Below are 57,671 nucleotides of genomic sequence, written 5' to 3' on the forward strand. Positions count from 1 at the left end.
GTTAAGCTAATGACATTACCAGTTAGCTTACGAAGGAATGATTGCATGAATAAACTTTGGCGCTACCGCATCTCTCTCATTCTTTTAGTCAGTTTGTTCGCTTCGATTCCTCTCATCTATGCCTTGACAGGTTATCGTACCATTTCAAAAATGACAGAAGAGATGCACGCCCATAACATCCCGATGATTAAACAGGTCGACCAACTCGTCGAATACAATCGGGATCGGGCAAATGCCGTTCGCGGCCTATTGCTCTATGAAGACGACCGCTACATTGAACAATACTACTTCTGCACGACCAAAATTCATGATTTACGCCGTGTGCTCAATGCTTCGAACGAAACACCTGTACCGATTAAAGATTTATTGGTCCGTAACAATGCATGGGAAAAAGAAATCGAAACCGTTTTCAGCCTTTATGAAACAAACGGTTCACAGGCAGCTACCGCTTTAGCGAAACAATCGACGCAGACCACGCAGACCATTCTTGAAGATCTTGCTCAAGTTAAAGATCAATTGTATACCGAATTAGATCAAGAACTCGAAAATACGGCGCTCGTGACAGCATCCTATAAACGGATGTGCTTTAGTCTATCCATTTTAGCCTTTCTACTCATCAGTGTGACCATCACGTTCTTCCATCGAATCAAATAATCTGTTGTTTCATACGATTAGCTTCGTGAAAAAGCTAAAAAACGCACCGCAGTTCTTTATCGGACTGCGGTGCGTTTTTTATATTTTTCTCAAGAAGAAGCCTTTCCTTCATTCACATGCTCCATTGCCAAATGAACTAACGACGAGACATGATGGTCATCAAGTGAATAATAGACAACTTTTCCTTCTTTACGATATTTGACGAGACCTTGTTTCAATAACGTTCTTAAGTGATGCGAAGCCGTCGCAATCGAACAATCAACTGATGCCGATACGTCACAAACACAAAGTTCTCGCTCGACCGTCAATGCATAAGCGATTCGTAGACGCGTTGCGTCCGATAACACTTTAAACAATTTCCCAATCTCAAGCGTCGGGATTTTCTCAACGGCATGACCAATTTCAGTCGCACGTTTTTTATCGATCGCAATCGTCTCACAGCGTGGTGCCTCCACTGTCTTCACCTCTCCTCCAAACTATTGCACCATCCTAAAACAACAAATGCAAGTAAGATGACTACGATGATTCGCGAGGTGAAGATTCATTTCCGATGTTTTTTTTGGATTGTACGAAAAACTGCCCATCCCCCTAATCGATTCCCGATATCCCAAACGATTCGATTAGTATCGACAGCCCGTACACCGATATCGATGATACTTGTATTTCGCAATCGCTCCTTATATCGATTCGATAGGAAGCGTGGTAACGGTACTTGTAACATCACTCGATAAAATAAATCGAGGTGTGTATGGCCCCAGATTTCCGTAGCGATGGATGCCGTTTTAATCAACAGCGGCCGTTTATATCGTTGTTGGTGTTTGTTTTTTAACAAAACCGCCAATTCAAATGCATAACGATTCGGATAGGGAAACAATTTCCAACCTAAATGATACTTTCCACGGTTGTCGATTCGAATGATTTGTGGTTCGATTCGATACCGAATCCAGCCTCCCCGAAAGCGAATGACTTGCCATTTCACGTACATCACCTCTTCAGTGATTATACCCGGTCTGATACTATTTGACGCGCAGTCTGAACCGCCTCTTTGAACTCTCGTGCCGCACGTTCAATATCTGGTGCTGCGAATAAGGCAGAGACGACGGCATATCCTTCAAGCATCTCGAATAAGTCGGGCACCACATGATGTGTGATTCCACCAATCCCGACGAGAGGAAGGGAAACAGCCCGGCGAATCGCTTGGAGTGTTTCGTTTGTCATCTGACTCGCATCGTCTTTTGTCGCCGTTGGATAGAGCGACCCTACGCCAAGATAAGTTGCCCCGTCTTGCTCTGCTTCGATTGCCTGTTCAACGGTTGAAACAGAAACCCCAATCGTGGCTTCCGGTAACAGCTTACGTGCTTCCTTCAAAGGGATGTCCTCTTGCCCGATATGCAGACCTGCACCGACGATTTGTGCGATATCAATCCGGTCATTGATGATGAGTGGGACGCCGTAACGAGACATCATTTTCTTCAAGTCACTCGCTTGTTCGAGAAATTCTTTCCCTTGCGCCTGTTTTTCACGAAGCTGGACCATCGTCGCGCCACCTTTTATTGCTGCTTCGACCGCATCAATCAAGGCAACGTCCGGGTGAAAGCGCCGATCTGTTACCGCATAAACCGTGTAATCATTCTCCACTGGTCAATACCCCTTTCAAACTTTCTTCTGTAGTTAAGCTGATTGCGTTGAACAACCCCATCCGGAAATCACCAAGTCCCGCTGCTTCATCTGCGACTTCACCCGCTTTTCCCATTAAATACGTCCCATAGGTCGCTGCTTCGAATGCATCATACCCTGCTCCAAGTAGGGTTCCGATGAGCGATGCCGTCATGCAACCTGTCCCTGTAATGTGTCCGAGTCGTGGCGTTCCTACGGTTAGTTTTACTTGTCGCTTGCCGTCTGTAATGAAATCAACCGGTCCCGTTACGACGAGAGTCGTCCCGAGCCGTCCAGCAAACTCATGGACGACTTGAAAATCTAATGTCTCTCCGGAAGCGACATCGACTCCTTTTGAACGTCCGACTTGACCGATGAGCGTCTTGATTTCAGAGACGTTCCCCTTAATGACCGTAAAATGAATTGCTTCGAGTAACTCTTTCGTGAATTGTGTCCGAAGTGTCGTCGCCCCCATTCCGACTGGATCTAAAATAATCGGTTTCTTCAATCGGTTAGCCGTTTGACCTGCCAACAATTGCGACGCTCGTGAAGCTGCGTTCAATGTCCCGATATTGATAACGACAGCATCTGCATGTCCAACCATTTCCTCGACTTCTAGGATATCTTCCGCCATGACAGGTGAACCCCCGAGCGCAAGGGTCATATTGGCACACTCATTAATCGTGACCGCATTCGTTAAATGATGAATTAATGGTTTTTTATCATGAATGGTTGTAAGCATCCGTTTCCCTCCAAATGTCATAAAAGTGATGTGTCGGTCCGATTCCGTTCCCTAAGGCAAATCCATGCCGGATTGCTTCAGTTACGTACCGTTTAGCATAAATCACGCTATCCTTCAGGGAATCTCCCAGCGCAAGACGTGCCGCAATCGCGGAAGACAATGTACATCCAGTACCATGTGTATGCTGGCGTTTTAATCGTGCCTCCTGAAACAGATGATGCATCCCTTCCGTGTATAAAATATCCGAGGCATCCGTACTTTCAAGATGACCGCCTTTTAACAGGATAGCGATGTCTCGTTTTTGTGCGAATTCCGTCGTCGCCAGCTTCATTTCATCAATTGTCGAAATCGCTTGCCCTAACATGCGTTCCATTTCCGGAATATTCGGGGTCGTCAAGGTTGCAAGCGGCATCAAATGCTCCATTAATGCTTGTTCAGCATATTTCCTTAACAGCGCATGCCCCCCTTTTGCGACCATCACGGGGTCTAAGACGACTGGTCCCTGATAATGTTTCAAACATTTGGCAATGACTTGAATCGTTTTTTCATTCGAGACCATCCCAATTTTAACGGCATCTACACGAATATCGCTAAAAATCGAGTTCAACTGGGCTTCGACAAGCGTTGGTGATACATCTTCAACTGCTTGTACGCCTAACGTATTTTGCGCTGTGATAGCAGTAATTACACTCATACCGTAAACCCCAAGAGCAGAAAAAGTTTTTAAGTCGGCTTGAATTCCAGCTCCACCACTAGAGTCTGATCCAGCAATCGTCAGTACATGTTTCATCGATAGACCTCACTTTCTATGAGAGCACAAGGAGAAAGCGGAACGAAAAAAAGCGCCGTCCGCTGTAAAAAAGCAGACGACGCCATGAAAAACCAACGAGTGTGGTCACTTATTCATGTCTTCAATCTCAACTTTCCTACGCTGGTATTATCCAGATCAGGTGATAGGGTCGAAAACAGAATGGTTTTCCTCTCAGCCAGATTCCTCCAGCTCCCCTAGTTGCTCATGATTTAAATTTCTCTTTCACTGTAGCATAGCGCCATAAAAAAAACGAGCCGAAGCTCGTTTTTATAAGTATGCTAATGGATTAACTGTGTTAGCTGGTCCTGTCGCACTGTATTGGTAACCACCAATATGCAATTCAAAATGAAGATGTGCGCCCGTCGAGTTTCCCGTATTTCCGAGCGTACCGATTTGTTGCCCTTGCGAGACCGTTTGTCCAGCATGAACTGATAATGAATTCATATGCGCGTAAACTGTTGTATACACTTTCCCATTCAAGAAATGTGAAATCATCACGTGATTTCCGTACGGTCCACCGCTTCCTGCTGTGATGACCGTTCCTGAAGCTGCTGCGACGATTGATGATCCGACTGACCCTCTAAAGTCGACACCATTATGGAAAGTATACCCATTCGCACCACTCGCTGGTCCGAATCCTTGTGAAACACTTCCTGACGCAGGGCGAACGAACTGCGCCGAACCACTCGGAACACTAGCGACTGGCGTAGCACTTACGACCTTCTTAGACGTCCCGGCGTTATTTTTTTCCGCCGCCTCCGCCGCCTTTTCCGCTGCCGCTTTTTCAGCTGCTGCCTTTTCCGCTGCTGCTTTAGCTGCTGCCTTTGCTGCTGCCTTTGCTGCCGCAATCGCACGTTCTTGCGCTTCTAATGTCGCTTGAAGTTCTTTCGCATTCAGAAGTTTTGTCGTAAATTTTGTTTTACCTTGACGTAATTTTTTTAAGGTTGCACTACGTGCTTTCATTTGCTGGTTGAGTTCCTTTTTTTGAACCAAAAGGGCTTCTTTTTCTTTCACTCGCTCTTCCTTTTTATCCACAAGCGTCGCTTTAGCATCAGCTAATTTTTTTTGCGTTTCAAGGTAAGCAGAAATCATCTTGTCATCTTGTTCAGCAATTTTTTTCCCTGCCATCACACGACTAAAGAGATCGCCAAGATCTTTCGAACCAAAAATGACTTCTTCCCATTTAATCGAATTCCCATCATTTTCTTGAAGCACACGAAGGCGGTCTCCTAACAGCTCTTCCTGGCGTTTTAACATTTCTTCATAATGGATAATGTCTGCCTCAAGCTCTTCAATTCGTTCATTCAACTGACGAATCTGTTTATTTTTTTCTGAGACACGAAAAATATTTTCATTGATTGCTGCATCAATCGCATTGATTTGACGTTGCTCTTTTGAAATTTTAGATTCTTGTTTTTTGATTGATTTTTCTAGTTTACGTTGTTCAGCTGCATTATCTGCTTTCTTTTCTTTGATTGTAGCCGCTTGAGTGATTGGGGTGTTCGTCAATAATAACGTCCCTAATAGTACGGTAGAAAATAACTTTTTTAGCATATGTGAGTTCCTCGCTTATGTATGAATTCGATTTTTGAAGTCCTGTTCCGTAGTGAAACTATCTGAAATTGATTATAGCACCGTAATAGTTTCAGAAAAATTTCATTTACATTTCAAATGAAAACGTTATTTTGTAATATAACAACTAATTATTCAAACTGTATAAAAAAGAACCTCTACAATGTAGAGGTTCTTTTACGATTTTATAACATTGACATAGGATTAACACTATTTGCAGGGCCTGTTCCGCTGTAGATATACCCACCGACATGAATTTCGAAGTGTAGGTGTGGTCCAGTCGAGTTACCCGTGCTACCAAGTGCACCGATTTGTTGTCCCTGGCTGACACGTTGTCCTGCACGCGCATTCAATGAACTCATGTGCGCGTAAACCGTCGTATACGTTTTTCCGTTCAATTGGTGAGCAATCATGATGTGATTTCCGTAAGGACCACTACTAGAAGCCGTAATGACAGTTCCTGTTGCTGCTGCGACAATTGGTGTTCCAACCGGTGCACCAAAGTCGATTCCATTATGGAATCCATACCCATTTTCACCACTTGCTGAGCCGTATCCTTGTGTAGTCGCACCACTTGTCGGATGAATGAACAATGCTGAAGATGCAGCTGGAGCCGGAGCTGGATTCGGTGCTACTGGTGCTGGTTTTGGTGTTACAGGCGCTGGTGTCGGCGTTGATTGTTTTGTTGAATTCGTTGTTGCTTTTTGACGCGCTGCTTGTTTTGCAGCTTGCTCGGCTGCCGCTTTTTCTGCTGCAGCTTGCTCAACTGCTGCCTTTTCTGCCGCTGCCTGATCGGCTGCTGCTTGTGCTGCTTGAGCTTCAGCACGGGCTTTTGCTTCTCGTGCTTCTTGTGCTTTGCGCTCTTTTTCAATCCGTGCTTCACGTTCACGTGCCGCTTTTTCTGCCGCGATTGCTTTTTCTTGCGCAATCAAGATTTGTTGAACTTCTTTCGCGTCCATCAACTGTGTCTCAAATTTCTTTTTTTGCTTCTTAAGTTCTTTAATGCGTTTGTTTCGTTCACTGATTTGTTGTTCGAGCTCTGCCTGTTGACGCTTTAATTCTTTTTTCTCTGTCACAAGCTTTGCTTTTTTATCTTTAAGTTCTGCTTGGGCATTCGCTAATTTCTTTTGCGTGTTCTGGTAATCCGTAATCATCTTATCATCTTGTTGTGAGATGGATTTCCCCGCTAGCACACGGCTGACGAGATCTCCGACATCTTTCGAACCAAAGATGACTTCTTCCCATTTAATCGAATTACCATCATTTTCTTGCATGACACGTAAACGATCGCCGAGCAATTCTTCTTGACGTTTCAGCTTGGCTTTATATTTTTCGATTTGCTTACCGAGTTCAACGATTTCAGCTTCTGTCGCCTTGATTTGACGATCTTTTGCTTCGACGGCAAACATTTTTTCATTCAATGCTTCGTCTAAACGATTCACTTCTTGTTGTGTCTTCGAAATTTTCTCACCTTCGTGATTCACAGAAGACTCAAGCTTTTTTTGTGTATTTTGGTTTTCTTGTTGCTTTTGTTCGTTTTTAGCTTTTTGTTCACTTAAATCATCTGCTGATGCAAAATAAGGAGTTGATGAAAGGACAAGTGCGGAAACGATGAGCGACGTAAACGTTTTTTTCATGTAGTATTCCCTCTTTTTCTCTATAATTTTATTGTAGTCAAAAGTATGCTTTATTTAAATTTCATTTTAATGTTTAAATTTTATAAGAACGTTTTTGATTATAGCATTCATTTTGCCTCTATTATATTTCAGTGAGATTTCATTTTGTATAAGTTTATTGGTTAATTATGTAATACGATGAAGCTCCTTTAGTGAAAATACCTGCGCGTTGCACCTTGAGGGAAGTTTTGGCACACTAGTGGTGTAAGGGAGGAATTATAGTGAAACTTGATCATACTGGAATTGCCGTCCGTGATATGCAAGAAGCCATTACTTTTTATACAACAATTTTAGGAGGGAAATTAGTCCGTGAATATTCAAACCCCGCTCCAGGCGTGGCATCGAATATCGCTGTCATTGAATTTGAAGATGCACACATTGAACTACTGACACCAACAAGCGCTGACAGCCCAATCGCTCGTTTCTTAAAACAACGTGGTAAAGGGGTACATCACATCGCTTACCGCGTTGACGATTTAGATCAAGCGATTCTCGATGCAAAAGAACAGGGACTTACGTTCCTCGAAGATACGTACCGGTCAACGCCTTTTGGCCGTCGTTTGATTTACATGAATCCGAGGCATTCACATGGGGTCATCACTGAGCTTTGCGATTACCCAAACGCTTAACGCAAAAACAAATCCCCTACACGACCTGTGAAGGGGATTTGTTTTGCATGAACTTATGCGAGCTTCGCTAACATTTCACGGTTGAACGCCGGAATATCATCTGGTTGACGACTCGAGACGAAGTTATCATCGACGACGACTTCAGTATCTTCGAAATCAACCCCAGCATTTTCCAAATCGATTCGGATTGATTTATACCCTGTCATCTTGCGCCCCTTAACAATTTTAGCGTTAATCATTAATTGTGGACCATGACAAATCGCGAAGACTGGTTTCTTCGACATATCGAACTCTTCTACGAAAGAGACAAAACGTTCGTCTTCACGTAATAAATCTGGTGAAAATCCACCCGGAATCAACAGCGCATCATAGTCTGCCGGTGATGTTTGATCAATCGTGACATCAACAGAGACTTTTGCATCTTCTTGTTTACCAACGAGTTCTGCACCTTTTTCTGAACCGATGACTGTCACTTCATGACCTGCCCCTTTTAATGCGTCGACTGGTCCTGTGAACTCGACATCTTCGAAATGGTCCGCGAGTACGACTGCTACTTTTTTACCCATTAAAATCATCCCCCAATGTCTATATTACTTATCTTGTCCACGATCGCGAGGTGAAATCGGATCATCCGGCATAGCGTTCTTTCCTTCAAGAATTTCCTCTTGTTGCTCGGATGACAGTTTGCGTTCTTGTTCAGTTAAACGCTCTCGCTCATCTTCTAACTTTTCGTTTGGACGGTCAGTTTCTTTTGGCATACTGATTCCTCCCGTAAAAAAGAATAGTTTTTATTCGCTTAATGCTTCTACCACTTTTACCGATAGATCAACATCAATATTCCCGCGTGTCGCTTTAGAGTACGGGCAGAAACCGTGCGCTTTTTCAAGTAATTCTTCTGCTTCGTCTTGCGAGACGCCGACGACTTCTACAACAAGTTTAGCTGCGATTTTAACGCCGTTATCTGCTTCGTCTTGTAAAAGACTCACTTCCGAGTTCGTCCGTGTTTCGACACGTTTTTTTGCTTGGCGTGCCATTAAGTTATATGCACCATCGAAACATGCCGCGTATCCTGCTGCGAATAGTTGCTCTGGGTTTGATGTCGGAATATCTTCTTTACCTTTTGTACCAGGCATTACTAAATCTAAATTAATGACGTTATCGTCAGAAGAGACTTTTCCATCACGGCCCCCTACTGCCGCCGCGCGTGAAGTAAGAATTGTTTTAGTCATGAAATAGAACCCCTTTTCCTCTGGTTTGAGTAACTTTTTTTGCCACATAAACAGTAATACCACTGACTGCCCGAGTATAAACAAATTCTCTACGCCTTTTATCAAGAAAAAAAACAAGGTCACCCTGTGGGCGCCTTGTTTTACATAATTTCTTCTTCAGTTGGTGTAGTGGATTCTTTTTCAGGGAGTTGTAGATAAATCGATTTTACTTGGTGATTATCGACTTCCATCACTTTGACCGTATAGTCTTCATAACGGAACTCTTGACCGCTCGACACTTCCGTATCTTGCGCCATCACCCAACCGCCGATTGTATCGATATCTTCTTCCTCGATTCCGAGGTTAAACCGTTCGTTCAAGTCATCGATTAGGACACGTCCAGAAATTCGATACAGTCGCTCATGAATTTGTTCGATGTCGGCCTTCTCATCTTTATCGAATTCATCACGAATCTCACCGACAATTTCTTCTAGTATGTCTTCCATCGTGATGACGCCGGCAGTACCACCATACTCATCGATGACTAACGCCATTGGTGTTCGTTCGACTTGCATTTTCAACATCGCATCTTGTAAAGGAGAATACTCTGAAACAATCGGCAAATTATGCACGTAATAACTTAACGCCTTCCCTTTATTCGCCATATGATCGGTGAACAGTTGCTTCGCATTGATGAAACCGAGGATTTTATCCTTGTCCCCTTCCTCTGCAACCGGATAGCGTGTGAATTGATATTCTTCGACAAGTGCGATGATTTCATCCATCGACGCATCATTGGAGATGGTAATCAAATCTGTTCGCGGCAACATGATGTCTTTTGCGATCCGTTCGTCAAAAGAAAAAATGTTCTGCATGTAAGACAGTTCAGTCTGGTTGATTTCACCACTCTTATAACTTTGTGTCATGATGATTTTAATCTCTTCTTCCGAGTGTGCTTCTTCATGCCCTGCCGGCTCTACACCGAACAAGCGCAAAAAGACTCGTGCTGATCCATTTAAAATCCAGATGAACGGCTTCATCACTTGACCAAACCAATAAAGGGGTGGTGCAAGCAACATCGTAATCGCTTCTGTTTTTTGGATTGCTAACGATTTTGGTGCTAATTCACCTAACACAACATGAAGGAATGTGACGATTGAAAAGGCTAAGACAAACGAAACAATCGTAGAAATTGAATCGGGTAACGCAATCTCTACGAAGAGCATTTCCAGGATTGCACCTACTGTCGACTCTCCTAGCCACCCTAGACCAAGTGCTGTCACCGTAATCCCTAATTGACACGCTGATAAATAATAATCGAGGTTTTCCAATAATTTTTTGGCGATGACCGCTGTTTTATTGCCCTCTGTAATCAATTGATCGATTCGAGACATCCGCATTTTCACGACCGAGAACTCTGCCGCTACAAAAAATGCTGTCAAAACAATTAATAATCCAATAATGAGAAGCCTGATAATAATCGTTGTTGTGTCGAATGTCTCCATTGCATGTGTACTGTCCAATCGTTTCCCCAAGAGAAGGGGATTCACCTCCATTTAATTAAGCTCAGCTTGAGCTTTTGCGTAAAAAAGAAGCTTTTATAAAAATAAGCTTCTCCTCTTTTTCATATTCATACTATAACGGAACTTACACTAAATGTGTACTTGAAGCAACCTTTGCTTTTAGGTCAAACAATGTACAACATAAAGACGACAATCATTAAGAGCATGGCAATCCCTTTTAATAATGCACTTGATAAAATGCCTAAAACCGTTCCGATACCAATCGCCATTGATTCATTCCACGTCTTTTTACTGATGATTTTTTCTGTTAAGATTGCGAAAACAAACGGGAAAATCAACAGACCCACACCAGGAATAATGAACGGTCCTGCAATCAATCCGACTGTCGTTGCAATTTTAGCCGCACGTGACCCACCACGCCGATCGACTGTGTAAGAACTTACTAAATAGTCAAGCGTGAATAATAAAATGATAAATACCGACTGAATGAGCCAAAAACTAATCGTTAACTCGGTAAACCCGAAACCAAATCCATATATCAAAAAACCGATGATGAGTAACGGTGCACTTGGAATGATTGGATAAACAAGTCCTACAAAACTAGCTATGAAACAGACCGCAATCAGAATCCAAAGTAAAATCGTCATACATATCTCCCACTTTCTTTGTTCTCTCCTCCTAATTTACGTACAAGACACGAATTAAGTTTCAAGCAAGCGCTTTTTCTAAGACCTTTTCTAGATGCACACGATCCCAGTCATTCAGAGAAGACCAATCCAATTCTGAACAAACAAACGGGATAAACGTCTGAATTGTTGCCCGATGTTCGGACAAAGCATTTCGTTTCGCGCTCTCGAGTGACTCTAGCATCGTTGCAAGCACAGAAATATCTTCTTGTCCGTAGTGTCGCAGTTGATAAAACGTCTCGTATAGTAATTCCGAGAAAGTAACGCGTTTAACGATGACAGAGCCTTCGCCGCCGATTAACAGACTGCCATCCGGAAGCATCGCAAAATTGCGTAGCAGGTCACCGATTTGTCGAAGCGCGTGTCGCGCCGTATTCGGGTCGTTAATCCCCGGAGAAATTGCGCGTAAACCGACTTCAGATAACTTTTGGATGACAAACGTAAAATCTTGCACGGAAGAACGTGTTGGTCCAATGATGATTCCGGATTCCACACCTTCTTCGTTTGCAGTACCAATCGCTTGTCCTTTTGTCACGTAACTCCCAATCGTGACATCGACTTGAATATTCATTCCTTCTTTCGCCAATGCACTGTAATCAAGCAATTGCAAGTAACCAGACTCTGATGCGACGATTGGATATTGTAGCGAATCATAACCATCAGAAATAAAATGATGTTTTTCCGCTTTCAAATTATCAATTTGTTCCTCGATTAATTGACTGCCTTCCCGGTGCAAACGATCCAGTAATGTCGTCACACGAATCGATTGGCTAACGATATGGATGAAAGCAACGAAAGCAATGATTGAAATTAAGACGACGAGAACAGCAACGGCAGAAGCAACGACACTTCCTCGTAAAGAAGGACGAACGAAAAACAACATCGTAATCGAATACGTAACTGCCCCGATAAAGATTCCGAAAATATGTTGAACTTGTCGATTTTCGATGAAGTTCGGTAATGTTCGTGGTGAGAACTGTGATGAATAGGTCGTCAAGACGACTAAGATCGTCGAGAAGGTAAACGTCATCATCGTCAACAAACCAGCGAAGACAGAACTATGAATCGTTCTTCCTAAATCGAGCGTTGTTTTCCAATCGTCCGGAAAGTAGTTTTTTAAATATAAATCAGTCGCGAGGACACATGCCGTCAACAAGGCACCACCTACCCCATATAACAAGGGCCACCACCAGTTTGTCTCTTGATAAATCAGCTTCAATCGCTTCATCAACCCAACTCCATTCTTGATATATTGCTATATTTTTTAATTCCTGTTTCTTCATTTAGTGAAACCTTTATCATTCTTCTTTTTCAATAAAAGCTGAGTCACTTTATTTTGTGAAAGTGTCAGATTGTGTTTTACTTCTTTTCATAACGTGAATAACTTAATTGTTATCAAAAAGAATTGGAGATGAAAAGTCATGCAACAGACAAACGAGAACGTTCTGAAAACTGATTTCACAAAAATCTTCATCGATGGTCAGTGGCGCAAAGGCGCAAGTGACAGCAACATGGAAAATACGAATCCTTTCACAGGGGAAACACTATTTGAAATTTCAGCTGCAAACAATGACGATTTGGACGAAGCTTATCAAGCAGCGAAAATCGCTCAAAAAGAGTGGGCAAAAACACCGGCTCTTAAACGCCAAGGATTGATTGAACAGTTCTTGAAAGTCATGTACGAAGAAAAAGAAACCATCATCGATTGGTTAATTAAAGAATCAGGTAGTACACGAATTAAAGCTGAAGGTGAATTCCTTGCTTCCGTTTTAATCGTTAAAGAAGCAGCAACGTTCCCACTTCGGATGCATGGTGAAATTCGCCCATCTGTCGTACCAGGCAAAGAAAATCGCATCTACCGCAAAGCACTCGGCGTTATCGGCGTCATCAGCCCTTGGAACTTCCCGTTCCACTTAGCGGTCCGCTCGATCGCAACGGCAATCGCAATCGGGAATGCAGTCGTCGTCAAACCAGCGACTGATACACCCGTCTCAGGTGGGTTAATCTTCGCAAGCCTGTTTGAAAAAGCCGGTCTTCCAAAAGGTGTCTTGAACGTCATCGTCGGTCGCGGTTCTGAAATCGGCGATTCAATCGTTGAACACCCAGTTCCACGTTTAATCTCATTCACAGGTTCTACTGAAGTTGGTCGCCATATCGGTGAACTTGCTGGGAAACACCTGAAGAAAACTGCATTGGAACTCGGTGGTAACAATGTCTTCGTCGTTCTTGACGATGCTGATCTCGATCGTGCCGTCGAATCTGCTGTCTACAGCAAATTCTACCACCAAGGTCAGATTTGTATGTCAACGAACCGAATTCTTGTCGCAGATTCGATTCACGATGAATTCGTTGAAAAATACATTGCTCGTGTTAAAGAACTACAGTTCGGCGATCCATCAAAAGACCGTACACAAGTCGGTCCATTGATTAATCAATCACAAGTCGATCGTATTATGGAAGATATCGAAAAAACAAAAGCTGCAGGTGCTACAGTTCGTGTCGGTGGTGAAGCAAACGGGAATGTCATCGCACCAACGGTCGTGACTGGTGTAACGAACGATATGCCACTCGCTAAAAACGAAATCTTCGGACCTGTCGCAGTCATCATCCCGTTTAAAGATGACGAACATGCGCTTGAACTCGCAAACTCACTTCCATATGGTTTAAGCGGTGCCGTTCATGGTTCTTCAATCGAACGCGCGACTGAATTTGCGCTTCAAGTTGAAACAGGAATGATTCACATCAATGATCAGTCGGTCAACGATGAACCACATATGCCGTTCGGTGGCGAAAAAGACTCAGGTCTTGGTCGTTTCAACGGTGAATGGGTACTCGAAGAGTTCTCAACGGTTCAATGGGTATCTGTCATGCACGAACGTCGCCAATACAAACCATTCTTCGAATAAAATAAAAAAAATGCGGGCATTGCCCGCATTTTTTTTACATACTATTTAAAAGGAGTGTTACTAATGCCACTATTACGTTTTGATGTGATTGAAGGACGAAATGAAGAAGAGTTAAAGGTGCTCCTCGATACAGCGCATGATGCGATGGTCGAAGCTTTTGATGTACCGGAACGCGATCGTTACCAAATCGTTCACACGCATAAAGAACACGAGATGATTATTCAAGATACAGGACTCGGTTTCGAACGGACACGAAACCTTGTTTTGATTAGTGTCACGAGTAAATCGCGGACACAGGAGAAAAAACAAAAACTCTATCGCTTACTCGCGGAACGACTTGAAGCAAACTGCGGTCTCGCACCAAGTGACTTGATGGTGTCAATTGTTGAAAACGATGCCGCTGACTGGAGTTTCGGAATGGGCGAGGCACAATTCTTAACCGGAAAGTTGTAAATTCCAAATACCTTATTTCATCAAAAAAGCCCTAATTCCTAAAAGGAAATTAGGTCTTTTTACTTGTATGAATCATCCATCTCAACCGTTCGCATGTAAAATCAGAGACCGCTCTCAATCAACCGTTTCTTCATCATTCTCTCGTTCTTTTGGATTCTCTCGCTGCAGCGGTGCTTTCCAACTAAACGTTTCCGGAACAAAGTCGAGTCCACCCGGGTGGAACGGTTGGCAACGTAACAGGCGACGTGTCGTCAAGTATCCACCTTTCATGGCACCATGCTGTTCAATCGCTTCTTTTCCGTAATGCGAGCACGTCGGATAAAAGCGACATGTCGCCGGCTTCATCGGAGAAATCACTTTTTGATAGAAATGAATGCCACCAAGCATAACTTTTTTCATAATACTTCACCCTCTTTTTTTCATTTTAACGCATTCCTGCACTTATATCAGTTTAGATGATCTATAGTTAAATCCATTACTACTAAAAGGATGTGTTTCAGATGAAAGCTCTTACGTTCAGTTCATTCGGAGATTCCTCCGTCCTCACATATCAAGAAGCTCCAACTCCCGTTATTCAATCTCATGAGGTTTTAATCGAAATGAAGGCAATCGGTCTTAATTTCGCTGACATCTATCGCAGAAAAGGTAATTATCACTTAGAAGGAGCCGCTCCCTACATTTTAGGATATGAGGGTGCTGGTATCATCACTCAGATCGGGGAAGACGTTTCCGGACTTAACGTCGGTCAGCGTGTTGCCTTTGCCGATGTACCGAATGCGAACGCAGAACAGGTTGCCGCTCCCTGACGAGATTTCCTTTGAAGTCGGTGCTTCCCTGCTCCTACAAGGATTGACAGCCCATTACCTGACACGTGACAGCTACGCGATTCAACCACGCGATCTTGTTTTGATTCACGCAGCAGCTGGAGGTGTCGGACAACTGCTGACTCAAATCGTTCATTCGCATGGAGCCGTTCCAATCGGGCTGACCTCTTCCGAAGAAAAAGCACTCATCGCAAAAGAAAATGGTTGCGAAGAAGTTTTTCTTTATTCGGACGACTGGGTTGAGCAAATTCTGACAGTAACGAATAATCGTGGTTTCGATGTCGTCTATGAATCCATTGGTACAACATTAATGAACAGTTTTGACGTCACAAAAGTAAGAGGAACCGTCGTGTTTTACGGAATGGCCGGTGGAGATCCCGTCGCAGTCGACCCCCGCTTTTTAATGGATACATCAAAAACACTTACAGGCGGTGATTTGTGGAATGTTCTCACATCACGTGAAGAGCGGATTCGACGGGCGGGTGAGCTGTTCAGTTGGGTGATTTCAAATCAGCTCCATGTATCTGATCCAACTTCATTCCCACTCGCTGAGGGAGCACGTGCCCATGATTATCTTGAGAGTCGAAAAAGTACAGGCAAAATCCTCTTGATTCCTTAAAGACGCTCGTTTTTTGAAGCACGTCTCATTTTTTCCTACATTAAATACTATCTCTTTTAAAATCAATCACAATCAGTCATTACAAAATAGTAAAGATTTGATTAAATGAATTGCTTTCTATTCTGAAAGAGAGTAAAGTAAATCTCATCAAAACCGAAAACTCAAATAAGTTTTAAGTTTTCAAAAGGGGATTTATATTCATGTTTCGCTCAGAATGGAAAAAATTAAAAAGCCCGATGATGGTGATTGTCATCTTGGCAATCATTCTTGTTCCCTTTCTTTACAATTCCATTTTCCTATCTGCATTCTGGGACCCGTACGGTCAGACAGAAGAGATTAAAGTGGCCATCGTAAATGAAGACAAGACGATCAAGTATGAAGGTGAAAAAATTGATATCGGGGATCAATTCATCAAAAAATTAAAAAAGAACGATGACTTTGATTGGCAGTTTCTTTCAAGTAAAGAAGCCGAAAAACAGTTACGTTCCGGGGATATCTATATGACGGTCGTCATTCCAAAAAACTTTTCAAAGAATGCGACAACTTTACTCGATGAACATCCTAAAAAAATTGAACTCGAGTATTACTTGAACCCTGCTAAGAACTACTCAGGGACACAGATTTCAAGTAATGCCGCTAAACAGTTAAATGAAAAAATTCGAAAATCCGTAACGAAGCAATATAGTAGCGCCATCTTTGGAGCGCTAAAAAAAATTGCGCAAGGTCTTGAAGATGCCTCAGAAGGTTCGTCGAAGCTTGAAGATGGTGCCAACAAAACGACAGACGGTGCCAAAACGCTTACGACGAATCTCGGCAAACTGACAGATGGTACAAACGACTTGTCAACGAACTTAGCAAAGGCAGCGGATGGTTCGTCTCAACTCTCGACAGGTCTCAACACACTTAACGATGGTGCTCAGACGCTCGCTGAGAAATCTGGTGAGTTATCGAGTGGTCTGAACCAGCTGGATGACAATAGCGGTAAACTCATTAAAGGATCAACTGACCTGCAAGCTGGTTCTACTCAACTTCGTCAAGGTCTTGAATCGGCTTCTGCCGGATCAACTCAACTGCGTCAAGGTATTGAGAGTGCTTCTGCTGGTGCATCAGAGTTAGATAGCAATCTTCCGAAATTCAATGCCGGACTCAATCAACTGAATGAAAAAGCACAGGAAGTGGATGCGACGATTACAAACTTGAACAGTGCCGCTGCAGCTTTAAAACAAGATTTAAGTGCTCGGCGTGAAGCAATTGAAGCTAACGTCGCAACAATCAAGGGGGTCATTTCTTCTTCTGAGAATTTATCGGAAGAAGAAAAACGTACGTTACTTGAATCGATTGCGACGATGGAACAAAATGTTCAGAGTCTCGCGCAACAAGAAACGGCTCTCGATGCTAGTCTTGCCGCTGCCAACGATGCGACAGATAAAATTAATCAGTTAGCAGTCGGTGGACAAAACATCGCATCCGCCGTCTCGCAACTTGACGGTGGTCTAGTAAAATTACTTTCAGGTGCAAAAGACTTGGAGCAAGGTCAAAACAAACTGCTTTCAGGTGCAAAAGACTTAGAGCAAGGTCAAACTGATTTTAATCAAGGATTAACGACGTATACAGATGGTGTTCATAAAGCAGCTGACGGTAGTACACAGTTAACTGCCGGTGCTCAAAAAATTGCGACCGGGACAAACGATGCCAGTACGGCAATGGGAAGTTTGAACTCAGGACTCGGTCAACTGACAGACGGTGCGGTAGCACTTTCATCTGGGGCCGGTCAATTGACAGATGGTGCTTCGCGCTTAGCAGATGGTAACTCTAAACTGGCTGACGGAGCAAAAACACTCACTGATGAACTCGGTAAAGGTGCAAAAGACGCAACAGTCAAACCATCAAACGATCGTGACAACATGCTCGCTGAGCCTGTCGTATTAAAAGAACATGACTACTCGACCGTTAGCAACTACGGTTCCGGACTGTCTGCTTATATCTTAAGTATCGCGTTATTCGCTGGTGCGTTGATGTTCTCTTCGGTCTACCAGATTCGTCCAGCACACGGAGAGACGTTATCATGGCGCTTCCTCGTCGGTAAACTTTCTTTGATTTTACCAATCGGTGCATTGCAAGGGGTTGCCGCCGCGACCGCTATCGTTTACGTCCTCGATTCGACTGTCGCGAGTGTCCCTGCCCTCTATGGCTTCGCCGCCTTGACCGGGATGACGTTCATTACCTTGCTATTCGCTTTGACGATGTTATTTGGCCGCGTTGGACAATTCGCAGCGTTCCTGCTATTACTCCTTCAAATCGGTGGTAGTGGCGGTACGTTCCCAGTCGAAATGACACCAAGCTTCTTCCAGTATATTCACCCGTTCCTACCGATGACGTATTCAGTCAGTGGGTTCCGTGAAGCACTTGGACTCGGTGTCACAGATGCTCTTGCTTCTAACAGTCTAGTCCTTGGATTGATTCTAGTCGGAGCGCTAGTCCTTGTCTTCGTAGGTGCTTTAAGCGCTAAACGTGTTTTGCTTTCGACGAAAGCGAGAAAATCACATGACGCAGCATGAAAAAGAACAAGTCATCCTAAACGCGGCAATGAATTGTTTCTCTGAACTCGGTTATAAAGGAACGACGATTGAACGAGTTGCAAAGCGGGCCCATGTTGGAAAACCAACTGTTTATCAGCTGTTCGAAAGTAAGCTTGATTTGTTTGAATCTCTTGTAACCTTCGTGTTACAAGAGATGCGAACGGAAGCTGAGAATGCTTACGTCGAAGGTGCAAGCGTGGAAGCCAATAAACAGGCGATGATCGATGCAATCGTTAATCATCAGCAGCAACATTTATTCATCTTAAAAATTACAGAAGAGACGCACAACTTAAAACTACAAGAGATGCAAGAGTTACGGACCCGCATTGAAAAACATGTTGTTGACTATATTAAAAACTTACTCGAAACACGCCTCGAGCTAGATGTCAGTTCCTCTGGAATCCCGATTGATGTAACAGCGTTTCTACTGTTTCGAACGTATATCGCTTTGATTGCCGAATGGCCATTGATCGGCGATGAGCTTGACCTAAAAATCATCAGTCAAGCCATGCTCAAGCTACTGTAACCAAAAAGAATGACTTCTCCTGTTAAGGAAGAGTCATTCTTTTTTGTCTAGTACCGCTTTCTTACTGGCATGCCGTTTGACTAAATGGTATGTCTTTTTCATCGTCCTGAACAAGAAAACATTTTGATACAGCTTCTTCACCCACTCCCACCTATTCTTGTCTCTCTTCGTTTGATTCGAAATGAATCAATGATTTCCTTTTACAGAACCCCTTTATTTTGAGTTTAATCGTATACTTAAACTATCTTGCTTGAATGGAGTGTTACCCTGTATGCAATCGTATATGCTTCTCCCGCTTTATCTCTTGGTTCTGCTTGTCTACGTCATCATTTCACTGATTGATATGTGGAAATCCTATACGGCAAGCAGCAACTCGTCGGACTTTCTGTTTTTCATCTTGACGCTAGTCGCACTGTTTGCAGGCTTTCTGCTTGCCCCGATCCTGTCACTAATCTTTCATTGGAAACGCAACCGCCTCAAACGAAATATCGGGCTCGTCCTCTTCTTCATCCTCATCATTGCGTACATCGTAAGATTTTTTATTTCGTAAGTCAAAGCGGCGTCGTCTTTCTCGGCGCCCTCTCTTTTATCTATCGACTTCAACTTCTTCCCCCTAAAAACAATTTCCGTAACAACTCTTTTGACGGCATGTCTGACGCATTAAATGATTCGAGGTACGCCGCGTCATCATACGGTACATCCATAAATTCTACGTCCCAGTTCTCACTATCTCCTGACACGACCGCAAATGGTGCGATTGCCTCCGGTTGGCACCCTAACGCTCCCGGATTCACATATGTCGTTCCGTTTACTTGAACGAACTGTCGCGGATGGTGATGCCCAAAACAAATCAGGGTGGCACTCGTATCAGCAAATAACTGCGGAAGTGTTTCTTTATTACCATCAACCGTCGGACGAAGCGGTTCTTCTCCAATCATTGCCCGCACGTCCCGATAGGCATAATGCGTGAACAGGATACGCCGTGATTCAACTACTTTTGAGATGGTCCGCGGCAGTCGCCCTAAAAAAACTCGATTTTCTGCCGTTAATTGATTCGCAACCCAACTGTGATGTGCTTTCGCATGAAGATAACTGTCCGGATACCGTTCCCCATTCAATAATGACAAGACATTTTCATCATGGTTTCCACTGATTGTCCGAATTTTTCTATCACTTCGAATCAAGTCAATCACTTCATTCGTCTCGGCACCGATTCCGACCAAATCACCGAGGCAATAAATCGTCTCAATATCTGGATCTTGATTGATTGTGTCAAGGACTGCTTTTAACGCTGACGCATTGCCGTGAATATCTGTAATAAGTGCAAATTTCATGTAACCGCCTCCATTCCAGGTTTACTAACGTTTCTTCTTCCTTTCCTCTTTTAAGCTGAAAGTGAACTGAAAAATAAATTGTCAGAAAATATTGATTATTCATTTAATGCATGTTAGGCTTAGAAAAATTCAAGCGAGAGGAGCACGACACGATGTACCTTCCACAAATTGCGGGCCGACTGATTATTCTATGCACGAGGGACTGAAAACTTTTCCGAGATTTTCCGGAATCGATTTTTGGGCCCTCCTTTCGATGCATCGAATGAGGCGCCCGCACTATTCATGGCGCCTATCCAGTTAACGGATAGGTTTTTTTAATGGAAAAATAGAGAGGATGAAGAAGAGTGAAGGATTATGCGATGGATCGAATGGTAAAGGTATCAGCCGGGATGGCGAATGCAGTGCTCGTTACACTTGGCGTGGGCTTATTGATTGAGACGTTCGGAAACTTATTACATATCGAAGTGTTACTGACGATTGGCGGCATCGCAAAAGTTTTACTTGCCCCGGCGCTCGGTGCCGGCATCGCCTATCAACTTGGTGGTAATACGCTCGTTCTCTTCAGCGCAATGATTGCGGCAACAATCGGTGGTGCTGCCCTCCAGCCGACTGAAGCCGGTCTCGTCTTAATTCCCGGTCAACCGATCAGTGCGTTGATTGCTGCAGCCGTCGCTGTTTATGTCGGAAAACGAATGACAGGCAAAACGAAGTTCGACATGATGGTGATTCCAATGTGTGCCGTACTTGCAGGAGGCATCACTGGTCTTGGTGCTGCTGCCGTAACGACACCCTTACTTACAAAATTCAGTGCAATGGTCACATCTTCTGTCGAAACATCGCCAATCGCGACTTCACTCGTCATCGCACTCATCTTTAGCGTAATTTTAATGTCTCCTGCTTCATCTGCAGCACTCGCCATTGCGCTTCAGCTTGATCCCGTCGCAAGTGCCGCTGCGCTTATCGGCTGTTCCGCACAATTCGTCGGTTTTACTTTGATGGCCTATCGCCAAACCGATCCCGGCGGTTTGATTGCCTCGTTCTTCGTGACACCAAAAGTTCAGTTTCCGAATATCGTCAAGAATCCGCGAATTGTAGCCGCACCGTTTTTAGCAGCTATGATCTCAGCGCCGGTCGCAACACTCGTGTTGTCATTAAAAGTTCCATATGAGTTAGCTGGACTTGGATTGAACTCGATGATTGCGCCACTCAATATTTTCGTCAATCAAGGGTTTAACGCGTTCGCCGTCTTCGTTGTTACAGGCATTCTCTTACCCGGCGTCCTCACATTCGTCTTCTACCGGGCGACAACATTGTTCGGTTGGACAAAAGTTGGCGATCTCCACCTTGAAATCCAATAAAGTATAAGCTATTCCCGTTCAATTAAGGGAATAGCTTTTTTAACGACAAAAAAAACTCGCTCATCAAAAGATGAACGAGTTTTCGGTATGATTCTGACTGGGCTCGAACCAGCGACCTCTACCCTGTCAAGGTAGCGCTCTCCCAGCTGAGCTACAGAATCATGATATCGTGTTGCTGGGTATGTCTTTATTATATCAGCATATCGAAAAGTGTAAAGTGTTTTTTCTAACTTTTTCATAAAAATTAAACCGTTTTAAAGTTGCAGCCCTTTAAACCGTCGTCTAGTATGTAATTAAGCACATACAAAAATAAAGGAGGGACATCTTTTGAACTTTTTAACACGTTTTAGCTTAAAAAACTCTGTCGCTGTATTTATCATCGCTATTCTTTTAGTGTTAGGCGGGGTCTATTCATTTACCCAACTCAAGGTCGACCAGTTTCCTGAAATCGAATTCCCGCAAATTTCAGTTGAAGCCGTTTATCCTGGTGCATCCCCTGAGGATGTCGATCAACAAGTCGTCTCAAAACTCGAAACCGCTCTCAAAGGGATTGAGGGATCAACAAAAATTTCGAGTTCTGCGTACGAAAGCATCGGGATTATCAATATTGAATTCCCGTTTGATACCGACATGGACCAAGTCGAGCAACAAATCGATGCGGCGATCCAGGATGCAAACTTACCTGAAGAAGCAAGTACTAAATTAAACCGCTTCTCCTTTGGTTCGTTCCCCATCTATAATATCTCCTTCTTTAGCAAAGACGGAGAAGACATTGAATCACTATTAAAAGATCAAATTGAGCCAGAATTGAACAAAATCCCAGGTATCAACAGCGTTTCGGTCGGTGGTTACAAAGATGACCTCGTCCAAATTACCGTTGATAAAAAGAAGGCAACAGCAGCCGGTCTGTCGCTCTCAAGTATTAAAGATCAAATCAATGCCAAATACGTCTCCTTCCCATCTGGACAACTTGCGGAAGGTGATTCCAAGATTCCAATTCGTGTCGAAGAAAAACTTGAAAATCTCGACAAAATCAAAAATCTACAATTAACATCGTCCATCGGTACCGCAGCTGCTCCAACAGAACCATCTACTGGTGCTACCGGAGGAACAGGTGCACCAACTGAAGCAACTGGTCAGGAGGCACCTCAAGAACCAGCAGAACCGATTCGTTTAAAAGATATTGCGGACATTGAATCTGTCTCAAAACAGAGCGAAAAAACGCGTTATAACTTAAAAGATTCACTCTCGATGGCAATCACAAAAAAACAAGATGCCAACACGGTAGAAATTGCCGATCAAGTCACAAAAATTCTCAACAAATATGAGGATCAAATCGATTATACAATCGGGATTGATTCAGCAAAAGATATCGAAGAGTCCGTTTCGACACTCGTCAAAGAAGGACTTCTCGGTGCTCTATTCGCGTCGATTGCCGTACTTCTGTTCTTACGTAATATTCGTGCGACCATCATCGCAATCGTCTCGATTCCACTTTCACTATTGATTGCTGCGATCTTCTTGAACTGGCAGGACATTTCACTGAACATCATGACCCTTGGTGGGATGGCTGTAGCAGTCGGTCGGGTCGTCGATGACAGTATCGTCGTCATCGAGAATATTTTCCGAAGGGTCCGCAAGTCAGAACAAGGGATGACTAATGAAGTCATCGAACAGTCGACGAAGGAAATCTTAAAAGCGATTACTTCATCGACATTAACGACCGTTGTCGTGTTCTTACCCATCGGATTCGTTGGTGGAATTACTGGTAAGTTCTTCTTACCATTCGCTTTAACCATCATCTTCTCGCTACTCGCTTCATTGCTCGTCGCGATTACGATTGTTCCGATTTTAGCGAAGTTTGCATTCAAAAAGGTTCCGGCGGAAGAAAAAGAAGGCGTCCTCCAACGCTGGTACGGGACATTGATTGAAAAATCATTATCCCATAAAGCGATTATCTTGATTGTCTCTTTCTTACTCCTCGGTGGATCACTCGCCATCGTACCGCAACTTGGCTTTACGTTTATTCCGAATGAAGCTTCTAAAACATTGACAGCATCGCTTGAGCTTCCGGCTGCGACATCACTTGAAAAAACAAGTGACGTCTCACTGAAGATGGAAGAGATGTTTGACGATGAAGAAGCGATTGACGATGTGACGACGTCTGTCGGAGCGCGTGACTTCACGACAGGTCTTCGTCTCGATAATAAGGCAAGTTACTTCCTTAACTTAAAAGCAGATGCTGATGTCGAAAAAACAATCAAGTCACTTGAATCACAAATGGATGAGATTGCAGCCGCAGACGATGTTGATGCTAAAATCAGCATCGCCGAACTTTCGACTGGTGGTCCTCCTTCGAACAATAACGTGGACATCGATTTATTCTCGAATGATCTCGAAGCGCTCCAAACAGCAGCAAAATTAGTCGAAGACAATATGAAAGAAAACAGTGATTTAAAATATGTTACAAATAACTTTAGTGAAAAACAAAAGCAATTCCTCGTTGAAATTGATACAGAGAAAGCAAGCGACCTCGGTCTCTCTGGTTTCCAAATTCTCGGTACCGTCAATGACCAAACGAAACCGGTCACGGTCGGCACGTTGACACTCGACGATAAGGAACAAGACGTTCAATTGTCTTATGCAAAAGAGTTAACATCACGTGAAGATCTTGAAGATGTTCAATTGTTCTCAGCGACAGGTCCTGTTCCTTTAAAAGATGTCGCTACAGTCAAAGCGGTCGATACGTTCACATCGGTTCAGAAACTCGATGGAAAAGTCTACGCACGTGTCTCAGGACAAGTGAAAGGCGATAACGTCCAAACGGTTTCGAGTGACGTTAAAGCAGATGTCGAGAAAATTGAGTTACCCGATGGTGTATCTCTCACCAGTGGTGGCGGTAATGATGATACGGTCGAAATCTTCCAGTCACTCGGAATCGCAATCGTCGTTGCGATTGGTCTCGTCTACTTGACGATGCTGATTACGTTCGGCAAGGCGCGTATCCCATTCATCATCTTGTCATCGCTCATTTTCGTACCAATCGGTTCACTCGTCACACTCTTCTTAGCGAACGAACCATTGTCCGTCAGTGTCATGATCGGATTCTTAATGTTGATCGGTATTGTAACGACGAACGCAATCGTTCTCGTCGATCGTATCGGACAAAATGTCACCCGTGGATTACCAATTCGTGAATCGCTCATCGAAGCTGGTAAAACACGTCTCCGTCCAATCTTGATGACGGCATTCGCAACAATTATGGCGCTCGTTCCACTTGCTCTGACGACTTCGTCCGGAACGCTGATTTCAAAAGGTCTTGCGTTGACGGTTATCGGTGGTTTAACGACTTCAACACTCTTAACGTTAATCATCGTACCTGTCGTCTATGAGTTATTCTTCTTCAAAAAGATCAAAAAAGAACGTAAAGCGTAACGAAAAACCCTTCTCGCCTGTGCGAGAAGGGTTTTTTAGTGTGTACAGATAACAATACGAATCCTCTTCCTTTTCCGTTGCCTTCCTCGAGTGAAGCGGTCTTGCCGGTAGAAAGCGAGTGGAAGAAAGCACGGCACTTTGTCTCGTCACTTCTTTATTTTTCAAGGTATTCATCTGTCCGTTCAATCGTTCCGTTATGTTTTGCGACTAGGCCATCCAAAACTGATGGTTCAAATTCCTCACCAATCGCGATCACTCCTGTCTTCCCAGGTGGTATGACCCCTAACGTCCGTTTAAACGTCTCTTGAATCGCTTGGTTTTCTTTCAATTCTTTTGATCCACCAATCAGCATACCAGTCATCGAACCGAGGAGAATCCCGAACGGACCACCCAGTATACCTACGGCCATCCCAATCAATGAACCTTTAAACGCTTTATTCGAACCACTTAAATCAACGGCATCCTCAAACGAAAATGCTCCATTCTCGCTTCGTTTAATGATTGCGACTTGCTCAAAATCCACTTGCCCGTTCGCATGATACTTCTTCAGTTCACTGAACACTTGATACGATGTTGATTCTTCTTCAAACGTTAACGTAATGATATGATGCTTTTCATCTTTTTTAGCCACAGCTTCCACCTCTTTCATACCAGACGGACCGATACAACTGAACGACGAAACATACATCAAGTATTTACCATTTTTATATCCATATGAAACCTTTTAGCAGACTTTAGACGATTGAAATTCTATAACTTTGGGTAAAATAACATGTACGTGCTTTTTCTAAATAATGAATCATGTAAGGGGCGAATCTGTGATGTCAATTTTAGATTATGCCTTCATCCTCGTATCACTGTTTTGGCTACTCGAATTGTTTCTCTTTCGAAATCGTCAAAAAGAATCATCTCCATACGCAGAACAACGTAGTTTCTACTTAATTTTCATAACGTTGTCTCTCACAATTATTTTCTCGTTGCTATTCAGTCGAACAGACGAAAGTCTCCCTCGACAAATTATCGGACTAGGTTGTTTAGGAGGCGGAGTCTTTTTACGTTACTGGGGCATTCTCCACCTAAAGAACCAATTTACGCGGCACGTTACGGTAAATACGGGTGACCGTCTTGTCAGTACGGGACCGTATCGGACATTACGCCACCCACTTTATACTGGACTATTGTTTATCACGATCGGTTTCCCGTTATTTTTTGCTAATTGGATCGTTACGATTGTTGCCGGTCTTGTGATGTTCTTTATGTTGCGCCACCGGATTCGAATTGAAGAAACGTTACTCACAGCCGGTTTTGGTCCAGCTTATACGCAATGGGCGACGACACGAAAACGTTTGATTCCTTTCATTTATTAAATTCTAAGGAGAAGTGATTCTATTGAAAAAACAAGCAGTGGTTGTCGGAGCAGGTTTAGCAGGAATGTCAGCAGCGATCCGTCTCGCGGGAGACGGTTATGCCGTCACGATGCTCGAGCAGAACGGCAATGTCGGTGGGAAGTTGAATCAACGAAGCGGGAAAGGATTTACGTTTGATACAGGTCCTTCTATCTTAACGATGCCTTGGGTCCTCGAACAACTTTTCTCAAGCGTGCATCGTCGCCTCGAAGACTACTTAGAAATTGAACGGATCGAACCTCAATGGCGGACGTTTTTCGAAGACGGGACAGAACTCGACGTCAAAGGTGACTTACCTGGCATGCTCGATGAATTTAAAAAAGTTTCGGATCAAGCCGATTTTGTTGAACTCTTCGGTTACTCTAAAAAAATGTATGACCTGTGTTTAGATAGCTTTTATAAATATAGTCTTGAAGACTTAAAAGATTTAAAGAAATACCATACGATGTCCGAGTTACTTAAGATGGATCCGTTGAATACAGTTGCGAGTGGAACAAAAAAACATTTGAATAACAAACATCTCGAGCAATTGTTTAATTACATGGTGATGTATGTCGGTTCCAATCCATACGAAGCACCTGCCGTCTTCAACCAAATGATTTATGTCCAAATGGGAATTGGCATCTATTACGTCAAAGGCGGTATGTACAAGATTGCTGAAGCGATGCAAGCATTGCTTGACGAATTGCGTGTCACTGTTCACGTCAACACGCCGGTCGAACGTGTCGTCGTCGAAGGAAAACGCGCAGTCGGTGTCGAGGCAAAAGACGGTACGTTTTACCCGGCTGATGTCGTCGTCTCGAATCTCGAAGTCATTCCGACTTATCAAAACCTTGTTCCGGACAAAAAAGCAGGCAAACAAGCGAAAAAGTTAAATGATTCGTTTGTTCCTTCTGTGTCTGGTCTCGTCTTGTTACTCGGAGTCAACCGTGAATACGAATCATTAAAACATCATAATTTCTTCTTCTCGGAAAATCCAGAACGCGAATTTGCACAAATGTTCAAGGATGGTGTACCACCTGAAGATCCAACGATTTATGTTGGTGTCTCGTCGAAATCTGACGCTTCACAGGCACCGGAAGGAAAAGACAATCTATTCGTTTTGACGCACGTTCCTCCCCTTACGAAAAACCCCGCTGGTAAAACGGATTGGGATGCGTATCGCGAAGTCGTCCTCGACAAACTTGAACGGATGGGACTAGACGGTTTACGCGATTCGATTGAATTCGAATATCGTTTTACACCGGAAGACTTACAATCACTCTATGGACCGAATGGCGGTTCGATTTACGGTGTCGCTGCAGATCGGAAAAAGAACGGCGGCTTTAAAATCCCTTCGAAAAGTGACCTGTACGAGGGACTTTACTTCGTCGGTGGTTCGACGCACCCAGGTGGCGGTGTGCCGATGGTCACATTGTCCGGCCAACTGACGGCAGACTTGATTAAGAAACATGAAGGCGCCGTCAACGTTTAAGTATGACCCTATACAAAAGAGGCAGTGATTTCCGGTACGTACACGGAAGTCACTGCCTCTTTTAGTTCACCTTGTGACTTGCCGACTTCCGCTATAGCATTCCCCTTCAAAGTCGAGTCGGTACACGGCTGGCATCGGTAACGTTTGCCAAAAGGCATAGTCATACTGCGCATCAAAATGCTGCATCAATAAGGCCATGATGTTTCCATGTGTTCCGATGACAAGCACCTCTTTTTGATGTGTCCGCAGTAACTCGATCGTACTCGCAACGACACGTTCTGTCGCCACTTGATTCGACTCACCACCGTACGGATTATCATCCGGATGTTCCCAAACGACACGGACTGCTTCTTGAAAATCAGCCAAGGCCCCCGGAGCGAGCACTCGCTCCGCGAAATTTGACTGTTCCTTAACAGCGAGCCCCCGATTTGCTGCTAAAGGTTGAACTGTTTCACGTGCTCGCCTGTATGGACTCGTATACACATGATCTACTGCAATATTTTGAAACACTGAAACTAATGCTTCGGCATCTTGCTTTCCTTTCGCCGATAACGGACGATTTCGTTCATCGGTTGAATACGTTGAATGCGCATGGCGCACAAGATAGATAGTCGTCATGATATTCCCCCTTATGTTGACCAATCCGGGGAATCAGTTAACCGATAACCGATTCCCCGAACCGTCTCTAAATACCGATCAATCGGAAATTCCGCGTCACGTAATTTTTCTCGGACATGTCGAATATGCGAATCGACGGTTCGAGGTTCAAGCATGTTTTCATAACCCCAAACAGATTCCAATAAACGTTCCCGCGAAAGGATCGTGTTCTTGGCATGTAGGAGTTTTCCGAGTAACTGAAATTCTTTTTTCGTAAGTGAAATTCGCTGCCCCTCGTATTCACAGCGATAGGCAGCAGAATTATACTGAAGACCATGAAAATTAATTTCTCCATTTCGAGACTTCCCGATTAACAATTCGATTCGAGCAAGCAACTCTCCTTCTTGAATCGGTTTTGAAACATAGTCATCTGCGCCGACTTCGTGACCACGCAAAACATCTTCTCGTTGATTTCGGGCTGTCACCATAATGATTGGAAAATCAGCGAACTGCCGGATAGTTTGACATAATTTCCAACCGTCGACTTCGGGCATCATGACATCTAGTAATGCTAAGTCAATCGGAACCGTTTGAACGAGTTGTAAGGCTTTTTCTGCTGATTCAGCTAAAAAACAGGTGTGTCCATAGGGCTTTAAATATAACTGAAGCAACTGCCGCATACGTGCTTCATCATCCACGATCAATATCCGTGCCATCTTTGTTACACCTCCCATTGGACAGTTACTGTCGTCCCTTGATTTTTTCGACTTTTAATCTCTAAGCTAGCCCCATGCGCTTTGACGATGGCACTCGCAATCGCCAGACCGATTCCTGATCCGCCACGATTCCGAGAGCGCGACGGTTCACTTCGGTACAACCGTTCTGTGACCCGCTTGATTTCATTTTCCTCTATCCCAATCCCCGTATCTCGAACCGTAAAAAAGGGCCCACCTGAATTTCTACCATAATTGATTTCAATGGATCCGGTTTCTGTATACTTCCGTGCGTTATCAAGAAGATTCAATACGACTTGACCAAGACGAACGTCATCTCCTTCAATCGTTACAGCGTCACCCATGACCGTTAGTGTTAATCCTTCCGCTTCAATCGCGGGACGAACTTTCTCGACAAGTGATGGAATGAGTTGCTCAAGTGATACCGGTAACCGTTTAATCAAGAATTCATTTTCATCTAAACGTGCTAATAGAAGAAGTTGCTCAATTAATTCCGTCACCTGCGTGCTTTCCTCTTGAATAATCTTAATATACGAAGCTTTTTCAGATTCTGTTAAACCAGGTCGGCTTAAGATATCCGCATAACCTTTCATATAAGTTAACGGTGTTCTCAATTCATGGGAAACATTTGCTAAAAATTCGGTACGTTCTCGATTCAGAAGATCGAGATCTTTCGCAAGTTTTGTAATCGAACGTGCCAACGCGCCTAGTTCGTCTTGCCGTTCGACCGGCAAATCAGCAGACAAGTTCCCTCTACCAAGTTCTGCCGTCGCCCGTTCCATTTCGATTAAAGGACGTGAAATCACCCGCGTAAAGAACCACACAACAAAGACCGTCAAGACGAGTGCGACGATTCCCATTCGTATAAATTGCCGGGTTAACGGATCAACTACTCGTTGTACTAAATCTGCCTGGGCGAACATGAACACATGACCTACATGTTTTCCCGATACAGTGATCGGGCTATCTGTCATCAAATAGTGCCCTTTCGTCTCGGATGGATTAACAATCCGACTGTTTTTTTGGTATGTAAAGTCGGTATGGACAAGTTTTTGTCGCATCTCATCCGTCAGTCGGTCAGATGTACTTTTGATTTGTCCATATTGATCGGTCACGACAACCGTGAACTCGGACGTCGATTCCATCAAATTGACATGATGAATCGTCTGTTCCGTAAAAGATTGCTCGAGTACATCACGATGCGTATCTCCCCGATTCAACAGACCTAACATGACTTCATCCGAACGATCTTCGACAAGATTCAAGTACAATGCACCGAACAAAATACCTCCAGTCACTAAAAAAGCACTCAAAAATAGGACTCCGATATAGTGCGATATGCGTTTCAAGTCATCCCTCCTTATACCATGCTCTTCTTGTTCATTATAAACATCAATTGATTTTAGACTCCAACTGAACGGTACAGGATGCAGAAATGTCACGCTTTCTGCACGGTTTCTGCACGAATAATGGGTAAAGTAATCGTGTCATCACATTATACAGGGGGAATTTAAAATGAAGAAAACAATCGTAGCAAGCCTCACATTATCGACGGCCTTATTGCTTGGTGCATGCGGGAATGATCAATCTAAAGAATCAAATCAAGACGATATGCAGAGTGAAATGCAAGATGATTCACATGAAGGGATGATGCATTCGAGTGACGGGGATTTACCGGAGGGCATTAAAAAAGCAACCAATCCTAAATTCGAGGTCGGCTCAACAGCAATCATGTCGTCGAAGCATATGAAAGGAATGGATGGAGCGGAAGCGACAATTGCCGGTGCATTTGATACGACCGTTTATGCCGTGAGCTTTACACCAACAGATGGCGGAAAGAAAGTGACCAATCATAAATGGGTCGTCCAGGAAGAGTTAACACCAGTCCCCTCTTCTCCACTTAAAAAAGGTGACACGACGACAATTGATGCTGACCATATGACTGGTATGAATGGTGCCAAAGCAACAATCGACAGCGCTGAACAAACAACCGTTTACATGGTCGACTTTAAACCGACGACGGGCCGCGACACTGTCAAAAATCACAAGTGGGTGACAGAAGACGAACTTCAAACGAACGAATAAACTAAAAAAGTCCCGTTCATCAAATGATGAACGGGACTTTTAGTATGATTCTGACTGGGCTCGAACCAGCGACCTCTACCCTGTCAAGGTAGCGCTCTCCCAGCTGAGCTACAGAATCATGATGCAGTACGTTATGTACTTGCTAGGACATTTATTAATATAGCAAGAAACTAAACAGCTGGCAAGTAGTTTCCGTAAAAAAAATAATTTTTTCATAAAAAAACAGTCGAGCTGACTCAAAAAGAAATCACCTTTCTTTTTACGCGCTTTTTTTGCAAGCGTCGCGTGAAGCAAGTGATTCCTTTTAAACAAGATGGGTGTGGCACATGTTTACTTTTGAGTCAGCCCCTTGTTTTTATAATATTGTTGTCACTTGATCGACTGGTAAGCGAAGTGCCGGGCGTTTTTTCGCATTTTCAACGGCTTTACCGACAGCAATCAACATAACAGGTACAAAACGCTCTTCCGTAATGAACGTATCGGCGAATACTTGATGATCGAAACCGCCCATCGCAAGCGTCGAGAGCCCTTTCGCTTCTGCCACGAGCATCAACTGCATCGCAGCTAAGCTGGCATTCGACATTGCCGCGTCACGGCCGTATGCAGCACTTTGGTAGGCACCTTCTACTTGCCCTTTGATCGAGTCAAATAACTCTTCCGTCATGCCGCCCGCTTCGACAGCTGGTCCGTAGACCGGATTGTAATTACGGTTTGCCTGCGTATCACCCAGCACGGCGATGACGACTGAAGAAGACGTGATGGCTGGTTGATTGTAGGCAATCGGTGCGAGCTGTTGTTTCGCTTCTTCTGAGTGGAAGGCGATAAAATGCCAATGTTGTAAGTTCCAAGCACTTGGTGCAGCTGTTGTTAATTCGATTAATTCTTTTACTTCCGTTTCAGTTAATGTAAATGACGCATCATAATGACGAACAGAACGTCGTTCATTCAATGTTTGCAGTGTTTCTGAAAAAGTTTGGTTCATGATGTAATCCCCCTTAATAGTATCTAATTTACTTTGATATCGTATCATCCTGTTTCTCGACTGTCATATGACAAGACTTACTTAACTTCATCTGTTATAAAACAATTATTGACTTTAATCATCTGTACTAATACAATAAGATTATATAAACAACGTTGTATACACATTGATTGCCATTAGGAGGAGATACAAATGGAACAGCCACTTTACCAAGAGACATCTGCTGAATTTTATCGTCAACTCCCTGCAAAAACTTGTGCTACCTGTGGAAAAGAGATGGATGAACAATGCGAATCTTACCAGTCCGAATGTACGGATTGCACAGTCACTGAACAATAAGTGAGCTATAACAAAGAGGACAAACAGATCCAAACGGGTCTGCTTGTCCTCTTTTTCATATTTAATTTAAATCAAATATCATCTGTTTTAATCTAACTTACTGAGTCATAATTTGAAAAATCTTACTCAGTTATCTTTTTGTAACATGTTTGTTACAAATGAAACAGACAAAATGTTACAGTTAACCTATACGATTTTCTGCAAAGGAGCTATAACAGCGATGGATTCATACAACACTGGAAATCCGATTGGTCTTGGACCACGAAAACGACATTCTAAGAACAAATTTCTTCGCAAGCTATCGATTTTATTCACCTTACTTTTACTTTCTGTCGGTGGATTCATCGCCTATCAATACATCAAGCCGAAACAACAGCTCGCTACTGTAACGGTCACAACGCTCGGACAAGTCCCTGTTGCTAACATGGAAAAATCCCGGGTCGATCAATGGAATGGTGTGACAAAAAAAGTCGCCTATTTAACGTTTGAGGATGGTCCTAGCGCCTTAACCACAGACATTTTAAATGAACTGGCGCAACAACAAGTCAAAGCTACTTTCTTTTTCATCGGAAGCAACATCGACGCCCAGCCGACGTTTGTAAAAGATACCGCAACAGCAGGACATTACATCGGTTTGCATAGTGAGACCCATGACTATGAAACGCTCTATAAGAAAAAACAATATGTCAAAGAGATGCTGAGCGTCCAAAAAAAGATTAATCAGTTAACGGGACATTCGCCTCTTCTGACGCGTCCTCCGTATGGCTCGTCTCCCGGTATTTCAAAAACGATTGCGAATGATGTGGCGTCTGCGAATCTACGTGTCTGGGACTGGTCGATTGATTCGATGGATTGGTATTACAAAGACAGTGCAAAAGAAGTCGCAAAAACTGTCATCGACCGGGCAGAAGATCCCTTCGAAATTATTTTATTACATGAACAACCACAAACGTTACGCGCACTTCCGGCAATCGTTGCCGGTTTAAAGAAAAAAGGCTATCAGTTTTCGATTTATGATGAAGACTTCCATATTCCGTTTAATTTTGTTCAGCAATCCAATCTATAAGGAGTTTCGTTCATGAAAAAAATATACCTGTCTCTCACTTTTCTCTCGAGTTGTGCTGCGTTACTTTTAAGTGGTTGTTCAACAGATTCCTCTATGGACTTTTATGACAAACTCGAGGAGCACGCAACATACGAACAAGACGCGACCACGCTCGCAGAGTCTAGAAGTAGAAAAGATGAAATTTCCGTTAACACGTACCAAGCAGTTCTCGATGCAGGAGCCGAGGAAATCAAGCGGTCACAAAATGAACGTGAGGAATTAATGGCTTTAAACGAAGAACGATCCTCTTTGCTTGAACAAGAACAATCGTTGCGCCGAGAGGCTTTCGCCAAGTTAGATATGCAAGAATTAAAAGATTACGTCGCAGAACTCGAAACCGGACCGAAACGTGAAGGATCTCGCGTGATTGAAGTCATCGAACAGCGTGAACAAGCATTTACTACGTTCGTTAAGCAGTATACCGCTTCAATGAACGCGGAGGAAAAATTACTCTCCTACTTGACCGAGAAACCGAACTTCGTTAAGATTGATGAAGCAACAGCCGACTTAAATCGTACTACGCGTCAGGCTACAGCTACGTTAAACGATTTTAATCGTTTAACTGCTCGCTACAATGAATTAAAACCCGCCTTTTACAAAGAGGTAGGTCTCAACATTAAATAACTCACACAGGTTGCAACCAAACCCTGTCCAAAAAACCTGGACAAGGCCCTGTTGCAACCTTTTTTGTGCGTTCTAAAACATGGAGGCAACTAAATGAATCGATCAAAAGCAACACTTTTCGTTTTAATCGGCGCTATCAGTTACGGTGTCCTTTCAACGATTGTCAAACTAGCATATGCTGCCGGCTTCGACTCTGCTACAGTTTCAGGAAGTCAGTTTCTCTTCGGATGGCTCATGATTTTCATCCTTGCGCTATTTACAAAAAATCTACGTCTCGCACCTACGACCGCTATGAAACTGGTCATTATCGGCATCTCCAGTGGGACGACAGGTTACCTTTACTATCAGAGCCTGCAGACAATATCTGCTTCCGTCGCAATCATCTTATTGTTCCAATTTACGTGGATTGGTGTTGTTATCGATTCAATCATTTCGAAACGCTTACCTTCACGGGCACACTTCTTGTCAGCAATCCTCTTGATTGGCGGAGCCATTTTGGCAAGTGCTGCTTACACGAGTTCGCTTGACTTCCGCGGAACGTTGTTCGGATTAGGAGCAGCGGTCAGCTTCTCCATCTTTTTACTCGCGAGCGGACGTGTCGCAAATCATCTTCCTGTCATCAAAAAGAGCTTTTATATGATGACAGGTGGGTTACTTTTCGTCATGATTATGTATCCACCTACTACTTTCTTGAGCGAAACAAATTTTGAGAATGGAATGTTGCTTTATGCCCTTCCACTCGGCTTATTCGCTTTGATTTTACCACCACTTTTATTTGCTGCAGGTGCACCACATCTCAGTCCTGCCAGCGTCTCATTGCTCGGGGCTGCCGAGCTCCCAACAGCAGTTATCTGTTCTGTGCTCATTTTAGGCGAACATTTAATGGGCTCGCAATGGATTGGTATCATCATCATCTTAGTCGGTATTTTTTATCCGATTTATGCCCACGCCCCAAAACAAAAAACAGTCACTGCGTCGCACAATCAACGTGACTTTTCTTAAAAGTGTACCTCCCTTCAAAACAAAAGACCATCGCTCATGAGCGATGGTCTTTTGTTTACTTATTTTTGACGTTTCATGGCATCCGCGACGAATTCAACATCTGTCCCGATGATGATTTGGACGTTTGTCGCCCCCATCTTCATGACACCTTTTGCACCAGCGGCTTTAATCGCTGCTTCATCAATTACACTTGTATCTTTGACTTGTAAACGTAAACGTGTTGCACAATTATCAATCGCCGTCACATTTTCCGTACCTTGTAGACCTGCAAAGATTTTTGCTGCTTGTTGCTCATACTTATCATCTGAAACACCTGTTACGATACCCGTGTCTGTTACGAGCGATTCATCTTCACGACCTGGTGTTTTTAAATCAAACTTCGTAATCATGAAGTAGAACAGGAAGTAATAGATGACCGCGAACGCGAGACCAACCGGAATCAGCAACAACGGTTTTGTAGCGATTCCAAAATTCAAGGCATAGTCGATAAAACCGGCCGAGAATGAGAAACCATGCAATACTCCGATTAAATTGACGACGGCCATCGAAAGACCTGTCAAAACAGCATGCATGACATACAAGACGGGTGAAAGGAACATGAATGAAAATTCAATCGGCTCTGTAATCCCCGTTAGGAAAGAAGTCAATCCTAAACCGATCATCGCTCCGGCAACAGCTTTTCGATTTTCTTTTCGTGCTGCCATCACCATTGCAGCAGCAGCTGCCGGTAGCGCAAACATCATAATCGGGAAGAAACCAGCCTGATAGATACCCGCTGTCGGATCTCCGGCAAAGAAACGGGCAATGTCTCCATTGACGATCGTCCCGTCTGCTTTTTCATACGACCCGAAGACGAACCAAAAAATATTGTTTAAGACATGATGAAGACCGACAGGAATCAAGAGACGGTTGAAGAATCCAAACAGTGCGGCACCGCCTGCTCCGAGGCTGACCATCCATTCTCCTGCACCATTGATCCCATCTTCGATGAACGGCCATAAGTAACCAAAGATAAAAGCTAAAACGAGCATGACAGCAGAGGTGATGATCGGAACGAACCGTCTCCCACCAAAGAATGCTAACCAATCTGGAAGTTTAATGTTATAAAAACGATTGTAAAGCAACCCAGCTGTAATTCCGGCAATGATTCCGCCAAATACAGCCATATTGACCATCGAACCGAGACTCGCCTGATTCGCAATCGCACTCAAGGTCGCACCGTCAGCTTTCGTCGAAGAGTCATTGACAATGGCCGCTATCGCATCATACTTCGCTTGAATTTGGGCGTTGGAATAATCTTTGTTCATTGAATCAACACCATTTTTTAAAACGAGATAACCAACTGCCCCAGCTAATCCGGCTGCCCCGCTGGCATCAATCGAAAGTCCGATTGCGACACCAATAGCGAAGATGAGCGGCAGGTTATCAAAAATTGCCCCTCCCGCTGCAACCATCAATGGGATATCCAGCATGTCTGCCGATCCGAGTCGTAAGACAATCCCTGCGGCTGGTAATACGGCGATTGGTAACATTAAGGCTTTACCAATCCGTTGAAGAAATTGCAACATACACTTCATCCTTTCTTAAGTAAATAATGATTTGTGATAGAACAATGAAAACGCTTTTACAACTGTTATTATTTCATATAAACATCTAAATGACTAGACCTTTATACAAATTTATTCATAAAAAAAGTACCCGAACGTTCGGGTACTTTCAGCCATGCATTAATGACGATTCGTATCCTCAAGATCTTGCTGGACATTTCCGACTGTCTTTTTCGCGCCGCCTTTTAGTTGATCTTTCTTCCCATCACGTTCTGTTGATTTATCCCCTGTTGCTTTACCAAGTGCCTCTTTTGCTTTACCTGCTGCTTTATCGACTGCACCATCGAGCTTTTTATTCAAACCACTGTTATCTGACATATTCATTACCCCCTATTTTTTATGCGAATAATAGTATTTTCCCACCTCTAAAAGAATCAAACATAAAAAAGAAAAAGACTTCCCGTCATTATCGACTGGGAAGTCTTGATCCCTCCATTATTGCGTTACTGAAGCGCCTAATACTTGTTCGATTCGTTCAAAGGCCCAGTCGAGCTCTTCTTTCGTGATGACGAGTGGCGGTGCAAAACGAATGACCGTCTCATGCGTTTCTTTACAGAGCAAACCTTTTTCTTTTAATGCTTCACAATATGGACGAGCCGCTTCTGTCAACTCAACCCCGATGAAAAGACCGCGTCCGCGGACTTCTTTAATGATTGGATTTTTAATTTGTTTTAGTTTCTCCATGAAATACGTTCCGAGTTCGAGCGACCGCTCAGGTAACTTCTCATCTTCAAGTACTTCAAGCGAAGCAACTGAAACGGCACATGCTAATGGATTTCCACCAAACGTTGAGCCATGCGAGCCTGGATTAAAGACATTCAGTACGTCCCGATTTGCCGCGACACATGAAATCGGGAATACTCCGCCCCCTAATGCTTTTCCGAGAATATACATGTCTGGCGTCACTTCGTCCCAATCCGAAGCAAACCACTTGCCTGAACGTCCGAGACCTGATTGGATTTCGTCAGCCACGAGCAGGACGTTCTGCTCTTTACAGACAGCTTGGGCGTCTTTTAAGAACCCTTCGTACGGAATCAAGATTCCCGCTTCCCCTTGAATCGGCTCAACGATGAAAGCTGCCGTATTTTCAGTGATTGCACCTTTTAAGGCTTCCAGGTCACCATAGGGAATCGTTTTGATTCCAGGTAACAGTGGTCCAAAACCACGTTGGTATTCTGCTTCCGTCGACATGGAAACAGCAGTCATCGTCCGCCCATGGAAGTTTCCTTCGCACACGATAATCTCAGCGTCGCCCGGAACCCGTTTTACTTCATACGCCCAACGTCGTGCAGCTTTCACTGCTGTTTCGACGGCTTCTGCACCGGTGTTCATTGGTAGAACCATATCTTTATTCGTCAACTTCGCTACTTTTTCATAGAAGAAACCTAACTGATCATTATGGAACGCACGTGACGTCAACGTAATCTTATCAGCCTGGCGTTTTAAAGCTTCGATGATTTTAGGATGACGATGCCCTTGATTGACGGCTGAGTAAGCACTGAGCATATCCATATACTGACGTCCTTCCGGATCTTTGACGAAGACGCCTTCCGCTTCTGAAATGACGATTGGAAGTGGATGATAGTTATGTGCCCCGAACTGCTCTGTCTGTTGAATGATTTTTTCTGTTTGATTCATAAATAGTCCCCCTTTGACTCTTTAGAAAACGCTTTCAAATCGATTATAACAGATTCCTCAAAATAATCTTCATACAAAAATTAAACATCTAAGAGGGTTTATCTGCATGTTGATTGAATATATTGGGAATAGACAAGACAACTGAACTATCAATTTGCGTAACAAGGAGTGTGTGCATGTAATGGACCGTTCGACCATTGATTCCTATGAAGTCGTCATGAGTAAGTTCCCCTTACCTGCCTTCATCTTAAATCTGGATTTAACCGTTCGTATCTGGAACCCTTCGGCTGAAGACTATTGGGGATGGTCTGCAGATGAAGTGTTAGGTCGAACACTTCCGTTATTAAATCCGGAAGACGTTGCTTTTAGTGAACAGATTTGGAAATCATTTTTAGAACGTCGTCAGGCCATTCAACTTCCGAACACGTATTTTTTACACAAAACAGGTACAAGCATGACCTCGACAATGTTGATCACACCACTGTTTGACGATAGCGATGAATACGTCATAGGTGCTTCTTTTTGTAGTCTTCCTTCAACCGCTCAACATTCTGGTACGAAACCGCTCTTTCAAGGATTGATGGACTTACGCTATGCGTTTGATCAAATCGCCTGTGTCCTCGTTTTGGATGCACGGGGCACTATCGCTTATGCGAACGCCAACATGGTCGATTTCACAGGTTTTTGTCCGAATCAGCTAATCAAGCGCCCTTGGACGCAGTTGCTCAGTGCAGCCGAAAACGAAGTATTGATGACCATCCGCTCGCAAATTAAACAAAAAAAAGCCTGGTCCGGAAAAGTACCGATTGAAACGTCATCGTCCGAAAAAAAGTTTCTCCAAGCGACACTTATTCCGATTTATGATGCGGCCGGTGTCCGGTTCCAACACCTATTTATCGGGACTGATGTGACCGAAACAACGCGTCTTGAAGAGGAACTTGATTTTCTAGTCCACCATAACGAAATGACGCACTTACTCAATCGACGTGGATTTTTAAGAGAAGGTGCAACAATGTTCAATCACGCTTCACCCACTCAGCCGCTCGCTTTAATCTTATTTGATATCGATCGTTTCAAAGTCATCAATGATTCGTTCGGAACGCACATCGGTGATCAACTTTTACAAGCATTAGCCATTCGTCTCTCACAGCAGACAGAAGGTACCTTAACCTTTCATCCAATGAGTTATTTATTCGGTCTACTCATTCCCGCTTCCGACAGAAATATGTTGTTCCAACTCGTCCGTAAGCTCCAACAAGTCATTCAACGCCCTTACTACATTAATGGTCATTCATTAATCATCTCCTGTACGTTCGGAATCACGCTCTATCCGTCAGAGGCCAGTTCACTCGAAGATTTATTCCGGCGATCAGAAATGGCACTATACTCAGGAAAAGCTGTCGGAACAGGAACGATTCAATATTTAACACATGAAATGGATCAACAATTTACACGAAAAGTACAGCTTGAACGTTCTTTATTTACAGCTTTGGAAGATGGCGCGTTCTCACTCGCTTATCAGCCAATCATCAACTTGAAAACGAGACGTGTGAATGGCTTCGAGGCATTGCTGCGTTGGAATCATACAGCACTCGGAAGTATTCCGCCGGCTGAGTTCATTCCGCTTGCCGAAGAAGTAGCACTCATCACACCCATCAATAACTGGGTCGTACTCGAGGCGTGCGAACAACTAGCCAAGTGGCAACAGACGATTGATCCTAAGCTGACGATGGCCATCAACATTTCCCCCCACCAGTTCCAAAGCGATTCCTTTATCCGGACGCTCCAACACTTGATTTCAAATAAAATAATCTCGCCTCGCTCAGTGACGCTTGAGATGACAGAAAACATCGCTATCCTACAAACGCAGCGAACACTCGAACGGATGCAATTGATCAAGTCACTCGGTTTCCGCCTGTCCATCGATGATTTCGGAACAGGTTATTCTTCACTTCAATATTTAAGTGCTTTTCCAATTGATGAACTCAAAATCGATAAAACTTTTATTGATGGGATTGACGTTGGAAATGTAGGATTATTAGATTCCATTATTCAACTAGGTCGGAATTTGAACCTTAATTTAGTTGCGGAAGGAGTCGAAACTTCCAGCGCTGAAGCGTATCTAAAAACAACATCATGTCAACAGATGCAAGGATTCATCTTCGCAAAACCTTTATCCGTCGACGAGGTCGACAAACGATTTAATTCCTCAACTAGCTGATATCGCTTGTTTAACAATACAAAAAGGGCTGACTCAAAAGTCAGCCCTTCAGCGTGTAGACAAATTATTAAGAAGCGCAAACATGCGGTATCGAGATGCAATCCGTTCGCGCTTCCCTGTCTCGCCTCGTCTTCAAAGCGGCAATCTTTCGCGCTCTAAACCGTCTCCATGCCCGGCTTTCCGTCACGGTGTTATCTAAAAAGCGTCACGTTTCGTTGACTCCTATGGGGAAAAATGCGTTTTTGACGCACGTTCAGAGGCAGGCAAGACCCTGCTCGTTGTCCGCTAGGATCCAAGGAGCAACGGCTTGCGCCTCGCCCGAGGAAAGCAACGAAAAAAGATGCTTGATCTCCCGATAGCACGTTGTCTACAGTCGGAAGGGCTGACTCAATAGTCAGCCCTTTTTTTACGATTACAACTGGATTTGACCAGCGATCATACCATAAATGGCGATCCCTGCTAAAATTACGAGCACACCGCTCGCGATCATCTCGTAACGTGACATGCCACTACGTTTTTGCTCACGTTCTGCTAACGAGTAGGCAATGATACCCGGAGCATAAACCAATGCTGCAATGACGATGTACCAAATACCCGACGCATACACGAGCCAAATCGAATAGAAGGAAGCAATAATAGAGAAAATCAACATCTTCGTATTGCGTTCCGCCTTAGAGAAACGAACGCTATAGATCGCCGACAACAAGTACGGTAAAAGTGCACAGATCCCGGCAATACTCGATAAAACAAGATACGTTTGGGCCGAGAACAAAGCAATCGCCGCAACGAGTTGTGTCGCAATTTGTGTGATAAGCAATGCGCCGACGGGTGCTCCGTTCCGGTTCGTCTTCGCGAACACTTTTGGAAAAGCTCCATCTTTTGCGACAAGATAGGAAATCTCTGAAGCTAAAATCGTCCAACCGAGCAAAGCACCAGACAACGAGATAATTAATCCAATCATGATGATGGTTGCACCGACCGGTCCGATTGCGGCTTCCAAAACATACGCCATTGTCGGTTCATTTAATCCGGCTAGTTGCTCTTGCGTCAGGACACCGAGTGATAACACTGAAATCAAGATGTAAATGACGAGTACGCCGACGAGACCTGTCACGGTCGCCTTACCGACATCACTCCGCTTGTTCGCACGTGACGATAAGACGACGGCTCCCTCAATCCCGACGAATGCCCAAAGCGTGACAAGCATCGTTCCCTTCACTTGTTCAAAAATCGATCCAAGCTCCGTTCCCTCTCCCCAAAAATTAAGATTGAACGTGCGTACATTAAACGCAATCCCAACGAGCAGAATGAAGATTAGGATGGGGACAAGCTTAGCGATTGTCGTAATCAAGTTAACGAGTGTTGCTTCTTTAATCCCACTCGAGACAATCCAAAACAGTCCCCACACGACGACGACACTCATCATCAATAAAAATAGTCGATTTTCCGCTGAAAAAATCGGGAAGAAATAACTGAGTGCATTAAAGACTAACGTGATATTCGCAACGGTACCGATCCAGGCGGATACCCAGTACCCCCAAGCGCTATTGAAACCAACGAAACGACCGAAGCCTTCTCGTGCATACGCATAAATACCACCTTCAAGCTCCGGCTTACTATTCGCCAAGTGCTGAAAAACTAATGCCAACATAATCATACCGAGCCCTGTAATGCTCCAACCGATTAAAATCGGACCAGCACTTGCTTTTTGAGCCATCGCTCCTGGCAGGTTAAAGGCTCCCCCTCCAACCATCGAACCGATGACCATTGCTGCTAATGCAAAAAAACCAATCTTTTGTTGATTCATGATGTAAACACTTCCTCCAAATCTGTATATCTATTCATATTAAACGTATATTCATTCGAAGACACAAAGTTCATTATAACAAAACCCACTTCAATGTAAAGAAAGGATTTGATGATGATGGCATGGGTGCATTCGTTCCAACTAGAGGACTTATATAAATTAATGATTGCCGCAACATTTGGAATCATTATCGGATTCGAACGTGAAGTCAAAAACAAGCCAGTTGGTATACGTACTAGCCTCGTAATTACCCTGATCAGTTGCCTGTTAACCATCGTTTCAATCAACTCCGTTATTTTTTATGAAAACATTGCTTCTCATGTCCAGATGGATCCGATGCGAATCGTCGCCCAAATCGTCGCCGGAATTGGATTCATCGGAGCCGGCGTCATCCTCCGACGTCCACATGATATCGTCAGTGGTTTGACGACAGCAGCAATTATCTGGGCAGCGAGCGGCATCGGGATTGCCGTCGGTGCAGGATTCATTATTGAGTCAAGCTTTCTCGTACTTTTTCTATTCGTTTCGCTCGAAAGTATCACCTGGATCATGAAACGATTCAACAACAGCCGGTTTGAAGCAAACGTCATCGTCGCTCATTTGACTTTACCGGAAACACTCGATGCAGAAACGGTTAAAAAAGCGCTCGAACAACAAGGGGTCCGGATTACGAATATTCGTTTACGCGGCACGCCACAGCAATTGACATTGCGGATGTACTCGCCTCACCGTGTCACGATTTTCATACTTTATGACTACTTGAAATCGCTCGGAATTGGGCAAATAGACCTTGATCAGTGAGAATTATCAGAAAATTTATGTTGCATTTTCATCCATTTTCACTTAAATTTACATTATGTTCAAACTTTTCTGAAATTATTTTAAATTAATCGGGGGGTCATTTTTCACATGAAGAAACAGACTAAAATCGCCTTTGCTGGCTTATCGAGCATGGCGCTACTCGCAGTAGCAGCTTGTGGTCAGGATAATGAATCGAACGGTAGCTCGTCATCAGATGGTAACAAAAAACAAGAAGTGACATTTATCTCTACAACGGATGTCCCACAACTCGATCCAACGAAAACGACGGACTCGACATCAATCATCGTGACAAACAACGTATTCGAAGGCCTTTATCGTCTGGATGGTGAAAATAAACCAACGCCTGGGATGGCTGAAAGTGTTGAAGTATCCGATGATAAACAAACATATACCTTCAAACTACGCAAAGATGCAAAATGGTCGGATGGATCATCGGTCACAGCGGATGATTTCATTTACTCATGGAAACGTGCACTTGATCCGAAAACAGGCGCTGAATATGCGTACATCTTACAGGATTTGAAAAATGCCAATAAAATCATGGCGGGTGAAGCAGAACTCGACGAACTCGGCGTCAAAAAAATCAACGAACAAACACTCGAAGTTCAGCTCGAAGCACCTGCACCGTATTTCCTTGGTTTGACGAGTTTCCCTACGTACTTACCACTTAAGCAATCATTCGTCGAAGAAAAAGGCGACAAATTCGCGATGAATGTTGAATCGATGAACTTCAATGGACCTTTTATCTTGTCAGATTGGCAATCGAACGCCGGATGGACATACAAAAAGAATCCAGATTACTGGGACAAAGCAAACGTCAAAATGGATAAAATCGATGTGAAGGTCGTAAAAGAAATCTCGACCGGCGTCAACTTATTCGAGTCAAAAGAAGTTGATTTCGCACCGATCACTTCTGAATTCGTTTCACAATACGAACAGTCAGAAGACTACAAAACACGTCCAGACGCACGAATCAATTTCTTACGCTTCAACCAGAAAAATAAAGCACTTCAAAATGAGAACATCCGTAAAGCCCTTGCACTTGGTTTCGAGAAGCAAGGCATCACAGATGTCATCCTGAACGATGGATCAGAACCTGCGAACTTCATCGTCGCAAAAGATTTCACGTTCACACCGGACGGCGAAGACTTCCGTGCGAAATACCCAGACCTTCAAAGCTTTGACGCTGCAGAGGCGAAAAAAGCCTGGGAGGCCGGTCTAAAAGAGTTAGGTGTTAAAACAGTTGAACTCGATATGCTTTCACGAGATGAGGATGCCTTCAAAAAGGTATCTGAATTCTTAAAAGGTGATCTCGAGAAGAACTTGCCTGGCTTGACGGTCAAAATCAAGCAACAACCGTTCAAAAACTTCCTTGATCTTGAGTCAAAAGGTGACTATGACATCTCCGCTGCCGGCTGGGGTCCTGACTACCAGGATCCAATGACGTTCCTCGACATGTGGTTAACGGACGGAAGCTTTAACCGGATGAACTACTCGAATAAAGAGTTTGATCAACTTGTTAAAGATGCGAAGAAAGAAACAGATGAAGCAAAACGTTGGTCAGATCTTCAAGAAGCTGAAAAAATGCTTCTCGCAGAAGATTATGCAATTGCTCCAATCTATCAAAAAGGTGAAGCTTACTTGCAACGGGCTAACATCGACAAATTATACCGCCACCCATTTGGTGCTGACATGAGCTTTAAATGGATGGAAGTTAAGTAAGTAACATATGGAATCCAAAAATCCATTCCGGTGGGTTTTTGGATTTTTTTATTTCATAAAACAACAAAGACCCCTTCTGCCGGAGCCGTCTGGGGTCTTTACTGTGCGATTTGTTTATAGAATTCAATTTTTTCATGTTGTCCCTCTTCTACTGCTCTGAAAAACTCGGCGAAAAATTCATACAACACCGTTCGCTCTTGATAGGTCGGACCTGCTTGACGGATGACAGAAAATGCAAGGTTTCGCAGTTGACGTTTTGTTCGTCGCCGCTCTGGCAACTCATGAAATTGGTCGATAAACGAGCGATAGACGCAAGCAATCAGTTCTTGATGTCCTTCAAAATACGATTTATCCATACGATCCTTCCTTTCTTTTTTCTTTTATATTTTACGAATCAAGGGTTAAAAAGTTTCACTAAAAGTGATGTTTTTCACAGATGATATAAAAACAACTATAACAAGGATCAGATAATGATTCAACTTGGAAAATATTAAGTTTCAATAACAAATGTAAAGGAATGATGGGATTTGAGGCGGGAAGGAAATCAATAAAGCAGGTGAACACTAGTCGTAGTGAGTGTTCACCTTTTTTAATTCGTGTTTCTTTATTTTGGGGCCTGCGTCTTAATATGTTGGAAGGTTTTGACGTCAAACAGTCCGCTGTCCGTCAATTTCAAGTTCGGAATGACGGGTAAGCAAAGGAACGACATCGTCAAATACGGATTGAATGAACGATCCGCTTCTAGTACATCCAGTGCATCGTTTAACTTTTCTAACGTAGCTCCGACTTCCTCGAACGGACGACTCGTCATCAAACCGGCGATCTCAAGTGGCAGTTCTGCCAAGACGTCCTCACCTTTGACCGCGATGACGCCTCCCCCCGCTTTAACGAGACGCTCTGCTGCAAGCTTCATCTCCGCATCTGAAGTACCGACGATGACGAGGTTATGTGAATCATGGGCGACCGTCGCGGCAATCGCTCCACGTTTCATACCGAATCCTTGGACAATGCCAACTGCTGAGAAGTCTGTTCCGTTATGGCGTTCGATGACAGCAATCTTTAATAAATCTTGCGCTGTATCCTGCACAAACATTCCATCGACGACGGGCACATCCAACACGAGATGGTTCGTAACAATGCTTTTCGGAATAACTCCGATAACATTTGCTTTCGGGTGCGCGAGTGGCAGTTCAAACACTGTGTCCGTGATTTCTTTCGTTTTTAATTCACCGCGCAAATTAGGTGGGACCGTTACTTTTGGAGACGTAATGATTGTTTTACCATCCCGAGCGACCGGTTCGCCTTTTACGAACACTTCACGAATCACTACACGATCAGGATCCGTCAAAAGAACGTAATCCGCCCGGCGTCCTGGGACGATTGCCCCGCGATCTTGTAATGCATAGGCATTTGCTGCATGGAGTGATGCCATCGCATATGCCGTTTCCCGTTTAATCCCATGCTCGATCGCATAGCGCACGTTGTAGTCGATCGTTCCCTCACGTAATGTATCATCCAAATGTTTATCGTCTGTACAGAATAAGAAGCGACTCGCATTGCTTTCCGTTACGGCATCAAGTACTTCTTTTAAATTCCGGGCTGCCGATCCTTCACGGACTTCGACATACAAACCTCTGCGTGCACGTATGAGCGCTTCTTCTTTCGTAACCGCTTCATGATCCGTCCGGATGCCGGCAACCCCGTAGATATTGACTTCACGTGCACCAAGACCTGCTGCATGACCATCAACGAGCTTTCCTGCTGCTTCAATCTGCTCGATTTTCTGTAGCATGTCCGCATCGGCACGTTCGACCGCCGGGTAATCCATTACTTCTCCCAAGCCATGGACACCCGGATGATTGACGAACGGTACTAAGTCGGCTGCCTTTAACGACGCCCCTGCGTGTTCGAACGACGTCGCCGGAACACAGCTCGGTAACATCATCCGTACATCAAGACGAAGCTGTTCCGCGTCATCTAACATGAACTGTAGACCGTCCGCTCCCTTGACGTTAGCAATTTCGTGTGGATCGGCGATTACCGTCGTCACTCCGAGCGGTAAGATGGCCTGTTCATATTCACTCGGTGTCACCATCGAAGATTCGATATGGACGTGTCCATCGATGAAACTCGGTGCGATATATTGATCCGTTCCATCAATGTTCTCTTCACCTTCATAGCCGTCCCCAACGGCGGCGATGTAGCCTGAATCGATTGCGACATCCGCTTGATAGGTCTCACGTGTCATCACATCAATGACCTGAATGCCTTGATAGACAATTGCCGCTTTCTGTTTTTTCGCAGCAATCGCGATAAGTCGTGCTCGAACTGTAGTATCCATCCTATATCCTCCTATAATGACCGGTATTTTTACCATCTTACAATTAGATTGTAAGCAGTTGCAATTTATTTTTCGGGAGTTCAAGATAAAAGAGGTAATTCTTAATCGAAAGTGAGGACAAGCAATCATGAAGTATCGCGTCGGAAACTTAATTCCAAAGGTCGATCCAAGCGTATATATCGCAGACGGTGCAAAAGTCATCGGTGAAGTCGAGATCGGGAAAGATTCAAGTGTCTGGTTCAACACCGTCATCCGCGGGGATGAAGGGCTCATCTCAATCGGGGAGCGGGTTAACATTCAAGATGGTTCGATGATTCATCAATATGAGGAATACTCAACGATTATCGAAGATGATGTCACGATTGGACATATGGCCATGATTCACGGAGGCATCATTCGAAAAGGCGCATTAATCGGCATGTCAGCCACAATTTTAGACGAAGCAGAAATCGGAACCGGTTCGTTCGTCGCTGCCGGTAGCCTCGTTCCACCTAAAATGGTCGTCCCTCCGAATTCGCTCGTCATGGGCGTCCCTGCAAAAGTCATTCGCGAAATCAATGATCACGACCGGTTCATCATGGAGCGGACTGTCAAAAAATATATCAAGCGCGGACAACAGTACGCTGCTGATTGTGTACCTTTATCTGAAGATATGACAGCCTTGTGAAAACACTTACAATATTCACCTGTTTTTAACATTTCCCCTCTCGTTCGTTTACATGTTGCGCGTACACTAAAGGTGTAGCACATGAATCGAGATTGAGGGGGATATGAGATGATTCCATTATTCGCAGAGCGATTGATGTCTGATTTATTTTTGTCGACGAGCAATCCAAGTTATGGTCTTCCTACATTACCTGAACACGAAGCAGATTGGTTGACGATTGAAGTCCAACAGCGTATTGTTAATGATGCCGAGCAAAAATCTTTGAGTTCAGGAACAACTCAACCAAGAGAGGAAGAACGTGTATGATTCAGCAAAACACCGTTCGCGCTTGGCTCGCTAGTCGAATCAAAAAATAATGATCTTATTTTCCAAAACGATATAGCGCGTCAGCGCGCATATAAAGAGCCGAAGCGGATTCCCGCCTCGGCTCTCTTTTTATTATTTTTTAATCATACCTTCTTCAATCAAGAACTCACGTGCGACATCTTCTGGTCGTTCTTTTTCGACGTCAGCCTTAAAGTTCAATTCTTGCATCTTCTCATCCGTGATTTTATCTTTTAACATATTGAGAACTTCTTTTAATTCTGGATGTTCATCCAACGTTTCTTGACGAACGATTGGGACCGCGTAATACGGTGGGAAGAATTCTTTATCATCCTCAAGGACCGTCAAATCAAATTTCTTCAACAATCCATCTGTCGAAAAACTATCGATGACGTTCGTTTTTCCATTCGTCAATGCCGTATAACGAAGCCCACCATCAACAGGCTGGACATCTTTGAATTTCATGTCCGGATATTTCTCTTTCAAGCCAAGGTATCCGTCTTCACGATTCGCGAACTCAATTGTTGAACCAAGAATCAGACGATTACTGACAGCAGCCATATCAGAGACTGTTTTCAAATCATATTTTTCGATGTCTTCTTTTGTCATCGCTAATGCGTACGTGTTATTGAAACCAATCGGATCGAGGACATCGACCTGACTTTTCGCTGGAATCATTTTTTTAACTTTTTCATACACGACTTCTGGATCCGTTTCTACTTCTTGTTTGAGTACATCGATCAGAAGCGTCCCCGTATAGTCTACATACGCGTCAATTTCTCCAGTCTCAAGCGCACCATAGGCAACTTTTGTACCACCGAGGTTTAATTGACGTTCAACTTCTAAGTCGGTCTTATCTTCGATTAAATCAGCCAACATGTTCCCTAAAATCAATTGTTCCGTAAAGTTCTTTGAACCGATGACGATTTTATCCGGCTTCAAGAACGAATACGCAACCGTTCCACCAATTAATAAAACGACGATACTCGCAATTGCGATTTTCTTACCAGCCGACATCGCTTTGCGACGTTTACGTGTCCGATTTTTGACCCGTCCGTCTGCCAGCTTAATTCCGTTTGGTGCGACCGAATATTCAATCCGGCTGACGATGAAGTCAATCGCAAGCGCTAAAATACCTGCTGGAATCGCACCGGCTAAAATCTGATTGTTATCAACGGTTTGAATACCGGAGAAGACAAGATAACCAAGTCCACCGGCACCGATGAACGCAGAAATCGTCATCAATCCAACCGCTGTAACGGCAGAAATCCGAATTCCGGCCATCATGATCGGTAGGGCAAGCGGAATTTGAACCTTTCCTAAAACTTGTCGTTCGGTCAGTCCAATCCCTTTTGCAGCTTCCAACATATCTCCCGGAATACTTGATAAACCTGTGTACGTATTTTTGACAATCGGGAGTAATGAATACAAGACGACCATGATAATCGCCGGTGTCGAGCCGATCCCGATGAACGGAATCAAGAAACCAAGTAACGCGAGACTCGGAACCGCCTGAACGACACTCGTCAAGGCGAGGACTGGTTTAGCGAACCGTTGATAACGCGTAATTAAAATACCGAGCGGAATCCCTAAGATAACTGCGATGACGACCGCAAATACGGTCAGCTGTAAGTGTTCAAGTAATAAGTTCCAGATTTGATCAGTGTTATTTTTTACATAGTCAAAAAATCCACTCATTGCACTTCCTCCTCCTGAATGAACTGCTCACTCAAGACGGAAAGCAAGCTACTTCGTGTAATCAAGCCGCGTAATTGACCGGCTTTGTTCGTTACAGGTAAATAACCTGTTTCTTCATGGTTCATTACTTCTAATACATCAAGCAGTGAATCCTGTTCATCGACGGCAACAAGTTCACCTTCCATGATTTCTTCAATTCGTTGACTCTTATCTGAAACCGTTTGGATGTTTTTCAATTTAACGATTCCCTGTAATGTACGATCACGATCTGTAATCAGCAGGCTATCCACTTTTCGTCCACGCATGATTTCTATCCCTTGCAGCAACGTCCGCTTACCACTGATTGAGACGGGATCTTCAATCATGATATCTTCTGCTTTAATGAACGCCGGACTACTCCAAATTTTATTTTTTCCAATGAATGATTCAACATATTCATCTTTTGGATGTCGTAAAATTTCTTCGGGTGTATCAAATTGAACAATTTCCCCATCACGCATGATACATATCCGATCGGCTAGCTTGATCGCTTCATCCATATCATGGGTGACGAATACGATAGTTTTCTTTACTTCTTCTTGGAGATTAAATAATTCTTCTTGGAGGTCGTTGCGGGTAACGGGGTCGAGCGCACTAAACGGTTCGTCCATTAAAATAACATCTGGATCATTCATCAATGCACGGGCAAAACCGACACGTTGTTGTTGTCCACCACTGAGTTCGCTTGGGTAACGGTCAATGAATTGTTTCGGGTCGAGGCCGACCATTTGGAGAAGTTCTTCTGTCCGTTGATCCATTTGATCGTGATCTTTTCCTTCAAGACCGGCAATCAATTGAATATTTTCACGAACGGTCATGTGTGGGAATAGACCGGTTTGTTGAATGACGTAGCCCATATGGCGTCTCAGTTCAATCGTATCCGTCTTCATGATGTCCTTCCCATTCACTAAAATCGTTCCTGAAGAGGGCTCAATCAAACGGTTGATCATCTTGAGCGATGTTGTTTTTCCACAGCCACTCGGACCGATGAATACAACGAGTTCACCCGCTTTGATTTCTAGCGTTAAGCCTTTTAAGACAACATTGTCCTTAAATTGCTTCCCGACATTTTTAAATTCGATCATCCATATTTCACTCCTTTTACTATTTCCATATATTATGTTTTCCCTATTTTTTTTGAATTCAAACAATATTTTTCGTTTTTTTGTTTAAATCTCGAAATAAACGGGAATTGTTCTGTTTTTTTGTTAAAAAAGGGTAATGATAAGTAAAGCGTTTGCGGAAGTGTCAGCGGACTGAAAAGGAGGAAATCATAATGCGAAAAAAATGGCTTCGGTTACTTGTTGTCTTGTTACTGATGTTCATTCCATTATCCAGTTATCAGCTACCAGTCGAAGCAGCTAGCTCAACATTCATCACGAAAGGTTCGACAACGAACAAAGTGGTGGCATTGACGTTCGATGACGGGGCGGATGGTACAAACATCGGTAAAATTCTCAGTATCTTAAAAAGTAACAATGTCAAAGCAACCTTCTTCCTGACCGGTGCCGGTGCCGCGAATCACCCACAGTCGATCAAAAATATCGCGAATGCAACACCGACGCATCAAATTGGAAATCACTCCTACAGTCACCCCGATTTTACGACTTTGTCTGCAAGTCAGATGACAAGTGAATTGACACGGACGGAAAGTCTGCTTAACTCATTAACGGGACAGACAACAAAACCAATTTTCCGGGCTCCATTTGGTGCAAGCAACAGTGCTGTTTTAGCAGTCGTCGGTAATGCAGGTTACACGAAAACGATTCAATGGAACATCGATACGACGGACTGGAAAGGAATCAGTTCTACCGCAATCTTGAACCGCGTCATTCCGAACATCGTTCCGGGATCGATTGTCTTAATGCATACGGGTGCCGGTGCATCCGGAACCCCAACCGCCCTTCCTTCAATGATTACGCAACTGAAAGCTAAAGGGTATACGTTCGTTACGGTTTCTGAATTACTGCAACTCCCGACTTCAGGTAGTAAAACGTATACCGTCAAGTCTGGCGATACGCTCTATAAAATCGCAAACCTCTATAACATTTCTGTCAGCGCTTTAGCTAAAGCAAATAACATCACCAACTTTAACCTGATTTCTGTCGGACAAATCTTGACGATTCCCGGTACGTCGACGACACCTCCCCCAACCTCAACGACTTCTTATACCGTCAAAAGCGGGGATACACTCTATTCTATCGCTCGGAAGTACGACGTTTCCGTCAGTGCACTCGCTTCAGCAAACAACATCACTAACCTCAATTTGATTTCTGTTGGTCAAGTGTTGAAAATTCCCGGTACGTCAACAACACCTCCCCCAACAACGACTTCTTATACCGTCAAAAGTGGAGATACGCTTTATGCGATTGCCCGTAAGTACAATGTGACAGTCAGCTCGCTCGCAGCAGCGAATAAGATTACGAATGTCAGCTTGATTTCAATCGGACAAGTATTGGTCATCCCATCCAAATAATTTGACTTGATGTTCCCTCAAAACGTTTCGAAACACCATCTTTCGGCAGATAAACCTGTTTCCTGAAATTTAAAACAGCAAGCCTTTCTCGTTTCGGTCGACGGGGAAGGCTTGCTGTTTATTAAGATCGTACGTTTTCTAGACCGAGATCACACGTAACGAGATCCGCATATGTTTGGCGTCGGACGACTTCCCGCGCTTCCCCTTGATTGACGAAGACGACTGCCGGACGTAAAAATTGATTGTAGTTGCTCGCCATCGAGAAATTATAGGCGCCCGTCCCGAAGACCGCCAGCGTATCCCCGCTAGCCGGTTCCGCCAATTGCGCTTTTTCTGCGACTAAATCGCCGGATTCGCAAGCAGCACCAACGACCGTCACTTCGCGCAGCGTTCCTGTCACCCGATTGGCGATGACTGTTTCGTAGACTGCACCGTACAGCGCAGGACGGATATTGTCTGCCATGCCGCCATCAACAGACAGATACGTCCGAACCCCTTGGACTTCTTTAATCGCCCCGACCGTATAGAGTGTCGTCCCGGCATTCGCGACAACCCACCGCCCTGGTTCAATCCCAATCCGTGGACGTTCGATTCCAAGTCGTGTCGACTCTTCCTCGATGATTGCCATGACGTGCTCCATCGTCTGTTCAAAATCAAGCGGGACATCGTCTTTCGTATACGCAATCCCGAATCCACCGCCGACGTTGACTTCGCTCGCCGTGAATTCCGTTTCTTGACGAATCGTTTCGACAAACCCCATCATCGTCCGCGCCGTCCGCTCGAACAACAAAAGATCTTGGATTTGTGATCCAACGTGACAATGAATACCGAGCAGGACAAGATGTTCCGACGCTAAGATTGCCCGAACGGCTTCAAGATACGATTCATCATGGGTCGAGAATCCAAATTTCGTATCAACGCCGCCCGTCTGAATTTTAGTATGTGCCCCACCGATGACCTGGGGGACGATTCGAATCAATACGTTTACCGTCTGACAAGCATCTGCTGCAATTTGTTCGAGCTGTGCAATCTCACCGTAATGGTCGATGACGATTTTTCCGACGCCTTCTTCGACGGCATACCGTAAATCCTGCGTCGATTTGTTCGAGCCGTGGAAATAGATCCGTTCTGCCGGTACGCCCGCTTGACGCGCGATGTAAAGCTCGCCCCCCGTCACGACATCGATTCCGAGTCCGTGACGTACGACTTGCTGATAGACGGCACCAATCGTCAACGCTTTTGAAGCAAAGGAAGCATACGTATTCGGATATTTCGTTAAGAAACCATCTCGTACGGTCGCTAAACGGTCTGTCAGTTCACGCTCTGCCATCACGTAAAGGGGTGTTCCATATTGTGCTGCTAAATCTGTTGCTGCGATACCATCGATTTGAAGCGTGTTGTCTTGTTCCGTCAAATACGAGCTTCCGTACATAAATAGTTCCTCCTTATAGATAACGGTGTGCCAATCGCCATGAGCGTGCACACATCTGTTCCGAATTATTTGCCGTTCCCGTCCGTGTGATGTCGTCGATTTCAATTCCGTCCCCGTACAAGACGACTTCATCCCCGACTTCGACTGTCGAATCAACGGCAACGAACGTATGGCTCATGAATAATTTACTAATGATTGAATACGGTTTCCCGTGAATCAATACAGGTAAAGCGGACCGCCCTCGGACGACACCATCACCATAACCGACCGGTAAGACGGCGACACGAAGCGGTTGATCCGTCGTGTAAGACGTACCGTATCCGACGTGTTCGTCCGCCCCAACTTCACGGATTTCAACGACTTCTGTCGTCATCCGTAATGTAGGGACTAACCAGTCCATCTTTTCAATCGGTGAATAACCGAACAAAAAGATACCGGGACGAACATAGTTACAAAAGGCGAGGCGCTCGTCATGTTTGACGATCGTCGCACTATTTTCAGCATGCATGTACGTAAATTCATGTTGTGTCTGGACGACGTTCGCAATCGCTAAGAAACGCTCGACTTGTCCATCATGGTCCGCTCCCGGCTCGTCTGCGAGCGGAAAATGTGTATATAGCCCTGTCAAACAGAGCTGTTGCTCCTGCACTACTTCAAGGACTGCTTGCGCTTCTTCAAGTGAACTGACACCAAAACGGTTCATCCCGACATTGACCTTTAAATGGAGTTCGATGTTCGAAAGGTCTGCTTGATACCGCTTCAACCAATCTACCGACGGGATTCCAAGCGCGATGCCATAGTCTCGAGCCGCCTCGAACTGAGTCGCTGGATTCATCGCTAAGACATAACTGTCTGGAAAATTCGTTTTAATTTCAATTGCCTCATAAACTTCAGCGACAGCGAAATGATGCACGCCCGCTTCCATCAATGTCCCGACCATTTCAAGCATACCTAAGTTATAGGCATTATTCTTCACCACGGCGAAAATCTGTTTTTGCGATCGAGCGAAGACCGATGCGACATTTTGTCGCACCGCTTCCCGATCGATTGTTACGCGTGTACGTGTATTCATTCAGCTACCGCTGGTGTGACGTGTGTCAACCAGTCTGCATATTGCGGGAGTTGTCCTGAGACCGTTTGTCGGTAAAGCTCGAGTAATTCATCCGCGACAGCCCGTGTTCCGCCGTTGATTGTAATATGGTCGATTTCACCAACACTCGTGATTTCTGCCGCTGTCCCTGTTAAGAAAATCTCGTCTGCGACATACAGCTCGTCACGCCCGATATGACGTTCGACGACCGGGTACCCTTGATCTTGCGCGAGGCGCATGATGACTTGACGCGTGATGCCGTCAAGGACAGAACAGTCGAGAGACGGCGTGTAGATTGTCCCGTTTTTCAACATGAACAAGTTCGCGACACTTGCCTCACTGACATTACCGTTCATATCGAGTGCGATTGCTTCGTCAAATCCATCACGAAGGGCTTCGCCTTTTAAGAGTTGTGAGTTCATATAGTTCGCAGCGGCTTTCGCTTGCATCGGCATCATCGTTGACGATACCCGACGGTAAGAGGCGACTTTCGCACGAATGCCGACACCTTTATCGAAGTATTCACCAAGTTCCCAACATGAGATGCCGACGTGAACCGTCGTATCTTTTGCCATCAAGGCTTGCCACGGTGTACCGAGGAAAACGAATGGACGGATGTAACAAGACTCAAAGCCATTTTTCGCAACGAGATCAATCGTTGCCTGGACAAGTTCTTCCACTGTATATGGAATCGTGACGTGATAGAACGCGCAACTCCGGAAGAGACGTTCGATGTGTTCCGTCAATTGAAAAATTGCCGGACCGTCAGGCGTCGCGTAAGCACGAATCCCTTCGAAAAAACCACTTCCGTAATGAATCGCGTGTGACATGACGCTCGTATTCGCTTCTTTTGGATCATGAAAAATCCCGTCTAACCAAATCGCTTCACCATACTGTGTATCCACTGCCATGTGTTTTCCTCCTCTTCGACGTCAATCAGAGTGAACGTAAATCATCCACTAGTTGCGTCTTCTCTGCTGTTTTTTCGTCTTTCTGTTTGATGACGCGTGCTGGTGTTCCAGCAACGACGCTACCTGCAGGGACGTCTTCTGTGACGACACTGCCTGCTGCAACGACTGCATCTTTTCCGACACGGACGCCTTCCAAGATGACGGCGTTCGCTCCGATCAAGACACCATCTTCGATGATGACCGGTGTTTTTGAAGGTGGCTCAAGGACACCTGCGACCACGGCACCTGCGCCGACATGAACGTTTTTCCCAATCGTGCCACGTGCTCCGACGACGGCGTTCATATCAATCATTGTACCATCTCCGATCGATGCACCGATATTGATGATTGCACCCATCATGATGACGGCGTTATCGCCGATGACGACATGATCCCGAATCCACGAACCCGGTTCGATTCGCGCATTCAAGTGACGTGTGTCAAGCATCGGTACAGCACTGTTCCGACGATCGTATTCGACGTGGACGTCCGTGATTCGGTCTGAATACTTTTCTAAGAAAGTCGCAGCAAGTCCTGCATCTGCAAAGAAAATTTTTGATTCATCCGATCCGAAAGCTGTCGCCCCTTCAATCGTCAAGCCCGCTAAATCGCCATTGACGTAAAGTTTGACCGGTGTCTGTTTTTTAGCATCTTTAATGAATTTCGCAATTTCGTAAGCATCAGTTAGTAACATGTGAATCCTCCTGTGAGTAGAGCGTCTCTAACGTGTAGAGTCCCGCCGATTTTTGAATGAGTGCTTCGGCTGCTTTAATCGCACCTGAAGCAAATACTTTTTTTGATAATGCCGTGTGCTTGATTTCAATCAATTCATCGACCCCGGCGAACAACACTTCATGTTCACCGAAAATTGTTCCACCACGCATCGAGTGCATGCCGATCTCAGACGCTTGGCGTTTTTCCCGTGTCGATTCACGTTCATAGACCGGCTGGACGTCACGGAGTTCTTGAATCGTCCGCAATAAGAGTTCTGCCGTCCCGCTTGGTGCATCGACCTTTTGATTGTGGTGCTTTTCTAATAGTTCGATATCGAACGAACTGGCGAGTGGTACGAGCACCTGTAACAATTGCTGCATCATCGCGATCCCGAACGACATGTTGTACGACTGAAAAATTGGAATTTCAGTCGAAGCGTCTTTTATCGTTTGTAACTCCGCTTCCGAAAATCCGGTCGTCGCGATGACGAGCGGTGTTTTCGTTTTGAGGCCATACGCCAGTAAATCCGGCAACAAGCTCGGGTGAGAGAAATCGATGATGGCATCGACTTCTTCTGTTAGCTC

At 44.3% G+C, this 57,671-nt stretch carries 55 protein-coding genes, 2 tRNA genes, 1 pseudogene and 1 riboswitch (1 of these 59 cut by a window edge); of the genes and pseudogenes, 23 read left to right on the forward strand and 35 right to left on the reverse strand.

What is annotated here, in order from left to right:
• Positions 1–45: 45 nt before the first annotated feature.
• The gene (locus KNP94_RS10805) at positions 46–654 is read left to right on the forward strand and encodes a CHASE3 domain-containing protein (protein WP_088836352.1); all 609 of its coding nucleotides are present in this window, start codon (positions 46–48) and stop codon (positions 652–654) included.
• An 89-nt stretch (positions 655–743) separates the two neighbouring features.
• Here the strand turns inward: KNP94_RS10805 and KNP94_RS10810 are convergent, their stop codons facing one another.
• The 7 genes from KNP94_RS10810 to KNP94_RS10840 form a co-directional block, all read right to left on the reverse strand.
• Positions 744–1,109, reverse strand: a complete 366-nt coding sequence (locus KNP94_RS10810; RefSeq protein ID WP_088836351.1) for an ArsR/SmtB family transcription factor — start codon at positions 1,107–1,109, stop codon at positions 744–746.
• Between the two features lie 86 nt (positions 1,110–1,195).
• A complete protein-coding gene (locus KNP94_RS10815) occupies positions 1,196–1,639 on the reverse strand; it encodes a hypothetical protein (RefSeq protein ID WP_371816041.1) in 444 nt (147 codons plus the stop codon).
• 14 nt (positions 1,640–1,653) lie between these two features.
• Positions 1,654–2,292 carry a thiamine phosphate synthase gene (gene thiE / locus KNP94_RS10820; RefSeq protein WP_215115632.1) on the reverse strand — a complete coding sequence of 213 codons (639 nt, stop codon included), beginning with the start codon at positions 2,290–2,292 and terminating at the stop codon, positions 1,654–1,656.
• Positions 2,282–3,052 (reverse strand): hydroxyethylthiazole kinase, encoded by a 771-nt coding sequence (gene thiM, locus KNP94_RS10825; RefSeq protein WP_088836348.1) that lies wholly within the window; start codon positions 3,050–3,052, stop codon positions 2,282–2,284. The genes thiE and thiM overlap by 11 nt, the downstream gene beginning before the upstream one ends.
• A complete protein-coding gene (gene thiD / locus KNP94_RS10830) occupies positions 3,033–3,842 on the reverse strand; it encodes a bifunctional hydroxymethylpyrimidine kinase/phosphomethylpyrimidine kinase (protein WP_214802485.1) in 810 nt (269 codons plus the stop codon). Before thiD ends, thiM begins: the two co-directional genes overlap by 20 nt.
• 116 nt (positions 3,843–3,958) lie before the next feature.
• A riboswitch (TPP riboswitch) is annotated at positions 3,959–4,069 on the reverse strand.
• A gap of 61 nt (positions 4,070–4,130) precedes the next feature.
• Entirely contained in the window at positions 4,131–5,417 is a 1,287-nt protein-coding gene (locus KNP94_RS10835; RefSeq protein ID WP_215115633.1) for a murein hydrolase activator EnvC family protein, read from the reverse strand.
• Positions 5,418–5,620: 203 nt separating this feature from the next.
• Complete coding sequence (locus tag KNP94_RS10840; RefSeq protein ID WP_215115634.1) at positions 5,621–7,072, reverse strand: murein hydrolase activator EnvC family protein; 1,452 nt, start codon at positions 7,070–7,072, stop codon at positions 5,621–5,623.
• Positions 7,073–7,332: 260 nt separating this feature from the next.
• Between KNP94_RS10840 and KNP94_RS10845 the strand changes: the two genes are divergently transcribed.
• Positions 7,333–7,740 carry a VOC family protein gene (locus tag KNP94_RS10845; protein WP_029332666.1) on the forward strand — a complete coding sequence of 136 codons (408 nt, stop codon included), beginning with the start codon at positions 7,333–7,335 and terminating at the stop codon, positions 7,738–7,740.
• Between the two features lie 53 nt (positions 7,741–7,793).
• On the opposite strand, the gene KNP94_RS10850 is transcribed toward KNP94_RS10845, so the two are convergent.
• The 6 genes from KNP94_RS10850 to KNP94_RS10875 form a co-directional block, all read right to left on the reverse strand.
• Positions 7,794–8,306: a type 1 glutamine amidotransferase domain-containing protein gene (locus KNP94_RS10850; RefSeq protein WP_088836344.1), complete on the reverse strand. Its 513-nt coding sequence runs from the start codon at positions 8,304–8,306 to the stop codon at positions 7,794–7,796.
• A 24-nt stretch (positions 8,307–8,330) separates the two neighbouring features.
• A complete protein-coding gene (locus KNP94_RS10855) occupies positions 8,331–8,498 on the reverse strand; it encodes a hypothetical protein (protein WP_204251418.1) in 168 nt (55 codons plus the stop codon).
• A 30-nt stretch (positions 8,499–8,528) separates the two neighbouring features.
• Positions 8,529–8,969 carry an organic hydroperoxide resistance protein gene (locus KNP94_RS10860; protein WP_215115635.1) on the reverse strand — a complete coding sequence of 147 codons (441 nt, stop codon included), beginning with the start codon at positions 8,967–8,969 and terminating at the stop codon, positions 8,529–8,531.
• A gap of 140 nt (positions 8,970–9,109) precedes the next feature.
• Positions 9,110–10,453 (reverse strand): hemolysin family protein, encoded by a 1,344-nt coding sequence (locus KNP94_RS10865; protein ID WP_088838425.1) that lies wholly within the window; start codon positions 10,451–10,453, stop codon positions 9,110–9,112.
• A 182-nt stretch (positions 10,454–10,635) separates the two neighbouring features.
• Entirely contained in the window at positions 10,636–11,118 is a 483-nt protein-coding gene (locus KNP94_RS10870) for a DUF456 domain-containing protein (RefSeq protein ID WP_088836342.1), read from the reverse strand.
• 61 nt (positions 11,119–11,179) lie between these two features.
• A complete protein-coding gene (locus KNP94_RS10875; protein WP_215115636.1) occupies positions 11,180–12,385 on the reverse strand; it encodes a DUF2254 domain-containing protein in 1,206 nt (401 codons plus the stop codon).
• A gap of 193 nt (positions 12,386–12,578) precedes the next feature.
• On the opposite strand from KNP94_RS10875, the gene KNP94_RS10880 reads away from it, so the two are divergent.
• Together KNP94_RS10880 and KNP94_RS10885 are read left to right on the forward strand one after the other, a co-directional pair.
• Positions 12,579–14,063, forward strand: a complete 1,485-nt coding sequence (locus KNP94_RS10880) for an aldehyde dehydrogenase family protein (RefSeq protein WP_215115637.1) — start codon at positions 12,579–12,581, stop codon at positions 14,061–14,063.
• 63 nt (positions 14,064–14,126) lie between these two features.
• Positions 14,127–14,516 (forward strand): tautomerase family protein, encoded by a 390-nt coding sequence (locus KNP94_RS10885; RefSeq protein WP_088836339.1) that lies wholly within the window; start codon positions 14,127–14,129, stop codon positions 14,514–14,516.
• 114 nt (positions 14,517–14,630) lie between these two features.
• On the opposite strand, the gene yidD is transcribed toward KNP94_RS10885, so the two are convergent.
• The gene (gene yidD / locus KNP94_RS10890) at positions 14,631–14,915 is read right to left on the reverse strand and encodes a membrane protein insertion efficiency factor YidD (RefSeq protein ID WP_088836338.1); all 285 of its coding nucleotides are present in this window, start codon (positions 14,913–14,915) and stop codon (positions 14,631–14,633) included.
• Positions 14,916–15,016: 101 nt separating this feature from the next.
• On the opposite strand from yidD, the pseudogene KNP94_RS10895 reads away from it, so the two are divergent.
• The 4 genes and pseudogenes from KNP94_RS10895 (at position 15,017) to KNP94_RS10910 (ending at position 19,614) form a co-directional block, all read left to right on the forward strand.
• Positions 15,017–15,959, forward strand: a pseudogene (locus KNP94_RS10895) (quinone oxidoreductase family protein).
• 200 nt (positions 15,960–16,159) lie between these two features.
• Entirely contained in the window at positions 16,160–18,517 is a 2,358-nt protein-coding gene (locus KNP94_RS10900; protein ID WP_215115638.1) for a YhgE/Pip domain-containing protein, read from the forward strand.
• A complete protein-coding gene (locus KNP94_RS10905; protein ID WP_215115639.1) occupies positions 18,504–19,064 on the forward strand; it encodes a TetR/AcrR family transcriptional regulator in 561 nt (186 codons plus the stop codon). Before KNP94_RS10900 ends, KNP94_RS10905 begins: the two co-directional genes overlap by 14 nt.
• Positions 19,065–19,335: 271 nt before the next feature.
• On the forward strand, positions 19,336–19,614 hold the full coding sequence (locus KNP94_RS10910) for a hypothetical protein (RefSeq protein WP_215115640.1): 279 nt from the start codon (positions 19,336–19,338) through the stop codon (positions 19,612–19,614).
• Between the two features lie 49 nt (positions 19,615–19,663).
• Here KNP94_RS10910 and KNP94_RS10915 read toward each other — a convergent pair whose 3' ends face one another.
• A complete protein-coding gene (locus KNP94_RS10915; protein WP_215115641.1) occupies positions 19,664–20,398 on the reverse strand; it encodes a metallophosphoesterase family protein in 735 nt (244 codons plus the stop codon).
• 359 nt (positions 20,399–20,757) lie between these two features.
• On the opposite strand from KNP94_RS10915, the gene KNP94_RS10920 reads away from it, so the two are divergent.
• Positions 20,758–21,756 carry a PTS sugar transporter subunit IIC gene (locus tag KNP94_RS10920; RefSeq protein ID WP_088838424.1) on the forward strand — a complete coding sequence of 333 codons (999 nt, stop codon included), beginning with the start codon at positions 20,758–20,760 and terminating at the stop codon, positions 21,754–21,756.
• Positions 21,757–21,844: 88 nt separating this feature from the next.
• Here the strand turns inward: KNP94_RS10920 and KNP94_RS10925 are convergent.
• Positions 21,845–21,917, reverse strand: a tRNA-Val gene (locus KNP94_RS10925).
• Positions 21,918–22,083: 166 nt separating this feature from the next.
• Here KNP94_RS10925 and KNP94_RS10930 point away from each other — a divergent pair.
• Positions 22,084–25,191, forward strand: coding sequence for an efflux RND transporter permease subunit (locus KNP94_RS10930; RefSeq protein ID WP_214766707.1), 3,108 nt, complete (start codon positions 22,084–22,086; stop codon positions 25,189–25,191).
• A gap of 154 nt (positions 25,192–25,345) precedes the next feature.
• Here KNP94_RS10930 and KNP94_RS10935 read toward each other — a convergent pair whose 3' ends face one another.
• Positions 25,346–25,822 (reverse strand): DUF456 domain-containing protein, encoded by a 477-nt coding sequence (locus tag KNP94_RS10935; protein ID WP_088836332.1) that lies wholly within the window; start codon positions 25,820–25,822, stop codon positions 25,346–25,348.
• A gap of 190 nt (positions 25,823–26,012) precedes the next feature.
• Here KNP94_RS10935 and KNP94_RS10940 point away from each other — a divergent pair, with 190 nt between their 5' ends.
• Positions 26,013–26,558: a methyltransferase family protein gene (locus tag KNP94_RS10940; protein WP_088836331.1), complete on the forward strand. Its 546-nt coding sequence runs from the start codon at positions 26,013–26,015 to the stop codon at positions 26,556–26,558.
• A gap of 22 nt (positions 26,559–26,580) precedes the next feature.
• Complete coding sequence (locus tag KNP94_RS10945) at positions 26,581–28,071, forward strand: phytoene desaturase family protein (RefSeq protein ID WP_088836330.1); 1,491 nt, start codon at positions 26,581–26,583, stop codon at positions 28,069–28,071.
• Positions 28,072–28,137: 66 nt separating this feature from the next.
• On the opposite strand, the gene KNP94_RS10950 is transcribed toward KNP94_RS10945, so the two are convergent.
• From KNP94_RS10950 to KNP94_RS10960, 3 genes are read right to left on the reverse strand one after another with little or no spacing between them, the layout of a single operon-like run.
• Positions 28,138–28,689 carry a histidine phosphatase family protein gene (locus KNP94_RS10950; protein ID WP_214802496.1) on the reverse strand — a complete coding sequence of 184 codons (552 nt, stop codon included), beginning with the start codon at positions 28,687–28,689 and terminating at the stop codon, positions 28,138–28,140.
• 11 nt (positions 28,690–28,700) lie between these two features.
• Positions 28,701–29,384: a response regulator transcription factor gene (locus tag KNP94_RS10955; protein WP_215115642.1), complete on the reverse strand. Its 684-nt coding sequence runs from the start codon at positions 29,382–29,384 to the stop codon at positions 28,701–28,703.
• 5 nt (positions 29,385–29,389) lie between these two features.
• Complete coding sequence (locus tag KNP94_RS10960) at positions 29,390–30,751, reverse strand: sensor histidine kinase (protein ID WP_214766715.1); 1,362 nt, start codon at positions 30,749–30,751, stop codon at positions 29,390–29,392.
• 166 nt (positions 30,752–30,917) lie between these two features.
• On the opposite strand from KNP94_RS10960, the gene KNP94_RS10965 reads away from it, so the two are divergent.
• On the forward strand, positions 30,918–31,487 hold the full coding sequence (locus KNP94_RS10965) for a YdhK family protein (protein WP_214802501.1): 570 nt from the start codon (positions 30,918–30,920) through the stop codon (positions 31,485–31,487).
• A 45-nt stretch (positions 31,488–31,532) separates the two neighbouring features.
• Here KNP94_RS10965 and KNP94_RS10970 read toward each other — a convergent pair.
• Both KNP94_RS10970 and KNP94_RS10975 read right to left on the reverse strand, forming a co-directional pair.
• Positions 31,533–31,605: transfer RNA gene (locus KNP94_RS10970), tRNA-Val, on the reverse strand.
• Between the two features lie 237 nt (positions 31,606–31,842).
• Entirely contained in the window at positions 31,843–32,469 is a 627-nt protein-coding gene (locus KNP94_RS10975) for a nitroreductase family protein (protein ID WP_088836325.1), read from the reverse strand.
• 192 nt (positions 32,470–32,661) lie between these two features.
• On the opposite strand from KNP94_RS10975, the gene yhfH reads away from it, so the two are divergent.
• The 4 genes from yhfH to KNP94_RS10995 all read left to right on the forward strand — a co-directional run bounded on the left by yhfH (position 32,662) and on the right by KNP94_RS10995 (position 35,539).
• Positions 32,662–32,808 carry a protein YhfH gene (gene yhfH, locus KNP94_RS10980; protein ID WP_084157661.1) on the forward strand — a complete coding sequence of 49 codons (147 nt, stop codon included), beginning with the start codon at positions 32,662–32,664 and terminating at the stop codon, positions 32,806–32,808.
• Between the two features lie 220 nt (positions 32,809–33,028).
• On the forward strand, positions 33,029–33,874 hold the full coding sequence (locus KNP94_RS10985) for a polysaccharide deacetylase family protein (protein WP_088836324.1): 846 nt from the start codon (positions 33,029–33,031) through the stop codon (positions 33,872–33,874).
• A gap of 12 nt (positions 33,875–33,886) precedes the next feature.
• Entirely contained in the window at positions 33,887–34,537 is a 651-nt protein-coding gene (locus KNP94_RS10990; RefSeq protein ID WP_214802504.1) for a YkyA family protein, read from the forward strand.
• A gap of 93 nt (positions 34,538–34,630) precedes the next feature.
• Complete coding sequence (locus KNP94_RS10995) at positions 34,631–35,539, forward strand: EamA family transporter (protein WP_029332642.1); 909 nt, start codon at positions 34,631–34,633, stop codon at positions 35,537–35,539.
• 59 nt (positions 35,540–35,598) lie between these two features.
• On the opposite strand, the gene nagE is transcribed toward KNP94_RS10995, so the two are convergent.
• From nagE to KNP94_RS11010, 3 genes are all read right to left on the reverse strand, one after another.
• The gene (gene nagE / locus KNP94_RS11000) at positions 35,599–37,107 is read right to left on the reverse strand and encodes an N-acetylglucosamine-specific PTS transporter subunit IIBC (RefSeq protein WP_088836322.1); all 1,509 of its coding nucleotides are present in this window, start codon (positions 37,105–37,107) and stop codon (positions 35,599–35,601) included.
• A gap of 159 nt (positions 37,108–37,266) precedes the next feature.
• Entirely contained in the window at positions 37,267–37,464 is a 198-nt protein-coding gene (locus tag KNP94_RS11005; RefSeq protein ID WP_088836321.1) for a CsbD family protein, read from the reverse strand.
• A 117-nt stretch (positions 37,465–37,581) separates the two neighbouring features.
• A complete protein-coding gene (locus tag KNP94_RS11010; protein ID WP_214805415.1) occupies positions 37,582–38,784 on the reverse strand; it encodes an ornithine--oxo-acid transaminase in 1,203 nt (400 codons plus the stop codon).
• A gap of 181 nt (positions 38,785–38,965) precedes the next feature.
• On the opposite strand from KNP94_RS11010, the gene KNP94_RS11015 reads away from it, so the two are divergent.
• Positions 38,966–41,005 (forward strand): sensor domain-containing protein, encoded by a 2,040-nt coding sequence (locus tag KNP94_RS11015; protein ID WP_215115643.1) that lies wholly within the window; start codon positions 38,966–38,968, stop codon positions 41,003–41,005.
• Between the two features lie 412 nt (positions 41,006–41,417).
• Here the strand turns inward: KNP94_RS11015 and KNP94_RS11020 are convergent, their stop codons facing one another.
• On the reverse strand, positions 41,418–42,815 hold the full coding sequence (locus tag KNP94_RS11020) for a basic amino acid/polyamine antiporter (RefSeq protein WP_215115653.1): 1,398 nt from the start codon (positions 42,813–42,815) through the stop codon (positions 41,418–41,420).
• Between the two features lie 114 nt (positions 42,816–42,929).
• Between KNP94_RS11020 and KNP94_RS11025 the strand changes: the two genes are divergently transcribed.
• Together KNP94_RS11025 and KNP94_RS11030 are read left to right on the forward strand one after the other, a co-directional pair.
• The gene (locus KNP94_RS11025; RefSeq protein WP_088838422.1) at positions 42,930–43,613 is read left to right on the forward strand and encodes an MgtC/SapB family protein; all 684 of its coding nucleotides are present in this window, start codon (positions 42,930–42,932) and stop codon (positions 43,611–43,613) included.
• A 108-nt stretch (positions 43,614–43,721) separates the two neighbouring features.
• The gene (locus KNP94_RS11030; RefSeq protein ID WP_215115644.1) at positions 43,722–45,356 is read left to right on the forward strand and encodes a peptide ABC transporter substrate-binding protein; all 1,635 of its coding nucleotides are present in this window, start codon (positions 43,722–43,724) and stop codon (positions 45,354–45,356) included.
• A 98-nt stretch (positions 45,357–45,454) separates the two neighbouring features.
• Here the strand turns inward: KNP94_RS11030 and KNP94_RS11035 are convergent, their stop codons facing one another.
• Both KNP94_RS11035 and ade read right to left on the reverse strand, forming a co-directional pair.
• Positions 45,455–45,712, reverse strand: a complete 258-nt coding sequence (locus tag KNP94_RS11035) for a hypothetical protein (RefSeq protein WP_088836316.1) — start codon at positions 45,710–45,712, stop codon at positions 45,455–45,457.
• A 248-nt stretch (positions 45,713–45,960) separates the two neighbouring features.
• Positions 45,961–47,697 carry an adenine deaminase gene (gene ade, locus KNP94_RS11040; RefSeq protein ID WP_088836315.1) on the reverse strand — a complete coding sequence of 579 codons (1,737 nt, stop codon included), beginning with the start codon at positions 47,695–47,697 and terminating at the stop codon, positions 45,961–45,963.
• A gap of 127 nt (positions 47,698–47,824) precedes the next feature.
• On the opposite strand from ade, the gene KNP94_RS11045 reads away from it, so the two are divergent.
• Both KNP94_RS11045 and KNP94_RS11050 read left to right on the forward strand, forming a co-directional pair.
• Positions 47,825–48,364, forward strand: coding sequence for a gamma carbonic anhydrase family protein (locus tag KNP94_RS11045; protein WP_088836314.1), 540 nt, complete (start codon positions 47,825–47,827; stop codon positions 48,362–48,364).
• A gap of 108 nt (positions 48,365–48,472) precedes the next feature.
• Complete coding sequence (locus KNP94_RS11050; protein WP_088836313.1) at positions 48,473–48,670, forward strand: hypothetical protein; 198 nt, start codon at positions 48,473–48,475, stop codon at positions 48,668–48,670.
• A 132-nt stretch (positions 48,671–48,802) separates the two neighbouring features.
• Here KNP94_RS11050 and KNP94_RS11055 read toward each other — a convergent pair whose 3' ends face one another.
• A complete protein-coding gene (locus KNP94_RS11055; RefSeq protein WP_088836312.1) occupies positions 48,803–50,386 on the reverse strand; it encodes an ABC transporter permease/substrate-binding protein in 1,584 nt (527 codons plus the stop codon).
• Positions 50,383–51,510, reverse strand: a complete 1,128-nt coding sequence (locus KNP94_RS11060) for an ABC transporter ATP-binding protein (RefSeq protein ID WP_088836311.1) — start codon at positions 51,508–51,510, stop codon at positions 50,383–50,385. Before KNP94_RS11060 ends, KNP94_RS11055 begins: the two co-directional genes overlap by 4 nt.
• A 191-nt stretch (positions 51,511–51,701) precedes the next feature.
• Here KNP94_RS11060 and KNP94_RS11065 point away from each other — a divergent pair, with 191 nt between their 5' ends.
• The gene (locus tag KNP94_RS11065) at positions 51,702–52,901 is read left to right on the forward strand and encodes a LysM peptidoglycan-binding domain-containing protein (protein ID WP_215115645.1); all 1,200 of its coding nucleotides are present in this window, start codon (positions 51,702–51,704) and stop codon (positions 52,899–52,901) included.
• Positions 52,902–53,022: 121 nt separating this feature from the next.
• Here KNP94_RS11065 and lysA read toward each other — a convergent pair whose 3' ends face one another.
• The 5 genes in view from lysA to dapB are tightly spaced (at most 25 nt apart) and all read right to left on the reverse strand, a layout consistent with a single transcriptional unit that may run on beyond the window.
• On the reverse strand, positions 53,023–54,333 hold the full coding sequence (gene lysA, locus KNP94_RS11070; protein WP_215115646.1) for a diaminopimelate decarboxylase: 1,311 nt from the start codon (positions 54,331–54,333) through the stop codon (positions 53,023–53,025).
• Positions 54,334–54,346: 13 nt separating this feature from the next.
• Positions 54,347–55,405 (reverse strand): alanine racemase, encoded by a 1,059-nt coding sequence (alr, locus tag KNP94_RS11075; protein WP_088836308.1) that lies wholly within the window; start codon positions 55,403–55,405, stop codon positions 54,347–54,349.
• Entirely contained in the window at positions 55,402–56,334 is a 933-nt protein-coding gene (locus KNP94_RS11080) for a branched-chain amino acid transaminase (RefSeq protein WP_029332625.1), read from the reverse strand. The genes alr and KNP94_RS11080 overlap by 4 nt, the downstream gene beginning before the upstream one ends.
• A gap of 25 nt (positions 56,335–56,359) precedes the next feature.
• Complete coding sequence (dapD, locus tag KNP94_RS11085) at positions 56,360–57,067, reverse strand: 2,3,4,5-tetrahydropyridine-2,6-dicarboxylate N-acetyltransferase (RefSeq protein WP_088836307.1); 708 nt, start codon at positions 57,065–57,067, stop codon at positions 56,360–56,362.
• Positions 57,054–57,671, reverse strand: the 3' portion of a protein-coding gene (gene dapB, locus KNP94_RS11090) for a 4-hydroxy-tetrahydrodipicolinate reductase (RefSeq protein WP_088836306.1). It continues 129 nt past the right edge of the window; the window shows 618 of its 747 coding nt (coding positions 130–747); its start codon lies off the right edge, out of view — the gene reads right to left on this strand; it ends in the stop codon at positions 57,054–57,056. The genes dapD and dapB overlap by 14 nt, the downstream gene beginning before the upstream one ends.

It is taken from the genome of Exiguobacterium sp. s80 (genome assembly GCF_018618725.1).
Classification (GTDB): domain Bacteria; phylum Bacillota; class Bacilli; order Exiguobacteriales; family Exiguobacteriaceae; genus Exiguobacterium_A; species Exiguobacterium_A oxidotolerans.

Excerpts from the sequence above, each read along its gene's own strand:
- KNP94_RS10805 (WP_088836352.1), top strand. The coding sequence starts at position 46 with ATGAATAAACTTTGGCGCTACCGCATCTCTCTCATTCTTTTAGTCAGT.
- KNP94_RS10815 (WP_371816041.1), bottom strand. The coding sequence starts at position 1,639 with ATGTACGTGAAATGGCAAGTCATTCGCTTTCGGGGAGGCTGGATTCGG.
- thiM (WP_088836348.1), bottom strand. The coding sequence starts at position 3,052 with ATGCTTACAACCATTCATGATAAAAAACCATTAATTCATCATTTAACG.
- thiD (WP_214802485.1), bottom strand. The coding sequence starts at position 3,842 with ATGAAACATGTACTGACGATTGCTGGATCAGACTCTAGTGGTGGAGCT.
- KNP94_RS10835 (WP_215115633.1), bottom strand. The coding sequence starts at position 5,417 with ATGCTAAAAAAGTTATTTTCTACCGTACTATTAGGGACGTTATTATTG.
- KNP94_RS10840 (WP_215115634.1), bottom strand. The coding sequence starts at position 7,072 with ATGAAAAAAACGTTTACGTCGCTCATCGTTTCCGCACTTGTCCTTTCA.
- KNP94_RS10850 (WP_088836344.1), bottom strand. The coding sequence starts at position 8,306 with ATGGGTAAAAAAGTAGCAGTCGTACTCGCGGACCATTTCGAAGATGTC.
- KNP94_RS10855 (WP_204251418.1), bottom strand. The coding sequence starts at position 8,498 with ATGCCAAAAGAAACTGACCGTCCAAACGAAAAGTTAGAAGATGAGCGA.
- KNP94_RS10860 (WP_215115635.1), bottom strand. The coding sequence starts at position 8,969 with ATGACTAAAACAATTCTTACTTCACGCGCGGCGGCAGTAGGGGGCCGT.
- KNP94_RS10865 (WP_088838425.1), bottom strand. The coding sequence starts at position 10,453 with ATGGAGACATTCGACACAACAACGATTATTATCAGGCTTCTCATTATT.
- KNP94_RS10870 (WP_088836342.1), bottom strand. The coding sequence starts at position 11,118 with ATGACGATTTTACTTTGGATTCTGATTGCGGTCTGTTTCATAGCTAGT.
- KNP94_RS10875 (WP_215115636.1), bottom strand. The coding sequence starts at position 12,385 with ATGAAGCGATTGAAGCTGATTTATCAAGAGACAAACTGGTGGTGGCCC.
- KNP94_RS10880 (WP_215115637.1), top strand. The coding sequence starts at position 12,579 with ATGCAACAGACAAACGAGAACGTTCTGAAAACTGATTTCACAAAAATC.
- KNP94_RS10885 (WP_088836339.1), top strand. The coding sequence starts at position 14,127 with ATGCCACTATTACGTTTTGATGTGATTGAAGGACGAAATGAAGAAGAG.
- yidD (WP_088836338.1), bottom strand. The coding sequence starts at position 14,915 with ATGAAAAAAGTTATGCTTGGTGGCATTCATTTCTATCAAAAAGTGATT.
- KNP94_RS10900 (WP_215115638.1), top strand. The coding sequence starts at position 16,160 with ATGTTTCGCTCAGAATGGAAAAAATTAAAAAGCCCGATGATGGTGATT.
- KNP94_RS10905 (WP_215115639.1), top strand. The coding sequence starts at position 18,504 with ATGACGCAGCATGAAAAAGAACAAGTCATCCTAAACGCGGCAATGAAT.
- KNP94_RS10910 (WP_215115640.1), top strand. The coding sequence starts at position 19,336 with ATGCAATCGTATATGCTTCTCCCGCTTTATCTCTTGGTTCTGCTTGTC.
- KNP94_RS10915 (WP_215115641.1), bottom strand. The coding sequence starts at position 20,398 with ATGAAATTTGCACTTATTACAGATATTCACGGCAATGCGTCAGCGTTA.
- KNP94_RS10920 (WP_088838424.1), top strand. The coding sequence starts at position 20,758 with ATGGATCGAATGGTAAAGGTATCAGCCGGGATGGCGAATGCAGTGCTC.
- KNP94_RS10940 (WP_088836331.1), top strand. The coding sequence starts at position 26,013 with ATGTCAATTTTAGATTATGCCTTCATCCTCGTATCACTGTTTTGGCTA.
- KNP94_RS10950 (WP_214802496.1), bottom strand. The coding sequence starts at position 28,689 with ATGACGACTATCTATCTTGTGCGCCATGCGCATTCAACGTATTCAACC.
- KNP94_RS10955 (WP_215115642.1), bottom strand. The coding sequence starts at position 29,384 with ATGGCACGGATATTGATCGTGGATGATGAAGCACGTATGCGGCAGTTG.
- KNP94_RS10965 (WP_214802501.1), top strand. The coding sequence starts at position 30,918 with ATGAAGAAAACAATCGTAGCAAGCCTCACATTATCGACGGCCTTATTG.
- KNP94_RS10975 (WP_088836325.1), bottom strand. The coding sequence starts at position 32,469 with ATGAACCAAACTTTTTCAGAAACACTGCAAACATTGAATGAACGACGT.
- yhfH (WP_084157661.1), top strand. The coding sequence starts at position 32,662 with ATGGAACAGCCACTTTACCAAGAGACATCTGCTGAATTTTATCGTCAA.
- KNP94_RS10985 (WP_088836324.1), top strand. The coding sequence starts at position 33,029 with ATGGATTCATACAACACTGGAAATCCGATTGGTCTTGGACCACGAAAA.
- KNP94_RS10990 (WP_214802504.1), top strand. The coding sequence starts at position 33,887 with ATGAAAAAAATATACCTGTCTCTCACTTTTCTCTCGAGTTGTGCTGCG.
- KNP94_RS10995 (WP_029332642.1), top strand. The coding sequence starts at position 34,631 with ATGAATCGATCAAAAGCAACACTTTTCGTTTTAATCGGCGCTATCAGT.
- nagE (WP_088836322.1), bottom strand. The coding sequence starts at position 37,107 with ATGTTGCAATTTCTTCAACGGATTGGTAAAGCCTTAATGTTACCAATC.
- KNP94_RS11005 (WP_088836321.1), bottom strand. The coding sequence starts at position 37,464 with ATGTCAGATAACAGTGGTTTGAATAAAAAGCTCGATGGTGCAGTCGAT.
- KNP94_RS11010 (WP_214805415.1), bottom strand. The coding sequence starts at position 38,784 with ATGAATCAAACAGAAAAAATCATTCAACAGACAGAGCAGTTCGGGGCA.
- KNP94_RS11015 (WP_215115643.1), top strand. The coding sequence starts at position 38,966 with ATGGACCGTTCGACCATTGATTCCTATGAAGTCGTCATGAGTAAGTTC.
- KNP94_RS11025 (WP_088838422.1), top strand. The coding sequence starts at position 42,930 with ATGGCATGGGTGCATTCGTTCCAACTAGAGGACTTATATAAATTAATG.
- KNP94_RS11030 (WP_215115644.1), top strand. The coding sequence starts at position 43,722 with ATGAAGAAACAGACTAAAATCGCCTTTGCTGGCTTATCGAGCATGGCG.
- KNP94_RS11035 (WP_088836316.1), bottom strand. The coding sequence starts at position 45,712 with ATGGATAAATCGTATTTTGAAGGACATCAAGAACTGATTGCTTGCGTC.
- ade (WP_088836315.1), bottom strand. The coding sequence starts at position 47,697 with ATGGATACTACAGTTCGAGCACGACTTATCGCGATTGCTGCGAAAAAA.
- KNP94_RS11045 (WP_088836314.1), top strand. The coding sequence starts at position 47,825 with ATGAAGTATCGCGTCGGAAACTTAATTCCAAAGGTCGATCCAAGCGTA.
- KNP94_RS11050 (WP_088836313.1), top strand. The coding sequence starts at position 48,473 with ATGATTCCATTATTCGCAGAGCGATTGATGTCTGATTTATTTTTGTCG.
- KNP94_RS11055 (WP_088836312.1), bottom strand. The coding sequence starts at position 50,386 with ATGAGTGGATTTTTTGACTATGTAAAAAATAACACTGATCAAATCTGG.
- KNP94_RS11060 (WP_088836311.1), bottom strand. The coding sequence starts at position 51,510 with ATGATCGAATTTAAAAATGTCGGGAAGCAATTTAAGGACAATGTTGTC.
- KNP94_RS11065 (WP_215115645.1), top strand. The coding sequence starts at position 51,702 with ATGCGAAAAAAATGGCTTCGGTTACTTGTTGTCTTGTTACTGATGTTC.
- lysA (WP_215115646.1), bottom strand. The coding sequence starts at position 54,333 with ATGTACGGAAGCTCGTATTTGACGGAACAAGACAACACGCTTCAAATC.
- alr (WP_088836308.1), bottom strand. The coding sequence starts at position 55,405 with ATGAATACACGTACACGCGTAACAATCGATCGGGAAGCGGTGCGACAA.
- KNP94_RS11080 (WP_029332625.1), bottom strand. The coding sequence starts at position 56,334 with ATGGCAGTGGATACACAGTATGGTGAAGCGATTTGGTTAGACGGGATT.
- dapD (WP_088836307.1), bottom strand. The coding sequence starts at position 57,067 with ATGTTACTAACTGATGCTTACGAAATTGCGAAATTCATTAAAGATGCT.